The organism is Aquiflexum lacus, from assembly GCF_015476655.1.
In the GTDB taxonomy this organism is placed as follows: domain Bacteria; phylum Bacteroidota; class Bacteroidia; order Cytophagales; family Cyclobacteriaceae; genus Aquiflexum; species Aquiflexum lacus.
In genome coordinates this window covers 115,344-173,014 of sequence record NZ_JABFHF010000006.1, presented here as the reverse complement: position 1 = coordinate 173,014, position 57,671 = coordinate 115,344, and the positions used below count along the sequence as shown (strand labels likewise).

Sequence of the window (57,671 nt, the reverse complement as noted above, 5' to 3'; positions counted from 1 at the left end):
TTGATTAAGCGAATAGCATCTATCACATTAAAAATCAAGTCTTTTTTTCCAGGAAATCCAGCGTAAACTAAATTAAGGAAATTGGGATTCAATTTGATCTCTGAAAGTTGATTTTGTGAGGCTATATCTTTATCAAAAAGAATAGGAACTCTTACCGTAGGCAGTCCTTTATTTTGATAATATTTTTCAAGAAGAGTACTGATGGCAATAACTCCATCGCATTTAGGAATCATAAAAGTCATAGAAACATGGACATCCCAGGCCATCGGCCCATATTTGCCGAATGGGAGATGGGAATAATCATACCATTCTACTATGTCTACAACCAATTTTATTCCCTTAGCTCTACTATAAATCCATAAAGGAACAAGTATCCTTAAAGAAGATCCGTAATATACTAATACTTCTGGATTCAATTGTTTTTTTTGAAATAGCCAACTGAATGCTATTCCACGAAAAAGAAAAAGAAAAAATTTCTCAAATAATCGTTTTCCTCTTTTTACATTAATTATGTCAAATCCCTCTAAACTTAAATGGGGAGTATTGGAATACCCCAAAATCTTAATGTCAAGGTTTTTATCCAAACGGATTGATTTACAATTGTTAATTATCCGAACTGTGGATGCAGTTAGATTCTCCTCAAAATCAAATTCCCCTATATAAATGATTTTCAACTTAGTTTTATTGGTTTAGAAATAAACAAAATCATATTTAACTTAATAAGGACCATCTAAACAACCGTTTTTTATTTCGCATCTACAAAAAAAAATCAACCTAATTTGCTTTAATATATGATCTAATTTCAAAAAAATCTTTTTTTTCTTGCCCTAAATAAGCATCAATTGCCTCAATCAAATACATCGAAATATATTAAGAATTAAAGTATTAATAGGGTTGAAATATATTATCTTTCAACTTTAAAGCCAATAGATTTGCCTAAATAAATAGAATCGTTTTGTTTTGCTACGGATAAATTTAAAGTATTGAAAATAACAAATATATTTTTTTTGTTGGTCTGGTTTGCATAAATATCGAAGGTCAATTTTTAGAATACTAATTTATCCTTTACAAGGATACATGAATTAACAATGCTTAATGATATTAATTTTTAGTCAGAATTTCCATATTTTCCCACCTTAACTATGCTTATTCTAATTAAGATTTCGGCCATTGTTATGCCAAATAAGACATTGCTCACAATGCCATTTGTAAAATAGACTCCTAGCAAAGCTGCTAGCAACATCATTGTAAATGTTGATTCATTGATCCTTTTCTCAGATATATCTTTAAAAAAAATCCGGGTTGTACTATTTGTTAGATGAATTATTGGAATGAAAATTAATAATCCTGCGGGAAGTCCATAGTACGAAGCGATTTTCAATGGAAAAATGTGTGGTGGAGAACCTTCAAAATTCTGACCCCATAACGGATTGTTTGAGATTGCATTGAATCCGTTAATATACCCTACAAATCTGGAAGTTACCGACACATTATCTTTGTCTGGAATTATAAAACTCAAAACATCAATTTCAATACTTACAAAAACAAAGAGGCTTAAAAGTAGAAAAAATAAAATTGGAGTTTTATTTTTTCTAATCTTCCACGGCCTTGAATATATGTATGCGAAAACCAAAAGTAAAAAAACTACAGGCCCCCTTGTTAAAGAGTTAAACCATAAGATTATTGAAATGATCAAAATGACTAATGCTATAATTTTTTGACTTTTAACGTTAGCAAAATCTCCTATTTTAAAAAATCCGGCTAGTGCAACACAAAATGATACTATAGAAAAAAAACCTAAGGCATTACTATTATGAAATTGTCCAAATTTTTGAACTTCATATTTATTGAAATTAAAAAAATATAACTTTGAATTAATTAATTTTTCTAAATCGTATAATTCAAAATTTTCATCCACTCTATAAACATATGTTACTCCATTAATTTCTGATAAATTTGATTTGCCAATTATTACAATTAAAGCCACAATACTATGAAATAGAATCAAAAAAACTATCAATTGATTTTGTCCTTTATAATATCTCCCTGCATACCAAATAAAAAAATAGGGGATTCCACTCATTATCAGTGTTGTTGTTATTTCAGCCCAACTATAATTATTTATAAATTTTGAGCCAATAATAAAAAATAAAGAGAATAAAAAAGGTAAAACATACCAATAAATTACTTCTTTCTTTCTAATCTTAGATGTAATATAGTAAACAGAATAAAACATTAAAATAAAAGTAGTAAGCCATATAAAAATTTTATAATAGGGGAAAAACGAATCAATGAAATATAAAATCCCTGCTGAATCTGTTACCGAACCACAAAGCATAAAAAATATTCCCCAACCTAACAGCCCTTTAAATCTAATCAATATAATTGAAATAGATAATAAGAGGAATACAAGAATTAATGCTATCATAACAACCTATAGCGACCAAATACCTTCTGCGCTTTCAGAGATTATCTTTTTAAATTGTATAGGTTCCCATATGGAATTAAGGAATGTCCAAGTTATTGAGACTATAATTACTCCATACACATCAAAATAATTTGCTGCTACAATAGCTAATGGAATGTGTAAAACAGCCTGAATGGTTGTCACAAAAAGTTGGAGTCTAATTTTCCCAACACCATTCATAAACATTCTAAATGTAGAATACCTCATTGTAAAAGTAAAATTCAGAAATATCAAAAAAAGCAATAAATAATCGACTTCCACATTTCCCTTCAACCATAGTTTGTAAAAAAATGAAGATCCAAAAATCAATAAAATTCCAATTAAAACTAACCCTAAAAAAACGGTATTCAATCTTGACATTATATTTTTTAACCATACCTTATCTTTTTTAGCATAAGCTTCTGTAGATGCAGACCAAAGAGGCGTAATAACTGCACCGTGTAAAATCATCAATAACCATAAATATTTGAATGCAATACTATAATCGGCAACTGATTCCGGTCCACATACATGTGCAATAATTAAAATATTTGACTGAAGAATTACCAGATTTAACAGTTGGATAACAAAAAATTTAAACCCAATTGAAAAAATTGAATTAAGATTAGATTTAGAGAAATATTCTACTCTGGGAAAGATGATTTTATAGGAACTAGAAAAATAAAATATAAACGCTAAAAAAATTGGTAAAACTTGGGAAATTGAAAGTACGACACCTAGTTGCAAAAAAGACGGGTTGTAAAATTCAATTATTAAAAAAATACCTAATAGAGATAGTAAATTACCACTTGTGGTTAAAAAAGTAGCTACCGAAGGCTGTTGCTCAGCCGTCTTTAAAACAGCAACAATATTTAAAACCAGTCTTAAAAAAAAAGTAAAGACCATAAATAGACCTACATTTTTTAGCTCATCTTTGAGATGTTCAGGTCCGTTTAATAAAATTGCCCAATTAAGGTTATACCCAATCAAGAAAACTATTGAAAACCCTATAGTACTAATTAACAAAAGAGAAAAAAAAGCAGTACTAACTAGACTTTTTATTTTAAGAAAATCATTTTCTGTTTTTGCTTCGGCGTACTTATTCCTTAAACCATGAGCTAATCCTATATCCAAAAAGCTGAACCATGTAACGAATGAAGTCAATGTAATCCAAACTCCATATTCTTCAACTCCTAAAAAGTCTAAGGTAATTGATACTAATAAAAAATTCGAGATTATATTAAATCCCTGAAACAATAGTATCAAAAATGAATTTTTAATGAACTTCTCAGTTCTAACACTTGCATTTTTTAAAAACGGAATGTTCATTAAATTCAGATAGGTAAGATATAATCAAAAAAAAATTTAAATTTTCTATTTATCGTTAAATAAAATAAATTTTTAGATAATTTTTTTTGATAATTTCTCTATAAAATTATAAAGTGGGAATTTAAAAGGTACATTTAAGAAAATGTACTAAAAAAATATGGGACCCAAAGCCTTTTGGTCCCATATGATTCAACAATCATTTCTTCAATTAAATGGTTTTTTTAAAAATTATTATAACCTTGAATCTACAAGTGATTTGTCTATTAAACCTTTGACATCAAAAACAACTTGGCTTTCTGATTTTCTTATATTCCAATCTCTAAACTCCTTATGCGCAACTGCCAAAATAATCGCAGAATATTGGTCTAAATTTTCTTTGGTTTTTCCATTGATAATTTCGATTCCATACTCATGCATCACCTCAGCAGGGTCTGCCCAATGGTCATAGACATCTACCTCTATATCAAAAGATTTCAACTCTTTGTAAATATCTATAACTCGGGTATTTCTTACATCAGGGCAATCTTCTTTAAAGGTAAAACCCAAAATCAATACCTTGGAATCAATTACCTTCAAATCCTTACGCATCATATGTTTGATTACCTCAGTGGCGACATGCTTGCCCATGGAATCATTTAACCTTCTACCTGCCAAAATGATTTCCGGATGATACCCAACTTCTTGGGCTTTTTGGGCAAGATAAAATGGATCTACACCAATACAATGGCCTCCAACTAATCCGGGCTTGAATGAAAGAAAATTCCATTTAGTTCCAGCCGCTTCCAAGACCTCTTGGGTATCTATACCCAAGAGATTGAATATCTTTGACAATTCATTCACAAAAGCGATATTGATATCTCTTTGGGAGTTTTCTATCACTTTTGCAGCTTCGGCTACTTTGATGGAAGAAGCTTTGTGGGTTCCGGCTGTGATGACAGATTTATACAACTGATCAACATATTCCGCCACTTCAGGGGTACTTCCTGAAGTAACTTTTAGGATTTTGGTAACTGTATGTTCTTTATCTCCCGGATTGATCCGCTCAGGTGAATATCCCACATAGAAATCCTCATTGAATTTTAAACCTGATACTTTTTCCAAAACCGGCACACATTCCTCTTCGGTAACCCCTGGGTACACGGTGGATTCATAAATGACCACATCACCCTTTGTAAGGATTCTTCCGATCATTTCGGAGGCCCTCAACATGGGGGTCAAAACTGGTTTGTTGTGTTTATCAGTTGGTGTTGGCACCGTAACGATGTAAATATTACAGGATGAAATTGGTATGATCGCATCGGATACTAAAAGTCCCTTTTTCTTTTCTTCCAGTTCAATGACTGTATTCACCAATACTTTTTTAAGGTCTTCATCTTCAACTTCTAGTGTTCTATCGTGTCCTTTTTGAAGTTGGTCGACTCTCTTGGGGTCAATGTCATAACCTACCGTGGCAAATTTTTCCCCAAAGGCTACTGCCAAAGGAAGTCCCACATATCCTAGGCCAACTATAGCTATTTTTGATTCTGATAATGATTTCAACATTTTAAAAATATTTAATTTGGTTATACGCTTTTCTGCAGGATGGAAGTTTTATTAGATAAACTGTAGGAATTCGGATGTCCGAAGTCCGATGTTGCCATCTCTTTTACATTCAAGCATTTTTTTGAATGTTTTTAGAAATTAACCTAATTTGAAAACTATAGACACCTAACCTCTTATACACCTATTCCATAATGTGTGAATCCCATTTCGGAAAGATACTTTTTGTCATAAATATTTCTACCATCAAAAACCACTTTATCATGCAATAATTTACCTATAGCTGACCAACTTGGAATTCTGAATTCTGACCATTCAGTCACTAGCAATAAGGCATCAGTATCTACACAGGCATCATAAGCATCCTTAGCATAAGTAATTTTATCGCCTACATATATGTGTTGCGCTTCTTTCATCGCAATGGGATCATAGGCTTTTACTTTAGCGCCCGCCTCTATCAATTCATCGATAATGACAATAGCCGGTGACTCTCGCATATCATCCGTATTGGGTTTAAAACTCAATCCCCACATGGCAAAAGTTTTACCACTTAAATCATCTCCAAAATGTTTTTTGATTTTCTGTACAAGAACATGTTTCTGATCATCATTGACATCTTCTACAGCCTGTAATACCCTCAGGTCATAGCCATATTTTTTACCGGTCTTGATAATAGCCTTGACATCTTTTGGAAAACATGATCCTCCATAACCGACTCCGGGATAAATAAACTTGTTGCCAATTCTAGGATCAGCACCAATACCCTTTCTTACCATATTGGCATCAGCACCTACCAATTCACATAGATTGGCGATATCATTCATAAATGAAATTTTGGTGGCCAACATGGCATTGGCTGTATATTTTGTCATCTCAGCTGATGGGATGTCCATATAGATGATTCTATCCCCATTCAATTGAAATGGTTTATATAAACGCTTCATGATTTCTTCAGCCCTCTCATCATCAATTCCGATGACTATTCGATCAGGTTTCATAAAATCCTCCACTGCTGCGCCTTCCTTCAAAAATTCAGGATTGGAAGCAACTGCGAATGGTAAATCAGAAGCCCTTTCATCCAAGGCTGATTGGATCGCAGCTTTTACTTTCTCACCCGTGGTAACCGGCACAGTACTTTTGGTAGCCACTACAATATAATCTGTCATCGTTCTACCGATTTCATCTGCAACGGCCAAAACATATTTCAAATCCGCAGAACCATCCTCTCCGGGAGGTGTGCCTACTGCGATAAATGCTACTTGGGAGCCTTGGATAGCTTCGCCCAAGTTAGTGGAAAACTGAAGCCTGCCACTTGCGAAATTTCTTTTGACGATTTCTTCTAAGCCCGGCTCATAAATAGGCATAATGCCATTTTTGAGGTTGTCAATTTTCTTCTGATCGATGTCAACACACACCACTTCAATACCAACTTCAGAAAAACATGCGCCTGATACCAAACCAACGTATCCTGTACCTACTACTGTAATTTTCATTTTATAAAAGTTTAATGATTAATAAATTAAATTTTGATTTTTCTAATGATCGGGACCCAATAGAAACATCTATTGAGATAGAATTATTTATTTTGGGTAAATTTAAATGGATGAACTATTAATGATATCGCAAATAAAATAATTTATAAATACATAAAAAAGAAATTTGAATATTATTTTTTGTATTTCATAAAAAAATATTTTAAGTTAATCTTTTTGGTTAAATAATCTTTCTTATCCTTTCGTATCCCACTGCTCCTTAACCCCTATCAAGAACTCTCTCCCAAAAATATAGCCTAAGGCCAATATCAAGCCCAAAAACACAAAGACAATCACTATAAGTGGTCTTTTTGGTGCTGATTTTTCAATAGGAATGGTTACAGGCTGGATAATGGAAAAAATAGGAGTGTCTTTACTGACTTGAAGTTTGGCCTGTTCCAGTTGCTTTGCCAATTCGGTATAAATATTAAAAGCAAAATTATACTCGGCCTCTAATTTTTCTAACTGATTTAAAACCAGGGCAGAAGAAAGATTCTGATTTCTATCCCTAAAGCTGGCTAATTTTTTTTGAATTTCTTCAAATTCGACTTTTTTCTCTTCAAACCTTTCTTCCGTAAATTTCAACTGCTCTCTTGCATTTTGTATTTTGAATTCAATGACTTCTTTTTGAAGCAGTTCCTCTGCAAATTTAGCCATTTGTGCCGACATCAAGCGTTCCGGCATGGAAAAAGACAGTGAAACAAATCCTTCTTTTTCATTGAATTGAATGGAAACCTGTTTGTCCAATCTTTTAAAATGTTCAAATTCAGTTTCTGAAACATTGATCAAACCAAAATCATTTGAAGAAGTACTATTTTCTTTATTCCCTTTGATAGCTTTTATCAATAATCCAGGTAATCCAACTGTGTATTTTGAAATTGAGGGTATCAATCCCGGACGATAAATGCTATCATAATAATATTGATAGGTTATTGGTTGGCTATTGCCTTGGATATTAAATGTCGCATTCAATAAGTCTTTCCTAAAGCTTACAGAAGAAACTATTTTAGGGTATAAACTTGGAGGAATTTCACTTCCACCTGCCAATCCACCCAAATTAATCCCTGCCAATGAAGCAAGCCCCCCCAAATTCCCGCCAACCTTTCCTTGTTCTGACGTCTGGGGAACAAAAGTAGATCCAGCGGTATATTCATTTTGCATGACTAATGCAACAAAAATACCGAGGATAGCAGATACAGCAACAATTGAAACTAAGAGCCTTTTTTTATCCCAAACAGTTTTTGCCAATTCCAACAAATCTATTTCATCGTTGTCATGGGTTGTCTGCTTATTGATTGATTCCATAAAACCTCTTTAAATAAAATTAATTTAAATATTATTGAATAATATTATTCACCAATAAACCCAGTGTTGCCAAACTAGTAGCTATGGCTAACCAACCTTGAAGTGGCATAGGTTCTCTATCAGGCTTTGCCGGTACAATGATCTCTGAACCCTGTTCAATAGTCGGATAAATTTTAAAAAACACGAAATTTTTTGTCCTCCTGACATCCCCATTGGCATATACTACGTACGAGCGCTTTTTCCTTGATCGATCGGTAAATCCACCTGCCCTGGAAATATAACTCTTGAATCCGGCATTTTCCCGGTACCTGGATGTGGTCGGAAACAATACTTCTCCCCTCATCCTGACTGTTTGCAATTGTTTGGGAATACTCAGTACATCTCCTTCCTGAATAATCAAATCGTTATTTCCCCCAGGATTAGAAAGAATGGCATTCAAATCAATTCCTATCATTTCTTGTGTTTTAATGGAAACAGGTTTACCATCTACACTATCCTCAACAATTAAACTTTCTATGGTCTCTCTTCTAAAATCGTCAATTAGCAAGCCTCCTTGTTTATTGGACAAATCTCCTCCCTTTTGGGTGATTTTTTGATCAATTCTGGAAAGTAAGATTTTTTCAGCTTCAGTCGTATCTCTTTGTATCCTTTGTAAATTTTGTTTGACTTCTGTCAAATTTGTTGATTTTATCTGATTTTCACTTGGGCTGGAATAAAACTCATTTCTTCTGATCAAAGTGGCACCTTTTGGATATGCAAACTGATTTAAGCCCCCTGACCTTTTCAGTAAATCTGAGATTCTTTCATTGGCATGGGCTATGGTATATTCACCGGGAAAGAACACCTCTCCTTCCACCCTTACCAATCTTTCCCTTTGAAAACCCGGACTTCTCCGCACAATGACATGGTCAAATGGGGTCAAGACCATATCTGCATTGTCACCTGTAATTTTAAGATTCCTATCAATATCTATGTGGAAAATTTCAGCCAACTTTCCCGAAACATCATCCTTGACCCTTCTGGCAATTTCAATCTGCGCTGAGGTAGCTGATTCTTTAAAACCGCCTGCTCTCAATACCAAATCAGCCACCTTCATGTTTTCACCAAATGCAAATGCACCGGGTTTATTTACCTCTCCACTGATAATCACATAGAATTCCTCCCTCAAGTCATAAATGCTCGGAATGTTCAATACATCTTCTCTTTGGAGCACAATGTCTTCTTCCTCACCATTCAAAATGGCGCCAATATTTACAGATACAATTTCCAGTGAAAAGTCCGGTCTTGTTCTATATAGTGCAGCTCGATTCATAAATGCGTCGTCTCTTATACCCTCCGCCCTATTCACCAAATCTTTTACTCCCATTCCCGGTTCCAAGGCAAAAGTTCCCGGACGCATCAATGCTCCTGAAATCTGAACCCTGTTTTCATACCTGTCCAATAATTCTCCAAAAATAAACTTGTCACCTTCCTTCGGCTCAAAAGAACCAAAATTCTGTCTGTCTATATTCTCTACTTTAAACTCCTGATCGGTTGTCCTATAAACAGTAGCCACTCCAGGATATGCTGAACTGGCAAATCCCCCTGCAAATCGAATGAGGTCCTCGAGATTTTCGTCACTTTTCATTTCAAACAATCCGGGTCTTCTGACAGGACCTGAAATCTCTACCCTTTTCTCTACCGGAGGTATCAATACCACATCACTGTCTTCCAACCTGATGTTGGCGGATTGGTTACCATTGACCAAGAAATCATAAATATCCATCTCAGCAACCATTTTGCTGTTTCTGTAGACCCTTATATTTCTAAATGAACCGTTTTGCTTGATGCCTCCTGCTGCATAAAGTGCATTGAAAACACTCGCAAATGATGAAAGGGTATAATTTCCGGGTGCAAAAACCTCTCCTACCATTGAAATCTGAATCGACCGGATATTGCCTACCCGTAATTGCATAAAGGTGTTGGGGGATGAGCCTCTTAAGCCTGAATAAATATTCCCCAATGCATTTGTTAACCTGCTTGTCGCAGCCTCCACACTTAAGCCTGAAAGATTAATAGGTCCTACATTTGGAATGAAAACCATTCCTTCACTATTGATATTTAAATCATAAGTAAATTGGGAAGCACCATAAATATCTACCAACAACTGATCCCCTGATCCCAAGATATAATTCTTTGGGGTTGGGATATTCATGTTGGGTGAAAAAGTCAATTTAGAATTTCTGAACAATTGATAGCCAAATATCTTTTCTTCCTCTTCTGTCAAAGGTTTCTCTTCTTCGATAATATCATCACTAAAATCACCTTCCTGAATCCACTGTCTGCTTTGAGATGTTTGGGGACTAGTGGATTCAGATTGTATGCCACCTTTGTTTCTGATTTGATTAATCCTAATCCGCAATTTTGCTACTTCAGTTGCCGGCATGCCTCTTTCTCTCGCCATGGCTTCAAGTTGCTGTTCGGACATACCCGATGACTCGGCCCTCTTGATCAATTGCTCAATCTGAGCATCAGTAAGATTGTCAACTTTTACATTTTGGATATCAGATAGGGATTGGCCTTGGACTAAAGAAACCGTAATTAGCAGTATAAACAGTGCTAAAAATAGTTTGATAGGGTTTGATGATTCTCTGATACTAGAGGTCATGGTTGAGTTTTTTGTTTGGATAGCAAGATACATGAACGATGTAAGTACAGTCTTATCTTAAAATTGGAGTCAATGAATTGTGTTTAATAATGCAAGCCAGCAAATTAGGCTTATTTGAGCAAATTTAGCTATTGGAATAAAATTTTAGCATAAATTGACGTTTACAGCTTCGCCCTTTCAGTCACATTTTTGATAAATGACTTAGCGGTAAAGACCAAAAAAAATTAAAGCTACTTCTTAAAAAGAACCAGCTCTTCATCGGCGTTGGACTTGCCGTTGATGTTGAATATGACTTTTCTATCTATCAGTTGCTCAATCCTTATTCCCAAATGGTCGAGGTAATCACCATTGAGTTCCTCTCCTTTGATCAGCACCTCAATGGTCCCCGAGTCAATGCCTTGGGCATAGTCTCCTGTCAACACCACCTCATTTACATCTCCCATCCTTTCAAGCACCGTTTCCAATAGCCTGTCAAAGCCCAGGTATTTTCGGATAAGGTCCTGCAAATTTGAAAAAAGGGGATGTTTTGGGTTAGCCTGATATTCAATCCTGTTTTTTTCTGCCACTTTTAACAAAAACCCTGCCTCAGTTAGGTTATTCAATTCCTTTCTGATGGCATTTGTTGATTCACCAAATTCCTCAGCCAATCCCCTCAAGTGTCCTTGATTTTTGGAATTACTGAAAAACTTGATCAATAATTTTAATCTGGTTTTTGATGTGATTAAGTAATCTAACATAAAAGTGACAGGCACAAAACGAGCAACAAAAGTACTCGCATGACCAATAAAAGCAAAATATTTTCAGTTATTTTAATTAGAATATTTCAAGAGGTAATTTTTTGTATTATTAATACAAATAGTTAGCTAAAAACAATTTTTTAAATATACATTCTTAGATCACATATGGCTTTTATAAATCCCCTGATCTCGCTTTTCAAATACTTTTTTGAAAAGAGAACCGGTCAATCCACTAAAGGCCCCAATCATAAAGCCAATCAGTCCAGTAGCCAACCATAACAAATTATCATTTGATAGCCCCATCAACTCAGCCATTTTAATAGGAAGCTCTGAACCGGAGTCTATAGATATCCAAATCGATAATGCTAACCATACCAAACCAAAAGATAATCCTGAACTAAAAAAAGATGTTGCTGGAGAGGCCCCAAGCAAGTATGCGAGGGATGCTACAATGATCATTATCCCCCAAAATGGAAAATAAGGACCAATGAAAAACACTATCAATGCAGTCAATATAAATAATGCGAAAAACCTACTCATAAGTCAATTTTCAAATATCGTAGTAAATAATACATTTTCATTTCCATTCTCATTCCTCAAATCAAAATTAACATACTCTCCATTTGCCCACTTTTTAAGGAAATTATTATAGTACTTACTCCCAGGGTTTCCGGATTGACCTCCTGGATAAATTCCAAAAGCTTTATTTTCTTCCCCCAATTCGACCACAAACCGCCAACTAGCACCGCTTCTTTCGCTGGTGGCGTTCAATATGCCCCTACCACCTCCTGTATAAATATTGGTGTAGCTGAAAGATTTGAAATTTGGTACAAGATGCATAATGGATGTTCCCTTGAAATTGGCCCATGAATATCCCCCTTTTTCTTCTTCCCATTCATTTATTTCTGCTGACATAGCTTGGAAAGATGACCAAACTATATCCGAGGCAGTCTCTATAACTTCAGTCTCAGGATTGTCAAATAGCGCATCATCCGGGAAATTAATCAATAAGCGCCCTGTCTCATATTTATTGGGCAGAACGATGGATTTTTCACTTTGCTCCCATTTTGACCAAACCCCATCAGAGAAGTGTTTCCACCAAGTATGAAATAAGGCAGGTTCTTCCTGGTTGGGAAAAGTGTAGTAATTCCATTCCTGTAATTGCTTTAAATATTTTTTGGCCTTCAGATCCAGTTGTTCAGAGTTTTCATTGGTCAATAAATCCAACATCACAGGCAATATTTCTGAGGCATGAAGATGGAAATTATCAAATTGAAGCGCCATCATATCTTCAATAGTGATATTTTCCATTTCGTAAAGCCTTTTGTTTATCCTTCTGTTTCTGTAATGTTCAAAACTATTGTCAAAGATATAATAGGGATATGACGGATCTGTTGAATGTTGGTTAGCGGAGGAGACAAAGCCTCTTGACGGGTTTAATGTAGAAGGATTGTGTTCGTTTGGAATAAAACCCTTCCACTCAAAATCAGGGTCATTACCATCCATCAAAAACTTGCCCTGACCTTCCCATTTTAATGGAAATCTTCCCTGAACCTTCATGGCTATATCTCCACTTTTTGAAGCAAAGACAAAGTTTTGTGCGGGTGAGGTGTAGTTGTTCAAAGCAAGAATGTAATCTTCATGATTTTTCGCTTTGTTCAAAAGTAAGAAGGTAAGTTGTTCATTGGACTCCATATGGGCTGTCCACTTGAGTGAAAAATTCACATCCTGCCTATTGGCCCTAAAGTTTTTATCATATACCACAGGTCCATGGTGTGTGTAAACTACTGAGTCAATAAAACTGGGTTCTCCTTTTATTTTTATCTCCTCCAATCTGAAATTACTTGGTATCCACTGATCATTGTAGAGATAATCTATTCTTTCATCATTTTTAAACTGAATAGCGTACCAATCTCTTGTATCTCTGGTGGCATTGGTAACTCCCCATGCAATATCTTCATTGAACCCGGAGATAATCCCCAAAGCACCGGGTAAAGTTGCTCCTTTTGAACTGTGGCTAGGTGAGGTCAACTGCATGGAATACCATAAAGAAGGAAGATTTAAACTCAGATGCGGATCATTTGCCAAAATGGGGTTTCCATTTTTGGTTTTTGATCCTGAAACAGCCCAATTGTTTGAACCTATTCCGTCCTCAGGCTGTGGTAAGGTTTTAACAAAAATATCTTCCTCAGGATAAACAATATCTTCAGGAACTTCTATTTCAAGCGGTTCAAAATCCCAAATTCTTTCTGCTTCAATCACAGGATCATTTTCCGCGGGAAATTCCGGATATAATCGATCCATCATTTCTTTGCCGATCTGATTTCTGAGATTGGTATATTCCAAGTCTCTGTCATTGACCAACATATCTGCCATATACTTTAGCAGCAGCAGTGATTTATAGGGATTCCAGTTTTCAGGCTTATAATCCAAAATTTTGTATTCAATGGGAAGCCTTGATTCTTTTAGGTTTTGGATATATTGATTGACACCTTCAGCATAAGCCACTAATAAAGTATATGTATCTGGATAATTGTTCTGAATATATGTCTCTGAAATTTCAGCACTGTAAGGGAGACCTTTCCTTCGGGTCATCCTATCCAGCTCCAAAGCTACAGGTCCAACAATTTCCGAAACTCTTCCTGCGGCAGCCATAGTCTGAAATTCCATCTGCCATAACCTATGTTGCGCAGTGACATATCCTTGTACCATATACAAATCCTCCTCATTTTCCGCAAAAATGTGCGGTATCAGATTTTCATCGTATACAACTTTTACTGTGCCTGTCAGTCCCGGTATATTGATTTCTTCCTCTTTGAGCTGATCTTCACTATAGGCGTTTTGCCAGAAACCCCGATGCGGATCCAATAATTTTCCTATTGGAGGTATAGAACCAATTTGTAATGAAAGAGCAACGCCTAATGCAAGGGTGATTGAAAAGGCAAGCAGGAAACCAAAATATCTCATAAAATTAGAGGTATAAAAACCAGCATTGAAATTAGCATTTATAAAATGATTTTCTAGTTTAATTTTAAAAAAAAGAGCCACTTGATCGATCAAGTGGCTCTTTTTTTTTAATTTTTTAAATTTGTTTACTGAATGACTATAGGCAGTTTCAATTTCTCCCATCTCACAACAATTCCCGGAGATTCGATGGCAATACTCAATTGCTCCTGACTTTCGTTTACCCACTCAGGAGTTGATTCTACCCGCAAAACATCGTTTTCCTCCTTGTATTGAAAATGGCCGTGTTCAAGATCCCATTCCGAATTGAAAATAACAGTCCATTTTCCAGAAGCCTTGGGTATGGTGAATAAGGAATATCTTCCCGCAGGAAGCGTTTGACCTTCAACAGTTACGTCTGATTCAAAATCAACGAATGTAGATTCATTTGCACCAGTTCTCCAAACTTCATTGTAAGGCACCAAATCTCCCCAGACCACTCTACCTTTTACAGAAGGGGCACCATATTGCATCATAAGTTTTGAACTTCCAGCGGTTCCCTCCAATGTTCTAAGAGGACTTGCCCGGGTTTCAGCGGCAGGTTTCTCTTCCATGGACATTTCTTCGGAATCAGAAGATTCGGTGCTTTTCTCAGCACCACATCCTGACAAAAGCATTGTTCCAGCTGCAAAAACAGCTAACATTAATACGTTCGATTTTTTCATAGAATAGTAATTTTCGGACTCGAAGATAAATATTTTTTTTCCAACAAAAACAAAATCTTCTTTTTTGACTTTTCTGAAGATTCAAAAGCTAGCGGTTATGAATCTTTTGAGACTGGGGAAAAACCAAAATATAAATCCACGAAAAAAAAAGGCTTTTTATTTTGATCCGTATATTGTTTATTCAGCATTATTTTATGATTCACCATTTATTACTCCAAACATGAAAGCCGTATTTTACGAATTAAAAACAGGAATAATATTGCTGTTAACCACATTAATATTTTGCTCTTGCCAGCAGGAAGGTGTCAAAACAGAAAAACTTGATAATCCCTTTTCAGGCCCTAGTCCCTGGCCTGAGATAAGAAAAGAAAGGATTCAAAAACTATTGCCAGAAGCCATGAAGTCAGCAGGCGTAGATGCTTGGGTAATTATTTGTAGGGAAAACAACAACGATCCCATTGCACACCATATTGGAGGTGAAAATGCCGGTGGAACTGCACTTTTCCTTTTCCATTTGGAAGGTGATAACGTCAGATCAGTGGTTTTTTCTCCAATAGGAGAAGCAACGGCACTTGCAGATCTTAAGATTCATGATGAGGTCATCCCTGTTGAAAGAGGAAATAATGCTATCAATGATGCCTCAACATTTATTCTTTCTAAAAACTTGAAAAAAATCGCAGTCAATAGTTCTTTTGAAAACGCATTATCAGACGGCCTTAGCTATACCCAGAGAATCTCACTGGAGAATACACTTGCCGGCCAAAACATGGTTTCTTCTGATGACCTTGTTTATGAATGGTTATCGGTGAAACTTCCTGCGGAAGTGGAAATCATGACTAAGGCAGCTGAGTTGACAGCAAAATGGCAATATGAAGCCTACAAACAAGTAGTACCCGGCAAAAGCACCGATGCGGACGTGGCGACGTTTCTCAAAAACAAATTAGCTGAATATGGACTAAAAGACGGATGGTCCCCAGACCAAAATCCTAATGTTAATTCCGGTCCCGATAGAGGTCACTCCCATTCTACAGAAAAAGTAATCATGCCCGGTGATGTCATCCAAACGGATTTTGGCGTTAGGGTTTGGGATATGTGGGTATCTGATATTCAAAGGTTTGCCTACGTCTTGAGAGATGGTGAAACACAGGCCCCTGATTCGGTTCAGTTCTATTTTGAATCTTCCATTGGTGGAAACAGAATAGCCTTGGCAGCAATGAAGCCAGGAGTTTTGGGTTATCAGGTAGATAAAGCTCAGAGAGATTGGATGGCCGAAAGGGGTTCTGAATACGTCATGTGGAGCACCGGACATCCTGTAGGATATGTTGCCCACGACATTGGTCCCAGTTTGGGCGGTGGATTACTTCCTGACCCAAGTGTGAGACCTGCTGCTATGAAACCTTTGAAGGAAGGGATGTTATTCGCTTTTGATGGCTTTCACGCTTGGAAACTGCCTGATGGTGGGACAAAAACGATGTCTGTTGAAGAAACCGCTGTGGTCACCAAAGATGGGGCCCGGTATTTGATTTCTCCTCAAGAAGAATTGATTCTAATAAAATAAATAAAACAAAAAATCAACAAGAAAGAGGTTAAATCCTGTACCATTTGGAATAAGTAGGATTAAGACATAATTTCGTTTCAAACTCCGGATATCAATGGTCAGATTTATCACCTCTTTCTTTTTTTTGGTTTCATTAGCTTTATTTTTCAGTGTTTATATTTCTCCGGAATTTTTCCCTTACGTGGGTGTTGTCACACTCACTATTCCCATCCTTCTTGTTATCAATGCTTTTCTCTTTATAGCCTTACTGTTTGCCAAAAGAAAATTACTCATACTACCCTTGATAGCCCTGATTGTTGGTTGGAAGTTTGTCGGTGTAACGTTTCAATTCAGACCAAGTGTAGGGCAGGAAGAAGGGCTTTCTGTTTTGACTTACAATGTCCATATGTTTACTTATTCCAAAAATGGAGGAGATCGGGCTTTGAGGGGACAAAATCTGATCAAATGGCTTCAGGATAATCCTGCCGATATCAAATGTTATCAAGAATTTTACCAAGACCTAACCACCCCTTCCAGAAATACCTTGAAGTTATTGGGAACAGAGACAGGCTACAATCACTCTTTTCAAATCATCCAAGGCAATCCAAAACGCAGGTCATTTGGAATGGCCATTTTCAGTAAATACCCAATTGTGAATGATGGCGTTGTATTGGATTCAAGAAGCACCAACGGAATTATGTTTGCGGACGTAAAAGTCGAAAAAGATACCATCAGGATCTACAATGTCCACTTAGAATCCATGAATATTCCCTCAGAAGGATTAAATAATCTTGACGGAATCAAAGACAATTATAAGGTGACACTTAGAAAACTCAAAAGGGGTCAGGTTGCCCGGGCGTCTCAGTTGGATATTTTAATGGAACACATGGAAAATAGTCCCTATGCCAATATTCTTGTAGGTGACTTCAATGACGTTCCTTACAGTTACACTTATTTTACTTTGCGGGGAATTATGCAGAATGCCTTCGAAAAAGCAGGAAGTGGTTTTGGATTCACCTATAATAAGGTGCTGTTTTTTCTGAGAATTGACCATATTTTTTCAGATGATCTTTTTGAAGTCAAAGGTTTCAAAACGCATAAGGAAGTTGACTATTCCGATCATTATCCCGTTTCAGCGGTATTCACTTGGGAAAAACCATTGAGAAAATATGCTCAGGAATCTGAGGAATGATACTTATTTTCTTTTTAAATTATTTTGTAGTTGGATCAACAAAACCGGAAGGAGAATCAGGTCAGCCAGCACTGCAAATACCAAGGCCATACTGATCAACAATCCCGAATAATAGGTGACGCCAAACTGACTGAATACCAATATTGAAAATCCTGAAACCAAAATAGCTGATGTTAAAATAATCGCTTTGCCAGTTTCAATAAAAGTCCTTTTGATGGCATAAATCCATGAACTTCCTTTATTCAATTCAATCTTGAACTTGGACATGAAATGAATACTATCGTCTACCGCAATTCCAAAGGCCACTGTAAACAAAATAGCTGTGGTCAATTTCATTTCGATACCCAAAATCCCCATCATTCCCAACATCCAAAGCAGCGGAATAATATTAGGCACAAGAACGATGGTTGAAATCCTCCATGATTTAAATAAAAAACCCATGATGATGGCAACAATCAAAAAAGCCAAACCCAAACCTTTTGCCATTTGCCAGGTAACACTTTCATGACTGATATCAATTAAATGCGAAGTGCCCGTCAATTTCACTTTCAAAACTTCTGAGTTTATTTCACTGTCAAAAAATTCAAAAAACTCCTCATTCAATTGTTTTGACTTTTTACTGCCAAAATCTTCCGTTCTTGTGGAAATTCTTCCCTGTCTAAAATCCTCTGAGAGCACTTTTGAAGGAAAAACTCCTATGGCATTGGGAATGTAATCCTTCAATCTCAGAAACTGACCCTGACTTGGGATAGTATAAGCCTTCTCATTTCCTGAATTCTGGGACTGATTCAATTTTTTGACGATTGTCAAAGGCGATAAAAGAGCGGCACTTTGATAATTATGCTTGATGAAATCCTCCAGCCTATTCAATTCCCGAAGTACTTCAAGCTCTAATAAATCCTCTGCCTTTTCACCCACTTCCAAATAAAACTCCAAAGGTTTTGACCCACCAAACTCCTCATCAAAAAATCTAAACTCTTCCATGAGTTCATGGTCACGGGGTAAATTATCCAGAATATAACCATTGATCTGTACCCTACTGGCTGCGAATAAAAAAAGTATGGAAATTATAGTAAATGAAACAAGCACGGTTCTTTGATGCCCAAGTATCCAAATAAAAATCCTCCTCATTCCAATCCTCCATCTATTTTCATTATAAGAAAGAAGGGCTGGATTTTGAGGAGAAAAGATATAAAGAAGCCCCGGTCCCACTGTAATTACGGATACAAACATCAACATGACCCCAATACCTGTATATAGCCCAAAATATTTCAAGCTTGGAATACTTGTAAAATAAAGAGAAATAAATCCCAAAGCTGTGGTCAGACAAGTCAAAAAAACAGCAAATACCAATTGAGAAAAAGCTTGTTCTATAGCTTGATGCTTTGGCAAACCTTTTCTTGATAGGTTAATGAAATAATTGAAGAAATGAACTAAGGCCGCCAATCCGATAACCGATAGAATGGTCGGCTGCATCACCGACATGATATCCAGCGCTTTTCCAGTGTATAGTGAGAAGGAAATTGTCCAAATTATTCCGATAGCCAAAGCGATAACGGGTATTAAGATTCCCCACCAAGATCTAAAAACAAGAAATAGGACAACCACGATCAACAAAAAAGATAATCCTAAAAAAAATGAAAACTCTGCTTGCAATAACGATACAAATTCTCCCTGAGCTTTAATTTTTCCTGCTGAATGAATCAATTCAATATCCGAATCAGCCAACAAAGCTTGGATGTTTTGATACAATAAATCACCATCCTCTTTTTTGATTTGTTGTCGGTTTTTGACGATCACTAAAAGATATTTTGAATCCTTACTGATGAGGTTTCCATTCCATTGTTCAGAATTCAGAATCTGCTTTTGTGATTTATTGAGGGCTTCCTGACCATTCCAATCCAGCACTTTGGCATTACTGATACCAAAAGGACTGATAATAGGTTCTTCAAGGTCCAAAAGTGAAATTACATCATCAACATCTTTCAACTGTTTCATTTCTTGGACAAGTGCCATGGATGCATTTAAAAACCCTGAATCAAATACGTCTGGATTCCTGCCCAATGCAATCAACAGGTAATCGTTATCGTTCTCAAAGTTTTCCCTAAACGATTGATAGAAAAACAGTTCATTGTCATCTTGTGGAAAAAAGCTTTCAAAATCATAATCAAATGCAACCTTTGGCTGAAAAAGAAAAATGGCCAATGTCAGTGTCATCGAAATGCCCAGAAGAAAAAAGGAGTTGTTTTTTTTAAACATAAGTCTTGTGAAAGATACTTGATAGAAACCAAAATGTTTTTCAAGTGTCGCAAAATAGCAAGTTATTTTTGCAGAATTGAGTTCCTACTTATTTTCCGGGAATAGCAAATCCTGCTTTCCTATTTTTATATATCTTCCTATCTTGCCAGCCATTAAAACTAATAAGGTTATGAAGCAATATCACGATTTGATGCAGCATATTTTGGACAAGGGTGTCAAAAAAGAAGATAGGACAGGTACGGGGACATTGAGCGTTTTTGGCTATCAGATGCGCTTCGATCTGAAGGAAGGATTTCCTGTGGTCACTACTAAAAAATTACACCTCAGATCTATCATCATTGAGTTATTGTGGTTTTTAAAGGGTGATAGCAATATCGGATACCTGAATGAAAATAAGGTAAGTATATGGGATGAGTGGGCTGATGAGAATGGGGATTTAGGTCCTGTATATGGATACCAATGGAGGCATTGGCCTGACGGAAAGGGTGGTGAAATTGATCAGATCAAAAACCTGATTCATCAGATCAAAACAAAACCTGATAGCAGAAGGCATATCGTGAGTGCTTGGAATGTGGCAGACGTAGACCACATGGCCCTCCCCCCTTGTCATACCATATTTCAGTTTTATGTAGCCGAAGGTAAACTTTCCTGCCAGTTGTATCAGCGTAGTGCTGATGTATTTTTGGGTGTTCCATTTAATATCGCTTCTTATGCCTTGTTTACCATGATGATCGCCCAGGTCTGTGATTTAGAACCGGGAGAATTCATCCATACTTTTGGAGATGCACACCTGTATAGCAATCATTTGGAACAGGCCAATTTACAGTTAGGGAGAGAATTGCGTCCCCTTCCTATCATGAAAATCAATCCTGAAGTAAAGGATATCTTTCAGTTCAAATATGAAGATTTTGAATTGATCAATTATGACCCGCATCCACATATCAAAGCAGCTGTAGCGATTTGACAAGGAGTCAATATTCAAAAATCAAGTTCAAAGTCAGAGTTCGTTTGAAAAATCTTACTTTCAATCTGTCTGATAAAACTGACCCCGGTCACATTGGTGGTGAAAACATAATCTGCTTCCATTACATCTTTGGGTAGAAAATTTCCCTCCATGATGCCTTTTGATGATGCTTTGAGTTTCGTCATTATGGCCCTTCTTCCAACTCCTGCTATACAGGAACAATCCAGGGAGGGAGTGAAATAGATTCCATTCTTTATCCAGAATATATTGGAAGCACCGGCTTCAGAAACATATCCATCTGAATTAAATAAAATCACTTCATCCATGGAGTTCTTCTTTCTTTCCAGATTGGCCATCACATAAGTGAGTGCATTCAAGGTTTTACAATGACTCCATGCAGATTTAGGAACAGTGATGGAATCTGAGAAATAAGCTTTTTCCTTGATGCTGTGGGTTGGTATAAAAGTTTGTATTTGAAGAGTTTCACTCAAGCCTTTTGATTCAGGGGTATATTTCCCCTCTCCCATCCTGTAAACATTCCATCTGACTCTTAAACTATTGGCTGACCCGAATTTTTTGATCAAAACATTTTCTATCATTTCAATAGTACTCAAAGTGGAAAAGTCAAGATTCAAAACCCTGCATCCCTCTATTAATCTTTCAACATGAAATGCACTGAACCTTAATTTTCCATTGAAATATATCATTGTTTCAAACAGGCCATCTCCAAACAGAAAACCTCTGTTATGAAAATCATCAGGCGTTTCATTAAAGTTTGACCCTTTACTTTTAAAAAGAAAATATGTATTGTTTCCGTTCATATAACTGTTCACTAACGAACATTTTGATTTTTAAGAACACATTAGCAAGGTTAAAAATAATTAAATTATAACTATTTAACCCTTTTAGTTAACTATGTGGGGAGAAAAACAGTATTTCGTGCCAAATTAGTTATTACTTTAGCACGCTAATTGAAACTATAAACCAAATGGGAACTAAAAGCAGTATTTTTGACATGATCGGACCTATTATGATAGGACCATCATCCTCACATACTGCCGGAGTTGTCAGGATTGCAAGGGCTGCCATAAGGGTTTTGGGAGCAGTACCCGATTCGGTGGTCATCACTTTCTACAATTCCTTTGCCCGCACCTATGAAGGGCATGGCAGTGACAAGGCTATTATCGGAGGCCTTTTGGACCTCAAAACTGACGATCAACGCATCAAGCAATCATTCGAAATTGCAAAAGAAAAAGGCCTTGAATATACCTTCAAATCCATTGGAAATGCTTCAGTATACCATCCCAACACCATTAAATTGAATTTGAAAAACGGAAGTAAAGAAGTGGAGGTCATAGGAGAAAGTCTTGGTGGTGGGATCATCAATATTGCAGCGGTGGATGGATTTAAAGCTAACTTTTCCGCCAATTCCTTTACTTTAATTATCAAAGCTGAAGATATTTCCGGAGCAATAGCCTTCATATCCGCTGTCATTACTCAAGAAAAAACCAATATTGCTACCATGTCTGTATCCAGAAAAGGAAAATACGATATTGCCTGTCATGTGATCGAAATGGACAGTGGTATAAGAAAAACCACAATCGAATACTTAAACAGTCTTACCTGGATAAAAGAGTTGATATATATCCCTGAAATAGATAAATAATGAAAAAACTGTACTTAATTACGCTTGCCATTTTGTTTTTTATCCGTGCCGAGGTCAAAGCACAGATCAATGACATCTCCTCACTTGATTTAGAAACCTGCATTGAAACAGCATTGGAAAACAACCTGACATTGAAGAGAAGTCAGACTAATTTGGGTATCGCTGAAGCGACACTAATTGGTGACCAAGGCCAAAGAATACCTACCCTTTCGAGCGGTGCAAGTTCAGGTTACCGTTGGGGAAGGTCTATTAACCCTGTGACGAACCTTTTCGAAAATAATAGAATCGGAAATATCAATCTTTTTGCAAATTCAAATGTAACGCTTTTTGCAGGACAGCAGATCACCAATACGATCAAGCAGACCAAAACCAATATTGAGGCTGAGAAATACAATGTAGAAACTACAGAGAACAACATCACCTTGAATGTGATCAACCTATTTATCAATGTGGTTTTTGCCAAAGAGCAATTGAAGATCGCCCAAAACCAATTGTCTACAACCAAAGAACAGATGATCATCACTTCTAAGTTGGTAGATGCAGGTTCTCTTCCATTGGCAAATAGGCTGGACATTCAGGCACAAAATGCCACCAATGAACTGGAAGTTATCAATGCTTCTAATACGCTTAGAATTGCCAAATTGAATTTATCTCAAGCAATGGCCATTCCATTTAACAATGATCTTGATGTGTATACGCCCGATCTTGATCCAGAAGATTACTTGCTTACGCAAAAGGAACCTGAGGAGATCTATGAAATTTCAAGAGAATTGATGCCTCAAATTAAGGCTGCAGATTTAGGTGTACTCAGTGCCGAATACGGTGAAAGGGTCGCTAAAGGAGGCTATATGCCGACTTTGGGAATGGGTATAAGTGCATTTTCCAACTATATCGATCAATACTTTATGGGCGTTAGACCTGAATTTGGTACGCAGATCAGAAACAATTTCTCCAATTCAGCCAACTTACAATTGAATATCCCAATACTTTCCAATATGAGGAATAGATCAAATGTTCAACGTGCAAGACTTCAAAAACGACTGAGTGAAATTCAGGAATGGGAAACCAACCTTCAGTTGAGACAGGATATTGAATCTGCCTATACAGATGCTTATGCAGCACGACAATCCTACCAAGCATCTCAGATCCGTGTTGCTTCTTTGGAGGAAGCATTTAGGATCGCACAGCAACGGTTTGATGCCGGTGCCATCAATTTTGCGGATTATCAACTTGGTCAAAATAATTTCTTCAATGCGCAAGCTGACTTGGTCACAGCAAAATACACCTATATCTTCAGAGTAAAAGTTTTAGATTTTTATTTAGGAAACCCACTTAAACTATAAATTACCCTTACCATTATGGCAAAGAAAAAATCAAACAAATTAATATATATCCTTTTAGGTATATTGGCAATAGTCATCATTTTCGCAATCATTGGAAGATCTGCCGGTTGGATTGGCGGAGAAAAAGAAATCGGTGTAGAAACAGCAAAGGCCAAAAAAACCGCAATCGTTGAAAAAGTCAGTGCCTCCGGGGTAGTTGAACCTGAAATAGAAGTGAAAATGAGTCCTGATGTTGCCGGGGAAATTATCGAACTGAATGTGGCCGAAGGCGATTCAGTAAAAATCGGAGATCTTTTGGTTAAAATCCGTCCTGACAATTTCATTTCGGCTTTAGATAGATCAAGGGCTAATTTAAATCAGAACCAAGCAAATCTCGCCCAATCCAGGGCAAATCTAAAAAGATCTGAGGCTCAATTTGTCAGGGCAGAATTGGATTTCGAAAGAAACGAAAAATTACATCAGGATAAGGTGATTTCGGATGCAGATTGGGAACAAATCCAATCCACATTCCTAACAGCAAAAAATGACCTTGAAGCAGCACAGCAGTCTGTACTAGCAGCAGAATATATTGTTAAAAGTGCTCAGGCCACAGTCAATGAAGCTGCTGAAAATTTGAGATTGACCAATGTATATGCTCCAGTCAGTGGAATAGTGTCCCAATTATTGGTAGAACAAGGAGAAAGAGTGGTAGGTACACAGCAAATGGCAGGTACCGAAATGCTAAGACTTGCCGACCTTTCCAAAATGGAAGTCCGGGTCAATGTCAACGAAAATGATATCGTTAGGATAAGCTTGGGAGATACAACCATCATTGATGTAGACTCCTACTCCTATTCCGGTAAAAAATTCAAAGGCGTGGTCACCTCCATAGCCAACTCTGCCAATGTAAAAGCCAGTCCGGATGCTGTGACAGAATTTGAAGTCAAAATCAGAATCATCAATGAATCTTATGCTGATTTGATTTCTGAAAAAGTGAAATACCCATTTAGACCTGGAATGACTGCAAGTGTAGACATCATCACCCAGAAAAAGGACAATGTATTATCAGTCCCATTATCGGCTGTTACAACCAGGGAGGACCAAGTCAATACTGCTTCAGATGGAACAACAAAATCAAAAGAATTGGTTTTTATAGTCGAAAATGGAAGAGCTAAAATAAAAGAGATCAAAACAGGGATTTCTGATTTTGACAACATCGAAATACTTGAAGGTATAAGTGAAGGAGAAGAAATAATCTCAGGTCCTTACTTCGTTGTCAGTAAACAATTGAAGGATGACGACGCTATCAAGATAACAGAAGTACCTGCTAAAGAGGAAAAATAAAACCAAGAAAATAAACTTAAAAAGCTGTCTGATTCATTTTAGGCAGCTTTTTTTGTTTACCAATTATTCAAAAGTTTATATACCAAGTGAATAGGGAATCCCATTACGGTAAAATACGAACCTTCAATTTTCTCAACAGCTATGAATCCAATCCATTCCTGAATACCATATGCCCCTGCCTTATCAAATGGCCGATATTGGTTTATATAATGATCAATTTCCACATCGGATAACTCCTTCATATACACCTTGGTCATATCTGTCAAGGTCTGGATTTTTATATCATCCATTAAAGTGACCGCGGTATACACTTGGTGCATTTTGCCAGAAAGTTTTTGAAGCATTTTTTTTGCATCCTCATCATCCTTTGGTTTACCAATAATCTGCCCATCTATCACCACAATGGTATCAGATGAGATAATCAACTCGGAGTTTTCCAATTCTCCTAAAAAGGCCTTTGCTTTCTTTTCGGATAAATATCCGGCAACTTCCTCCGAGGGTAAAGAATCAGGGAAACTTTCTTCTGTTTCTTTTGTCCTTTGCTCAAATGCAATTCCGAGGCCCTCCATAAGTTCTTTCCGCCTCGGTGATTTGGAAGCAAGAATGATCTTTTTACCAATATCAATCATGATTGAAAAGCTTGATAAGGAAATTCAAAATCCAATTGGTTTACAGAACCAAATAACAATCCTGATAATGCTTTAGGGTAAAAATAGGTTGACTTTTGGGGCATGGTATATCCTGATTTGCAGACATTCAATACCTGAGACATCGGTACTTCTTTGGCGATGACAGCACATGTTGCTGTTCCTGAATTTACTTTTGAAAAACAGCGATTTATGTTCCTCTCGTAAGCAATTTTATCAGAAAGTCTTTGGTCATTATATGGGATGCCCAATACCTTTTCAATAAAAAAATAATGGAGAACCATCAAATCTACTTCCCTTACCACCTCGGGCATATCCAAGCCAAAACTTTCTATTTTCTCAGGAATCAACCTGATCTTGTAAGCATTATTCTTGAATACCAATCCAAATGCCCATTTTTTTTGAAGAATAAGTTCTCCTATTTCTTCTACATCATTGAGCTTTTTGATGATAAAAAACTCTTGCGTCTTTTGCAGAATCTCCTCCTCATTTATTTCCAGATCAAAGAACAGTCTATGCGTAGGGAGAATTTTGAGATCATGTGACAAAGCATTGGTAAAGTACATCATGTGAAAATTATATGCTTCTCTACCGGTATGATTGGAATTTGCTTCAGTCCTTTCTTTCCTAAAATCAATGGCACTTTGATACCTATGATGACCATCAGCTAAAATTATTACCTTATCTTTCATCACTTCCAAAAACTTTTTGATAATCCTGGCATCTTGAATAAGGCCCATGACTTCCCGGACTCCTTGATAATCTTCCAAATCATAAATGGGATCTTCAATGGCTGCGTCCATATATCGATCGAGAAGATGATTGGAATCTTCGTAAAGACCATGAGTAGGACTAGATTGAAATTCAGTACTTCTTAAAAGTTCTGTCCTGTCCGTTACTGCCTTAACTATGGTATTTTCATGCCGCAATACCAGTTCTTCATCCCAATCATATGCTTTGATCTGTGCAATAAACCCTTTCCTGCAGGATTCATGCTCCTGACCGGGAAGCCTGAAATATTGGTAATAGACATAGATACCTGGAATTTGATCTTGAACGATCACCTTTTCGGATTTCCATTTTTCCAAAACTTCCTTTGCTCTTAATGAGGGATTATCTCCCAATGGCACCGAAATATGAATACTGTTGTAAGGGTTCTCATACAAAGCAATTCTTTGCTTCTCTGAAACTACATCGAACAAGGGTGAAGTAAGCTCATCAAGGTTATTATTAAACCGTGAATCATACCTCCAGCCTTTTAAAGGTAATATCTCCGCCATCAGATCAATCTGTTTTTCCAGTTAGAGCGATTCGACAGCGCATCTTCTTGGCTTTGGGAAATTTTCAAACTTTCCTTCTTTTTATCAAAAACATCTACTGCAAGACCCGCAAGAAGTTCCAATTCCTTGTCCGTCCATTTGATCTGCAGCATTTCTGGAGTGAAAAATTTTTCCACAAATTTTGTATCAAACCTACCGCTTTTAAATTCTGCATGTTCCATTACAAACTTGCAAAAAGGCAACGTAGTTTCTATTCCTGTGATCTGATAATCATCGATCGCATTGATCATTTTTTGGATGGCCTTTTCTCTGCTTTCATCATGAACGATCAATTTGGCAATCATGGGATCATAATAAATTGGTATATCCATTCCTTGCTCAAACCCATCATCCACCCTGATTCCCGGGCCGTGGGGTCTGATGTATGTTTGAAGATTGCCAATGTCAGGAAGAAAATTATTCTTTGGATCTTCAGCATACACCCTGACCTCTACAGCATGACCATTGATTTTCAAGTCTTCCTGAGAGAAAGACAAAGGCAAACCCTCAGCAATCAATATCTGCTCTTTTACAAGGTCTTTATTGGTAATCATTTCTGTGACAGGATGCTCAACCTGCAATCGGGTATTCATTTCGAGAAAGTAAAAATCCAATTTTTCATCCACTATGAATTCAACAGTTCCTGCACCAAAATAATCGCATGCTTTAGCCACTTTTACTGCTGCCTCTCCCATTGCTTTTCTCATTTCAGGTGACACTACGGGAGATGGGGCTTCCTCAATGACTTTTTGATGCCTCCGTTGTATAGAACACTCTCTTTCGAAAAGATAAACAACATTTCCTTTTTGGTCGCCCAGCACTTGTATTTCTATGTGTTTTGGAGATGTAATGTATTTCTCAATAAAAACCGCTCCATCACCGAATGCAGACTGGGCTTCTGAAATGGCCCTTTGCATCTGTTCTTCAAACTCAGCTTCATTTTCCACGATCCTCATCCCTTTGCCTCCACCACCTGCACTGGCTTTGATCAATATGGGATAGCCTATTTCTACAGCTTTCAATTTTGCAGCAGGAATATCAGAAATGGCCTCATCCGTCCCGGGTACCATTGGAATCCCGTATTTTGAAACTGCATTCTTTGCAGCCAGTTTGCTTCCCATCACCTCTATGGATGCTGGAGATGGCCCAATAAAAATTATTCCGGCCTCAGTTACCATTTTTGCAAATGCAGCATTTTCAGATAAAAACCCATAACCTGGATGAATGGCATCAACTTTAAGCTTTTTACAGGCATCAATAATCCTATCAGAAAGCAGATAAGACTGATTGGAAGGCGGAGGGCCCAAGCATACCGCCTCATCAGCAAATTTGACATGTGGTGCATTTCGGTCGGCTTCACTGAATACTGCTACCGTCTTTATTCCCATCTGTCTGGCAGTTCTCATGATCCTGAGACTTATCTCTCCACGATTGGCTACCAAAAGCTTTTTGATCTTGTGCATATAGGGGTTTATTTCATAAAAAAACAACAACTGCGAAGTAAACAAAATAAAGTCAGTATCTGAAAAGAATACTTGAATTGAAATGGGATTTTTGCAGGGATGAACAAATTATGTTAGTTTTACCAGATTTATTGGATGAAATCATCATTATAAAATTGTAAAACCTAAACGTTTTAAACCTTGGATTTATTTGCAAAATTACAAACCAATCTTGGTCCTTTGGGCAAGCATTCTGAACTTGCTGAAGGGTATTTCGCTTTCCCAAAATTAGAAGGAGAGATTGCTCCTAGAATGAAATTTCAAGGTAAGGAAGTCCTTACCTGGAGTTTGAACAACTACCTTGGATTGGCAAACCATCCCGAAGTCCGAAAAGCAGATGCCGAATCTGCTGCAAAATGGGGCGCAGCATACCCAATGGGCGCAAGAATGATGTCAGGTCAGACTGACCAACACGAGCAATTGGAAAGAGAATTGGCCGAATTTGTTGGAAAGGAAAGTGCTTATCTTTTGAATTACGGCTATCAAGGCATCATGTCAGTCATTGATTCCTTGTTGGACAGAAAAGATGTGGTCGTCTATGATAGCGAATGCCATGCCTGTATCATTGATGCACTGAGGATGCATTTGGGAAAACGTTATGTGTTTCCGCACAACGATATAGAAAACTGTGAAAAACAACTTCAGCGCGCTTCCAAATTGGTGGAAGAAACCGGTGGTGGCATACTAGTCATTACCGAAGGTGTTTTTGGAATGACAGGCGATCAGGGCAAACTTGCAGAGATTGTCAAATTAAAGGAGAGATTCGACTTCAGACTGTTGGTTGACGATGCCCATGGATTTGGTACTATGGGAAAAACAGGGGCAGGAACAGCCGAAGAGCAAGGCGTGCAGGAACAAGTAGATTTGTATTTTTCCACATTTGCCAAATCAATGGCTTCTATTGGTGCCTTCATTGCAGGGGATACCAATGTCATTCGCTTCTTGAAATATAACATGCGATCACAGATTTTCGCAAAATCACTCCCCATGATCTTTGTTGAAGGAGCACTGAAAAGATTGGAATTACTCAAAGGTCAGCCCGAATTGAAAGACAACCTGTGGAAAATAGTCAATGCATTGAAAAAAGGCCTGATTGAAAAAGGATTCAGCATTGGCAAATCCAATTCTCCGGTGACACCTGTTGTTCTTAATGGTACCATAGGTGAAGCGGCTACCTTAAGTAAAGACTTAAGAGAGACGTATAAAATCTTCTGTTCTGTAGTGATTTATCCTGTAATTCCAAAGGGGATGATCATCTTGAGATTAATCCCTACTGCAGTCCATACATTGGCTGATGTCGATGAAACCATTGCGGCTTTTGAAGCTGTCAAAGAAAAATTAACGAGTGGATATTACAAGAATACAGCGTTCGCGGTTTCCTTCGGAGAATAAAAATAATTCAAAAAAAGGCGTTATACTGTTGTTTTATAAACATTTTAGCTATATTGACCGCACAATTAAACTTATCATCAACCAATAAAATTAACTTTTACTATGAGCAGATTTAGCGAAATAAAAGATCTTATCCTAGGCTTGGAAGGAGACTTCGAGAAGTTTTACGACAAGAGCAATCAAGCTGCAGGTACCCGAGTAAGAAAAGGTATGCAGGATCTAAAGAATTTGGCACAGGACATCCGAAAAGAAGTTCAGGACAAGAAAAACGAAGGATAATCAACATAAAAAAAGGTGATCAAATGATCACCTTTTTTTATGTTGAAAAGTATCAAATAGCTCATCAATTAAGGAAAACCTCAGTTGATGAGCTATTTTTTATTTAATTTTTCTGAATCAAAGTAGAAACCTCAACTTTATTGTTTGACCTGTTAACATCCGCTAACCTCAAACTCGGATCAATTTCTACACTTTTCACCTCTGAAACAGGTCTAGCCAAAGTTACTTCTTTGGATTTACTCGTCCAGGGCCATTTTTCAGTCATGGTTCTTTTGGGCATTCCCTTTTCTTCAGGTTTGTCGCCTCTTTGAATCACAAGGGGCAAATAGATCATTTCCTGTGAACCATCCGTATATGTCACCACTACATCCAAAGGCATGGGCATCATACCCACTCTTTCCAAAGAAATTTTAGTATTGTTACCATCTCCTTCTACAGCCTTGATTCCATAATCTATACTTTTGGTGGAAGCTATAAAATAATCATAATACCAATCCAGTTCCAAGCCACTTTCTTTCTCCATTATCCTGATGACATCATTACCATTTGGATGTTTGAATTTCCAATCATTCCATAACCTCAACATGGCTCTATCGAAATTTTCCTTACCTATCACATAAGTCAATTGCTCAACGAATACAGCTCCTTTGTTATAGGTCCCGGGCCCATATGCCGAATTGAGATTGTAATGATCACCATGAGTCGTCAAAGGCTCTTCATAGCCCGCAGTGGCCAATCTAAAATAGGATTTGTAACTGCCATCATGGATAAATTTATTGTCGTTTTCAAATACAGCATCCATGACCACACTTGTGCCCCAAGTAGTAAAACCTTCATCCAACCAAGGCTCGGAAGATTCATTGAATCCCAAAACACCATAATACCAACTATGGATAAGTTCATGTACAGTCACCCCTACTAGGCTTCTGAGGTTTCTGTGTCCTGTAATCAGCGTAGACATCGGATATTCCATTCCTCCATCCCCACCTTGAATAACAGAGTATTGATCGTAGGGATATTTCCCGAAATTGTCACTCATATATTGAATGGCATTGACGGTATAATCTTTTAACTTACCCCAGTTCTCTTCAGTTTTTTCACTTTTCACATAAAGAAAATGAACCATTGGCCCATCTTCCATTTTTACTTTCTCATGGGTATAATTCGGATCAGCTGCCCACATAAAATCATGCACATTAGGAGCGAAAAAATGCCAGGTCAAAGTACTGCCTTTAGGATTGGATACCTTTACTCCAGGTTCTTCATACCCATGTCCGATTTCATTGGCATTTTGAAGATATCCTGTCCCGCCTAGCGTATAGCTTTTGTCAATGGTAATTTTGACATCAAAATCACCAAAATTACCATAAAACTCTCTTCCTACATATGGATTTGCATGCCAACCTCTGACATCGTAAGCTGCCATTTTCGGGTACCATTGTGACATAGAATATCGGATTCCTTCAGCATTGTCCCTACCTGCTCTCCTTACCTGTAAAGGGACCTGACCTTCGAATTCCATATCAAAAACGACAGTTTGTCCAGGTAATATAGATTCCCCCAAATTTACTTCAAGGATAGTCTCCACATGCTTATATTCAACCTTCTTGCCATTCATCAATAATGAACTTACCTTCAAATATCCTATCTCAACCGGACTCAGGTTCTGAATCCTATCCAACACCCTCCTGTCAGGGTCGGCTATGGTCCTAGACCTAACATCCATCATACTGTTAGGCTGAAAAGCATTATAGTAAAGATGGTAAAAAGCCCTTGTCAAGGTATCGGTAGAATTATTTGTGTAATGGAGTTTTTGGGTTCCTTTATAAATATTTCTATTGACATCCATGGTCACTTCCATATCATATTTTACCTTTTGTTGCCATCTATCTGATTGGCCATTTACCAAGGAGAAAGTTCCAAACACAATCGTCAGCAGAGCTGAGGTTACTGTTTTTTTAATCATAATCAACTTATTTTTCAGCTAAAATAGACCAAAATTAGTTCCATACATAAACCGTTGATAAAATTATCCTATGTGCCAGATTTAAGATATTTTGGTATATTCATAGCACAAACAGATTACTACATGAAACAGCTTCTGATACTTTCCATATTTTTACTTGCATTACCCGGATTTTGCTTTGCTTTTCAACAGGACAGCCTCAAATCTACCAAACAAAAGGTCTACACTTTTAAAATTGACGATAACATAGATCCCAGAATGAACCGGAAGGTGAAACTGGCTTTGGAAGATGCGCAGAAGCAGAATGCTGATTTAATTGTCATCGAAATGGATACCTATGGCGGTGCAGTAAACGATGCAGATGATATCCGCACGATGATACTTGAGACAAAAACTCCTATTCATGTATGGATCAATAAAGATGCAGCTTCAGCCGGTGCGTTGATTTCAATTGCTTGTGACAGTATTTATATGGCACCGGGCGCAAGCATCGGTTCTGCTACAGTCGTCATGGGCGGAGGAGGTGATGCCGCACCTGACAAATACCAATCCTATATGCGTTCGATGATGCGAAGCACTGCTGAGGCCAAAGGCAGAGATCCTAAAATAGCTGAAGCCATGGTAGACCAAAATCTGGAAATAGAAGGCATCAGTGAAAAAGGAACTGTAATTACATTTTCGGTATCTGAGGCCATAGCAAATGGTTTTAGTGAAGGTCAGGTCAATTCTGTCGCTGAAGTGGTTGAAAAGCAAGGGTTGGAAGATTTCGAAATCGTGGAATATGATACGGCAGCTGTAGAACAGGTAATCGCTTTCTTCCTCAATCCAGCTGTCAGTGGGTTTTTGATTCTGGTCATATTTGCAGGGATTTACTTTGAAATCCAAACACCCGGTGTTGGATTTCCCTTAGCTGCTTCTTTGACCGCTATGATTCTCTATTTTATTCCTTATTACCTCACAGGCTTGGCCCAAAATTGGGAAATCGCTGTTTTTGTCGTAGGCTGTATCCTGCTGTTAGTGGAAATTTTTGTGATTCCCGGGTTTGGGGTTTTTGGAATCTTAGGGATTATAGGAATCCTTACCGGACTCACATTGGGCATGATACCCAATGATGCCTTTGATTTTACATTTGTTCCTTCAGGAGATTTATTTGCCGCTTTATTGACAGTCATATTGGCTGCTATAGCTGCCATATCCATTATTTTTATTTTTGCCCCAAAGGTCAATCAATGGAAAGCTTTCAGCTCCATTTCTTTGGCCAACACCCAACAAAGTACTGAAGGATATACCTCAACTTCTTATGCCGACAGTCTTTTGGATAAAGAGGGTATCACACATACCCGATTAATGCCAAGTGGAAAAATAATCATTGATGATGAAGTCTATGATGCTTATTCCAGAGGAGAGTTTATTGATAAGGGTGAGAAAATAAAGGTGATCAGTACGGAGGGGACTTCGCTGAAGGTGAAGCGGGTTTGAATTAGTTTTAAATTCATGTTTTTTGAAATAGCTAGAATTCTATTATCTTATTCTGGAAATCAGTCATTTTCAATAAAACTATAATCAATGGTGACGTCCTCAAATGACAAATTCTGAATAATCCCTGTTATTCCCCTACTCACTCCTCACCTCCCCTGATTCTTTTTAAAATTCTCCGCCTGCTCAAAAATCTCCACATAAACTTCATCCCTCTCAACAGGAGGATATCCAAATTCATCGAGTAATAAAATCAGGCCTACCTTCAAAGCAGATTTAATATCGTCCCGTTTATTCCAGTCCGGGAACTTGGCTTGGCCATCCACTAACTCTTTTACAGCTTTTGCCAATTCAATCAGTTTTTCTTCAGGGTATTTGAAGTCATATTTTATACACAATTCTTTCAGGATATCATAAAACGCCTTTTCTTCAAAGTCAATTCCCAAAATATCGCCAGCCGAAAACTCCTTGTGAACTTCCCAAATCATATTGGTAAGTGCCTCGGCCATTTCCTCATAGACTTCACTTCTCAAAATATCACTCTCGTCACGTTGGTTATAGCGTTCTACCAAATCCTGCATTTTTTTGCTGAAGTCAATCCCTTTGACCCGGTTTACTTTTTTGATTTCTGCAATAACTTTGGCCAATAACTGTTGAAGCAATTTGATTTTCGTATTCGGCAATTTGATTTTATCAATCTTCGCCAAATAATCTTCATCAAAAATGTCCTGCTCGGTTTCATCCTCATTACCAAGTTTAAATATTTCCTCAACACCATCACTTTGCAGCGCGTCTTTGATCATTTCCCGGACCTTTGCATTCATTTGGGAAGAATCAGGCGCATTACCTTTGGTAAGCTTGAAAACTATGGACCTCACAGCCAAATAGAAATGGGTATAATCTCTTTCTACCTGCGTCAACTGTTCACTACCTGCACAGATATCATAAGCAGCTTTCAACCGCTTCACCAAGCCCATAAACCGGGTTTCAAATTCTTTGGTCTTTTGCACATACTCCGCCGCCATATTCAAAGTATTCAGTTGCTGAATGGTCGTTCCATGGAAATATTTGGAGTTGTCGAAGGTGTGGAAAATTTTGGCCAAGAGGTCTAAGTGGTTCCTAACAATGATGATCGATTCATTAATGTCTTCGAAGTTGTCCTTATCACCTTCACTGTATTGCTTCAACGCCAGATTCATTTGCTTTTTGATGCCAATATAATCCACCACCAAGCCCTTAATCTTTCCTTCAAATTTGCGGTTTACCCTTGATATGGTCTGAATCAAATTATGTCGCTGTATTGGTTTATCAATATAGATGCTATCCAAAAACGGCACATCAAAGCCCGTCAGCCACATATCCACCACGATGGCAATTTTGAAATTGGACTTTTCATTTTTGAATTGCCTGTCTAATTCCTTGCGGTATTCTTTAGTACCCAATAAGTCGTAAAGTTCCTTCGGGTCGTCCTGTCCTCTGGTAGCGATGAGTTTTATCTGGGTGGGGTGAAGCTCCTGCTTCGCCCCTTTATCCAGCTGCACTCCCCTAAACAAATAAGCGATATGATTTTCAGGCAAATTTGCCTTCACAGGATTATTCAGAATATACCTAACAGTATTGTTAAAATGTTCATCATCCCTGATAAATCTATCCCAATATTCGGGCATCCAAAACTGTGCTGCCTCTTTGTCAATTCCGAGATTAAACCTTTTGTTGTTTTGTAAGGCCCATTTCCCAGTGAATGATTTCCAAGACTGTATTATCCTGACCAAATCACCGCTTGTCCTAATCAAAACATGAACATGATTTGGCATAATTGACCAAGCCAATAAATTATATTTATCGCCGTCGTGGTGCAATAAGGCTTCCTGCACCACTTGAGCCATTTCTCTATTTGCCAAAGCGCAACTTCCTAATCCTTTGTCAAGCCAATATTGATATTTTTTTCGCTTTTCTACGTCTCTTATATCATCAGAAAGATTTTTAATTTCAGCTTCGATTTCTTTTAATACTTCCTGTGGAAGGCTATCGGCTAATCTGAATGTGATAAATTGAATTAAACCATCTTTATTTCGGTGCGGTAGATTTCCATAATGCCACTCTTCCGGGTATCCAAAGTTTTTGGTAAAATATTGAGCGTAATTTGTGCTTTCAATGTGCTCGAAGCTGGAGCTTCGAGAGCCCAGGTGGGCAATGATATTTTTATATAACTCATAGGCGATTTCACGGGTGCTGCATACAAACATCGCCTTACCTTTGACAGTCGAACCCTCTGAAACCCTGTTTTCATAGTGGGTTACAAAATCTTCGGCAACTGCTTTCAACCGGTCAGGGTCACCGATAATGGCATACATCTGTGCCATTTCTTTTTTGCTTTGTTCAATCTGATTTTCATTGCTCCCAATTTCCGCACATTTGACATAATAGTCCTCAATCTCTTTCAGTTTGGTGTTATTCAACAATACCTTGGCCGCCCTTCCTTCGTAGACGATCCTAACGGTGATTTCATCCTTCACCGATTCGGTCATGGTATAAGCATCCACCACCTTTCCAAACACATCAAGCGTGGCATCTATAGGAGTTCCAGTAAAACCTACAAAGGTGGCATTGGGCAATGAATCATGTAAATACTTGGCAAAGCCAAAAGTCTTGGTTACGCCTTTGTCTGTTACTTTAACTTTTTGGTCCAGATTGACCTGACTGCGGTGTGCCTCGTCCGATATGCAGATCACGTTTGTTCGGTCAGTCAGCAATTCGGTATCTTCAGTAAACTTGTGGATGGTAGTTAAAAAAACGCCTCCACTTTGTCTGCCCTCCAATAATTCCCGGAGATTGGCCCGGCTTTCCACACTAATAATGGTATTATCCCCTACGAACTTTTTGGCATTGGTAAACTGCCCGGAAAGTTGGTCGTCCAAGTCGGTGCGGTCGGTAATCAATACGATGGTAGGACTTTCGAAGTATTCACTCTTCATCAACAACCTCGTAAGGTAGAGCATGGTAAAACTCTTACCGCAGCCTGTTGCTCCAAAATAGGTCCCGCCCTTTCCGTTCCCATTGGGCTTTTGTGCCAATTTTATATGGTCATACAATGCCCTTGCAGCATAATACTGCGGGTAGCGGCAGACAATCTTCTCGTTTTTTTTGGAGCTGTCAGGAATGTAAATAAAGTTGCGGAGGATATCCCGGAAACGGACTTTATCAAACATTCCCTGAATAAGTGTGTACATACTGTTAATCCCATCAACCTCCTTGGCCAATCCGGCAATCCTACGCCACGCATAGAAAAACTCATACGGGGCAAAGAACGAACCGGCCTTGTTGTTTACCCCGTCACTGATGACACAAAAGGCATTGTATTTAAAAAGCTCAGGAATATCTCTTCGGTAACGAACCGTCAATTGTTTGAAAGCATCATAGATGGTGGTTTCTTCTCTGATGGCACTTTTAAATTCGATAACCACAAGTGGCAAGCCATTGACATAGACAATACCATCCGGTATGCGTTTTTCTGTCCCGATGATTTCACATTGGGTGACAAACTTGTAAATATTGTTGTCCTTATGATAAGGTGCTTTATCATCATAGGTAAAGTTCCTTTCTTCATCCTCACCGGCTATGGATATCAATTCAATTGCCTCAGGTTGGCGCTGATTGTCCAAGCCGCTGTAATCAATCAGTTGAATATAAATGTCCTTTTGGCTGCGATCTTCTCTTTTGAGAATAAAACCATCTGAAAGCATCCTTAAAAAAGTTTTATTGCTTTCATAGAGGTCAGAAGCGGAAAGGGATTTGAGTTGCAGAACAATGGATTTGGTTTCGTTTACCGTGATGCCATAACTACTGTATTGTTCCAAAAGAAAGCATATCAAATCTTCTTCTATCAATACTTCGTCTGGCTGACGGATAAGGGTAAAACCCAAATGGTGGGAATATCCTTCCATCCCCAACAATTCGGTAAAAGCACTTTCCAATTTTCCTTCAGTAAATTTCATTGGCTCAAAACGTTTTTCCCTCTTTCTGTTAATGTGTATCGCTGTTTGCTGCTTTTGGGCTTTTCGGGTACGGTTAATGCAACAAATTCCAGGTCAATGGCAGGTTGTAAATAAGCTTTTCGGAAATGCTCTCTGTTAGCCAAACCAAGTTTCTCCTGCAGTTCCTGACGGTTATGTGTACCTTCAAACACCTCAAGCAAATTTCTGACTTGCGTGGTGACTTGCATGGTGACTTGCGTGGTGACTTGCGTGGTAGAAACATCCCTTTGGGTTCCCTTTTGAGCTTCTTCTACCAAACGACTGAACAGTGTGATTTCAATACCGCCATTCATCTCCCTGATCTCAGGCTCAGGCAAACCTGCTTCTTTACAAGCATTTATAATTTTCAATGTACCTCGACCCCAAGTTTCGATATAACCGGCCATAAAACAAGCTTTGGCTATTTTTGGATTACGTGGACGGGAGTTGTGTTCTTTTTTTAAATCATCCAGACTTAAGCCATGAGGAAGCAACCCTTCATTCCAAATAGACAGCCTATCGTCAAATACCCGCAATTGAATATGAGCACCCATATAGGTTCTGTGCACTAGGGCATTGAGCAGCATTTCCCGCAGTGCGGCCAAGGGGTATGCGTCTTTTTCTACCCGCTGCATCCCAACAAAGTCTACCGGGCGGATTAAAAATTTATGATGAAGCTGTGTTTGAACCTCATCCAACATCTGAATCAGATTGCCTTCTATTACTTCTTGAAACCGCAAATCTGTAGCGTCTTCGCCAAAACGTCCAATTCTTACTTCTACATTGGGATAAAACTTTCCCGGATGCTTCCCAAACAGTAAAATAGCAGCCCTTTTCAATTTTTTCCCTTCGGTAAGTTGAAGCTTCTCCAAGATTTGAAGCACCGAAAGCCCCTTTGTGATTGGTATTCTGCTCTTTTCTTGACTATCAGATATAAATTTAGCGATACTTGCTTCATCAATGTCTTTTATTGAGGCTCCTTCCTCCACAACATCATCCCAGGTTTTACCTGCTTTTTTGAGCAAAAATTCATTGAGCTCCACACCTGTCAATTCCATTTTGGTACTACCAGTGCGATAATAGTATCTGCCCCGAAGCGAAACGGGCACCGAATAGGGGTTTACCTTTATTTCAATGAATTTCTTTCCGGCTTCTTCCTGCAAATTGATGTCACAGATAATGCCCATCGTATTGCGGATTTTATTGGGGATATCTTCCAATAACTTTTGATGATCCGGCAGATCAACCACATTGCCCTTATCATCTTTGCCAATATAAATAGTGCCGCCAATGGCATTGGCAAAACCACATACCCATTTTAGGTAGTCATCGTGCCAACTTTGTTTCCATTCTATGTTTTGGCGTTCGCTCATTTAGCTTTCCGATTTTCCTTCAGTGATTTTCATTTCGTTGATTTCCTTAGTTTTTTAATGTCAGTCTCGATCTCTTTTTAGTTTTCCTCTTCTTCTATGACGCTTTGCGCTGTGTCGCCCAAATGCGAGACTGCGTTTCCTGAGGGGATTTGACACGGTAACCTACCGAAATGATGACGTCAAGATTATAATGATCGATTTCTCTTTCCACTTCTCGGGAACCTTCCAGTTGAACTATCCGGAATTTCCGGACAGTTGAACTTTTGTCCAATTCCCCTTCCTGAAAGACATTGCCAAGATGCTCACTGATAGTCCGCTTGTCCTTACCAAACAATAGCCCCATCTGTGCCTGGGTAAGCCAGACAGTCTCTTCCTTGAGGCGCACATCGATTTTGATGTTGCCATCGGGATTTTGGTAGATAAGGATATCGCTGTTCATATAGGTTTCAATAAAAGAGATCCTCACCCTGTCCATGCGGATATCCCTGCGCTTCCAGAAGCGAGATAAAGGCTTGTTCTAATTGGGATTCAGTGAATTCCATTTATACTTCTACTGGAATATACTTTTCAAAAAAAGACAGAATATCACCAATAAACTGTTCCTCTCTTTGCTCTATGTCCTTTTTTACCCAATCACTAAACGGATAATTTCCTAAATCTAAAACTGTAGCTATTTGGCTTTGTGCATACTTAATTTTCTTAATACCAAAATATCCATTTCCTGCCTGAATATTGAGTTTTTTCTCAAATATGATTTTATTTCCAAATCGATCTAAATACTGTAAAGCATCTGAAATATTCCAGCCATTGTAATTTGTATCTTGCCATTTTTTTGGAAAAATATGCTCAATATCAAAAGTATAAGGAATTATGTTTTGTTGCTTTTGATTTAAATATGCGTGCAAAAGTAATAGTGCACGTGACAATCTAGAAGAGGAGTGTTTTACAATTTCATATCTAAATAATTCTTTATTTAAAACATGTCTATATTTCAGTCCGTCTCCATTAAATATAGAAATGCAAGTATTATAGGTATCATCTTTAATTGCATTTACTGATGGATAATTGATAAACTTAGTGAAAAGATTAGAAATCAGTTGTTTAAGAAACTCTGTAAATTCATTCGAAAAATCTTCAGAACTATAATTTACATAAAAGAAAACTGTGGTAGGGTACTTCCAGAAGTCATTCGGATATAATGATAAACAATGTAAATACTTTTGAGATTCTTGTGAAATTTTATACTCCTCCTCATACTCTTCAGGGTTCTCTTGTGTGTTAACATAATACCAAAAATTAGCCAAAAAGATTATATCATCCATTAAGCCCTCCTCTTTTAGCCTTTTGTTAGAATCTATACTATAAAATTTTCTTAAACCAACTTCCTTGGTTTTATCATTTGCCTCTGCTCTAAGCACATGAGAATAGTATCTAAAGATGTCATCTATTTGAAGATTAGCATATTTACACGTTTGAGTTAATTCTTTCCATGTATTTGTAAAATCTTTTCGTTCTTCCTTAGAGACTTTACTTTTGTAGATTTGAGCTTTAAAAATGTCTGAATCTGATAGAGGTAACCCTCTATCATTAAGTGTTGAGAATATTGTCAACGCAGTTTCTGAGGTTTCACACTCTATTGGTAAAATTATACATTGTGTTAAAATAGTAACGCAAAGTTGCTTCCATTGCAAAGGATTAGACTCTGCGTATGAGTCACACTTCAATTTAAAAAAAATGTAATTCTTTGAATAGTTATCTGTTAATGAAGAGTCTGCTATGCCAGTTTCTAACACTTGATGAAATACTTCATTATCTTCTTCAGTAGCCACCATAGACTCAATATGGATATTTTTGAAATCTTTTACTTTTTGAGAAATTGGATCAATATCCCAAATGCAAGGTGCTATTTGATTTTTCAATCCTTTTACATCATCATCTTCAGGCATTGACTCAAGTTTTTTATAAAAAGCCCTAAGTAAAAGAAAAAAAGAGGTAAGTCGTTGCTGACCATCGATAATCTCCTGGTTTTTGTCTTCATTAATATAGGAGACAATTGTTCCTAAAAAGTAATCTGATCCATCTTGTGCCTCAGACTGAGAGAAACTCTCTATATCATTCCATAATGTTTCGCATTTTTCAATATTCCATTTATAAGGTCTTTGAAAGTCAGGAATTATAAATTTACGTCCTTTTATATCAGTCAGTAACTTTGAAATATTCTTTTTACTTACATGTAAATCTGCCATATGATATGATTGTTTTTAAAATATTACTATATGTCTAATATTAAATTTCGATATCTTTCTTTATGATATTCACCCTTAAAGCCATCAACAATTTTTTTGTATTCTAAATTTCCTATAGCTTTATGCAAATACGCTTCATGAACAAAATTCAAATAGGAAACAATTTCACCTAAACAAGTATGAAATTGTTTAAAATTAATATCTGCATTCATGAAGGTTTCAATATCCCTATAATTTGCTTTTAGTCTTAGTCTATATAAAATATTTAGAAGAGTTGTTTCGGGAATTGTTTTGTAAATAATATCCCAATGTTTTTTACTAAATGATTTTACCAAATCGCCATTTGAATTTTGAAATTCCTTTCTTTTGGAATGTTCCTTCTCTCCTCTTTTTCTTTTATTTAGTGCATTTTCTTTTCGTGTTGATTTCAAAAAAACTCCAATCTGAATTTCTGCTTTATCAAAAGAATCTATGCTTTTCAGTCCATTAAAACCTTTATCAAAATCTTTCTTAAGATTTAGACCAAAATATTTAAAATCCTTATGTTCTCCATTAGCATAAAAGCTAATAGCATTTGGATAATGTGAATCCTTAATCGAATTACCAAAAAGTTTGATAGATTTTTCATGGTTATCATTTGCAATTCCTTGAGATTCATGAAATGCTGTCATTGTAAGGTATACAGAATAGTACGCTTGTGGAAAATGCCAATGAAGAGCAAACTTGTAAAAATCATCTGACTCTGCATCAGAGGCCATGTTGAAAGCACATTCCGTACTCCATGCATTCCAGAGTAATTTTCTACAATCGTCGATTTTTAATACAGGATTTTTTACTTTGATGTTATTATAAAAATTTACCAGCTTTAGATTATAGCGATCCTTATCATTTATGATATGATAGTTGATTGCATTAAAGTGATTGAAAAAGACTCTTGATGGAATTGATTTTTTATATTCTTCCTCATTTTTTCCAATTAAGAACAAAGTTTGATCTCTTCTATTCATAAATTTACTTTTTTATGTTTTCTTTTCCTTCATAATCCTATTAGCCCACCCTCATTTTAATTTTTCAATTTCGCCAACCTCGAAAGCAACAATTCTTTCAGTTGCGATAGCTTTTGGTTTTCTTTGTTTTTCAGATTGATGAAATCATCTTTACTTTTAAAAATTTCCCTTGCAATATCCAGAACTTTATCATTTGGTTTAGCAAAATCAAGATTCATTATATCATCTGAAGTTACCGAAGGGTATGTTGAAACACTCATTTCAGCCTTAGCTTGGAGAAAATTTACCGTTTTCTCATCAGTCAAAAATGAATAAACTAATTCAGGAAAAAGATTTAATTCTTTTACTCTAAAAACTGCAAATCCAGTTGAAACTATAAGATTATCTGGCAGATTTTTAATTATTCCATAATGCTTTAACATTGGTCTAACTGTTGAAAAAATAATATCGTTGTTCTTTACTTTTCTTCGTGCTCGACTTGGGATTTCATCGTATTCTAAATCCAATTCGTGTAATTCATTAATTCTATTTTTTGTGATATTGCTGGTGTCCAGATAGAGGATGGATTTAAAATTATCATTGCTCGATAAAGTTTCAGGATTGCACTCTAATACATCACCAAGCTTTCCAACTTCCCATCCCTTCGGAATCTCCTTCCCCATCTCCTCATTCCAAACCATTTCCCCACCATTGCTTTTATATGGTTTGCCATTTGCATCAGGAAACTCAAAATCCACAAACCACTCCCTATATATCGCCTGTGCGGTTTCTTCGAGTTTTTGGATCAGTTGTTGGTTGAGGGCAATCCGGTTTTGGATGACATTGTATTCCTTGACGATTTCTCTTTGTTTGGTGATGGGGGGAATGGGTAAACCCATGTTTTCAAAATCTTCCCATTCTAAACTTCCTCTTACCCCACCAACTGCATGGAAACAAGCCTCTCGGTCAAACTCTGACCGGGTAAACCACATCATTAAATATTCTGGCAAAAGTTCTTCACTGTCCTTTACTTCAAAAATCGGATAAGCCTGTGAAATAATGGCTTCATCTACCTCCTTTAAAAGCGCCACAGGCATTTTCTTATCACGCCTTACCTGCATGGTACTACAAGCAAATTGGTTCTTTCGAATTATCTTATAATTCTCCATATCTGTTCCAATAATATTGGCAACAGAAGGGATAAACTGCTTAGAAATACTCAAACCCAAAAGATTTTTTACCTTCAGTCCTTTGTTTCGTTCATCCACTTGCCGGATATGGTCACCAATCCGTCTATAATTCGATTTCATAACCCAATTCTTTAAAAACGGTTAGGAAATCATTTTTGGAGGCGGCTTCGGCTTTTAGCAGGTCTGCAAACTCGCTTTTCAGGATTTTCATCTTTTCATCAAAATCAATATTCTCGTCCCTGTTTACAAATTCTATATATTTGCTTGGGACAAGGGAAAAATCTTTTTTGACTACTTCTTCAATGGAAGCAGAGTAACAGAATTCCGGGATATTTAAATAGGATGAAGCTGGAGGTTCATTTAACCCAGCCGTTTGCCACTGGTGGTAAGTGCCAGTAACCTTACTTAAATCTTCTTTTGAAAATTGAATGTATTTTTTCTCAAATGGAATACCTATTTGGCGCAAGTCCATAAATAAGATTTCTTTTTCCCTGTCACGGTAGTTTCGGGTTTCATCTCCAATTTGTCGGGTATGGGCTTTTTTGTTTTTATTTAAAATCCACAAAGTAACGCTGATGTTAGTAGTGTAAAACATGTTTTGTGGCAATACCAAAATCGCTTCCACCAGATTATTTTCAACCAACTTCCTCCGGATTTTGTATTCTTCACCTCCGCCACTGAGTGCACCGTTTGCTAGGATAAATCCTGCAATGCCGTTTTCGGAAAGCTTTGACACCATATTTAAAATCCAGCCATAATTGGCGTTGCTCTTCGGCGGCACATCATAACCTCTCCATCTTGGATCATCTTTCAGTTCATTTTCTGCCCGCCAGTCTTTTTGGTTAAAGGGAGGGTTGGCCATGATAAAATCTGCCTTCAGGTCCTTATGTTGGTCATCGGCAAAGGTATCCGCAGCTTTTTCTCCCAGATTACCGCTGATGCCCCGGATGGCAAGGTTCATCTTTGCAAGCTTGTAAGTGGTGTTGGTATATTCCTGCCCGTAGATAGAAACCTCTTTTTTATTGCCATGATGGGCTTCGATAAACTTGATACTCTGCACAAACATACCGCCCGAACCGCAAGCAGGGTCATAGATAATCCCTTTGTAGGGTTCTATCATTTCTGCAATCAGGTTGACAATACTCTTGGGTGTATAAAATTCCCCTTTGCCTTTTCCTTCAGCGAGCGCAAATTTGGATAAGAAGTACTCATATACTTTGCCTACCACATCCTGCTTGGGGTCCTTGAGCGTATCGATGTCATTGATGGTATCCAGAAGGGAGGCAAGCTTGGTGATATCGAGTCCCAAGCGGGAGAAGTAATTATCAGGTAAGGCACCTTTCAGTGCTTTGTTGTTTTTCTCAATGGTATGCAGGGCGGTATCAATAAGGAGGGCAATGTCATTTTGCTTGGACTTTTTGATCAGAAAACCCCAGCGGCTGCTTTCTTCCAAAAAGAAGACATTGCTCATATTGTAGAAATCTGGCATCTCTAAGTATTTCTCTTTGCCCTCAGCTATCAGTTTGGCGCGGTGGTCTTCAAACTTATCGCTGGCAAACTTCAAAAAAATCAAACTCAACACCACGTGCTTGTATTCGGCAGGTTCTACACTGCCTCTCAGTTTATTGGCAGCATCCCATAGGGTGACTTCAATGGGCTTATCTTGGGTTTGTTTGGTTGCTTTTACTTTTCTTTTCGCTTTGTTGGCGGGCTCTTCTTTTTGGATGGGCATTATTCTAAATTAATGATAACAGATTTGTATTCTGCTAATTTAGTCCATTTACCCTATTTATTCCTATCCCGTAAACAGGGTATTTTTAAGGTAAACGCACTATTTATTAAAGGAAATTGGTGATTTTAGTAAAGTGAATGGGAATTATTAATGGGGAAAAAATCATAGAACTTGAGTGATGGAGATTTTTATTCAATTTAAATCACTTTGGTACAAACGTATCATAAAACACAATTTGACCGTTTTTAGTACTTACAAATTGAATTTTCATTTATTTCTTTGGATAATCTTCTCCCATCAGACTTCTCAGCACCGATTCTTGCCAAGTCCGAAGCCGGGTTTCCAGTTCATTTGCAATTTCCACTTTTATTTCAATCAGGTTGTGTTTCTCGGCAGGGTCTTCCCTTACATCATATAGTTCCCTGAGCGCTCCTGAATTGGCTTCACCATGGATCACCAATTTATAACGGTTGTCCAAAATAGCCCTGGGTCCTCCAAAATCTTCCTCTTGTATATCAGGGTGATGAAAATTCTTGAAATCCCTTGTATTTATTCCCTCCATCAACTTGACCAAGGGACTCGTTCCTTTCTGTAATTCCGAACTAATATAATCCAAGGGCTTGGATCCTGCTGCTTGCCTTCTCGGTCTGCCATTCCAAAATCGGATGGGTTCTTCCCGCTCAACCATTTTACCATCAAAAAGAGGCAATAAGTTGATACCGTCCAAAGGTCGGTCAGGCAAGGATTGGCCTACAATGGCACATACTGTCGGAAGCAAGTCGGTGCTGACAGCATTGACAGCGCTAAACATAGGTTGGGGAATCCGAACAGGCCATTCAAGCACACTCGGCACCCTGATACCCCCTTCATAAACATCTCCTTTTTCACCTTTAAATGGAACAGTAGCGTTCCCTTCTTTTGGTGTACCGTTATCCCCAAAATACCAAAGCAGGGTATTGTCCCGTATCTTCTCATTGCGCAGATAATCCCGTAAGGTTCCAATAGATCTATCCATGGCCGTGATTTCTGCAAAACGCTCCTTCAATACATCCCGTTGCAGCCTTTCTACTGGATAGCCTGTTTCATTTGAAGTCAGTTTTACCATTTTGTCACCAAATTCCTTGGGCAAATCGTCATAAAGCGCCAAGTCTTCGGGCAAACCACTATATGGCTCATGAGGGGAACCATACCAGATCACGACGAAGAAAGGCGTTCCTTTTTCTCTCGAAGTTTTTATAAATTGAATGGCTTCGGTTATGAGGATTTCAGAACTTTCACCTTCATAGCGTTCCTCTTTGTTGCCATTTCGGGAAAGGTGAGGGTTCATTTCAAAAAAGTTGTCATGCGAGAGGTATTCATCAAAACCCATAGCCTTGGGATTGGTGGGTGAATCAGCCTTGACGGGTCCCAGATGCCACTTGCCAAAATGGGCCGTGGTATAGCCTGCCTTTTTCATGATTTGTGCAATACTGATTTCCTCAGGACGGATGGAAAATCCCGGAGAAAAAGTACCATAGCGATTGGGGTGACGCCCGGTGATGATGCTTCCCCGGGTGGGCGAGCATGTCGGAGAGGCTGAGTAGAAGCGATCCATCCTCAATCCTTGGGCCGCCATCTCATCCAATACAGGGGTATGCAAATACGGGTGCCCATTATAACCAGTTTCATCCCAACCATGATCGTCACCCATTAGAAGAATGATGTTTGGTAATTCATTTAATTGGTTTTCTTCTTTGCTTTCTTGACAAGAAATGAGAAATATCAAATAAAAAAGACAAAAGGTGATTTTGGGGGGCAGTGGATTTTTATACATAATTTGGGTTGCGGATTTGGGGATTTTATGCAATTTAGCAAAGATAAAACGATCGGATTCGGTATTTGAACCATTGAGATTTGTTTTTAAGGTACAACTGCTTAAATCAGAAATTTTCTTTTAAAGCCATCATATTGTATTACTTAAGTCTGCCATAAATGTCTCTCTCTTGCCCTGTGGGGCTCCTGCAAATATTACTATGGTCCCTGCTTTTGCAAATCCTGATCTAAGTTAGGAAAAATCTACATCCATTAATTGGGACTTAGATCTTGAATTTTTAAAAGACTGCATACCAAAAAAACCAGCCCGGAGGGCGGACTGGTTTTGTTATCGATAATCCCATTTTAATTTATATGTTTTCCTTGACACATCTTAATCTGGTATGAGTTAATTCTCACTGGATTTCATCCTTCTGGAAACCATCTATCCCCTACAGTTGGAATCATTGTGTAAAACAAGTCCCATAGAAAAACCATTTGGAATTAAAGGATTACTCAGGACTCTTAGATTTTTAAAACTCTTTAATCTGAAGCAATTTATTATTGCTTGATTTCCGAGCGTTTTAAATGGGAGGGGAAATCCGCCGCAGGTGATCCATTTTCATTTCTGAGGTCTTGTTTCCCACCCCTATCCGGATACAGTGGGATATACATCCCTGATGTGGCCGAAAGTTGTTCGAACAATTCCACATTCATTTTCTTTACAATATCCTGATAATCTGGATGTCTGATCAGATTAACCGCTTCATTAGGATCTTCGGCCAAATCATACAATTCATCCGTATCCCAAATTCCATGGTAATGGATGTATTTATAGCGGTCACCCCTGAGGGCATGAAGGGTGGGCGTATGCGGAAAATTTCTTTCCCAGTAATACTCATAAAGAAGGCCTGTTCGCCACGACACTTTTTCTCCCTGAAGCAGGGGAAAGAAACTTTCGCCATCCATATATTCCGGAGCCTTCAACCCTGCGGCCTCAAGTATTGTTGCCCCAATATCTATGTTGGCCACTACCTCATTGACTACAGTTCCCGGTTTGATCAGACCTGGAGATAATGCCAACATAGGCACTCTCATCGATGCCTCGTAGGCGTTTCTCTTATCTATCAGACCATGTTCGCCAAAGGCAAATCCATTGTCTCCCATATAGATGATCAGGGTAGAAGACAAAAGATTTTCCTTTTCCAGGTAATTTATCACCTTCTCTACAGATTCATCCACAGCCAATAATGCTTCCCCATATTTTTTATAATATTCTCCGATATCCAGGTCACTGTGATAAGGGAATTCTACACCATGCCATGAATTCCTCTGATTCTGCACCCACATCGGAGCTCCTTTATGCGTGCCATGCATCAAGGTAGGCGGCAATTTAAAATCATGGTCGCGGAATTTACCCTTATGCCTTTCGGCCGGAGTGAAATCAGCATGTACCGCCTTATGGGAAAGGTATAGCATAAAGGGTTTATCCTCCTGCCTGTTTTCGAGCCAATCCAAAGCATATGTTGTCAATTCATCTGTGATATATCCTTTTTGAGGTACGCTTTTACCATTTACGTTCAATCCATCTTTGCTGGGGAGGTAAGTACCCTGACCTTTAAAAGAAACCCAGTGGTCAAATCCCCGCTGCGGATCATCGTAATGGCCTCCCATGTGCCATTTTCCCACCATAGCGGTCTGATAACCGGCCTTTTGCAGGTATTGGGAATAAAAAATCAACTGCTCCGGCACAGGGTTATTATTATCTACCACGGTATGCTTATGAGCATAAAGGCCTGTCAAAATAGAGGCCCGGGAAGGAGAACAAAGAGAGGTAGTGACAAAAGCATTGGGAAGATAAGCCCCTTCTTTTGCCATCCTGTCCAGGGTGGGTGTTATAAAAAATGTCTGGGCATTCAGAAATCCCAAAGCATCAAACCGGTGATCATCTGTCAAAATAAAAACAACATTCATTGGTTTTGCACTATCGGTTTTCTCCAGTTCCAAAGAAGCATTTTCCTGCTGAACCCCAGCATTTTGGGCAGACAGATTGGTGCCTGTTCCCAAGAGCATCAACAACAGAAGGAACCGTATTCCTAGCTTATGGTATTTCATTATTTTAAGGTTTAAGATTTTTTTGTATTTATGTTATATTAGGCTTAATAGTTATCCGGTTCTTTGCCTATAACCCAAATAAACCAACTCTCCTGTACTACTATCGGCATCGAGGTGACAAGGCAAAGTACTTCCTGTACTTCCATGTTTTTTATAGTTCAAAATTTTCATTATCCAAACTTTAAAATTACCTCCCTACTTCTGATGAAATGTCTCTGAAATGAATCCCAATACCTCAGGCAAGGATTCCCTCCAATAGGTCCAAGTATGGGCCCCGTTCCGGATTCTGAATTCATGGGGAATTTCCTTCTTTTTCATGGCAATATGTACCAAACTGTTTCCTTCATACAAGAAATCATCATCACCACAATCAAAATACCACTTGACGGATTTCATGGCTTCAGGATCATTGAGTTCGATTTGTCTTAAGGCCTGATGTCTGTCATAAAATGCAGTTAGCGTATTTGGATTTTTGACGGTGATTTTTTTTGGTTTCCAAACCTTGTTTGAATTCTTCAAAAGTATTGCTTCTGACCGCTGCGCTTAAGGGACAGGAAGAAGAAAATAGGTCTGGTCTGTGCATGGCGTAGATAAAGGAGCCTCCACCACCCATAGATAGTCCTGCTATCGCACGATACCTTTTTTCGGATTTGATCCTGTATTTCTTTTCAACTTCCGGCATCAGTTCTTCAAAAAAGAAATCCTCATACCGCCATTCATTGTTGACATCGTTGAAATATCCTCGTCTTCCAGTATTGGCATCCGGCATGACGATGATCATGACAGTGGCTTTCCCTTCTTTGATGGCCTGATCGGTAATATGCTGCACCTCACCAAATTGCACCCATCCCGTTTGGTCATCACCCGCACCATGCAGCAAGTATAGCACAGGGTAGGAGCGTTCAGAACTTTCATATCCGGGAGGGAGATAAATGGCGTATTTCCTCTCCATTTTCAGGATATTGCTGTTCATGACCAGATTGTCAAATACTTTGCTTTCCTGAGAATAGACAGGATAAGCAATCATCAATAGGAACAAAAATAAGATTAGGTTACGATTCATTTATGTTTTATAAAACTTTAGAGGTTTATTTGGTCAATCTGGTCGTTGCCAGGGTGTTTTCCCACCTTCTTGGATATGGGACATCAATAAATTGTTTAGTTTTTGATAAATTTTTTGATTTTGATCTATAATATTATTTTCCTCTCGGGGATCCTCCTTAAGATTATAAAGTTCCATGGGCTGGTAAGGGCTGTTTTGTAACAATTTCCAATCACCAAGTCGAAGAGCATGATAAGCTTTACCCCCATACCAAGTTCCTCCTTCCCTCCTTACAAAATACAGGGGTCTTTCTATTTCCTCCATAGTTTGTCCCATTAGGGTCGGTAAAAAACTTCTGCCATTTATCTCATGATCTACCTCAACTCCTGCCACCTCAGCAAGTGTAGGGAAAATATCCATGGATAGGTTCACTTGTTCAGAAACGGTTCCCGGCTTAATTTTTCCCGGCCAAGAAATGACGGTAGGAACCCTTAACCCACCTTCGTACATGCTTTGTTTGCCATCTCTTAAAGGGCCATTATTGGCTAAATCACGTAGAAATCCCCCATTGTCACCGGTAAAGATAATGAGTGTATTTTCATACTGACCGCTTTCCTTCAGTGCATTCACCACTTTGCCGATACCATCATCCATATGTTCTATAAAGGCTACCAAGGCAGCTCTTTTATTACTAATATTGGGCTCTCTGTTTTTTACTTTTACCAGCCACTCTTCAGGAGGTTGAACCGGAAAATGAGGTGCGTTGTAGGCCAAATAAAGAAAAAAAGGATCGTCACTTTTTCCCCTTTCCTTGATATAATCTATTGACCATTGGGAAAATAGATCTGTAGCATGACCTTCGGGATCAATTGTTTCCTTATTGAGTCGCATATAGTTTCTCCCATGTCTCCTATGGATCCAATAATCATCCATCATATCCTCTAGCCAGCCATGGAAAAGGTCAAAGCCGTGTTCATTCGGTAGATTGGGACTTTCAAATCCCAGATTCCATTTTCCGATATGTGCTGTATGGTATCCTGCAGTTTTTAGCATGGCCGGCATTAGCACGGTGCGAGGATCCAAATACCCCCAGCTGTTATCAGGAGTAGATCTTATCAGACCCGGTACTCCAACATGATCCGGATATCGGCCTGACATCAACGAAGCCCTCGAAGGTGCACAGACAGGGGAATTTGCATAAAAATAATCCATTCTCATGCCTTCATTTCGAATTGCATCAATATGTGGTGTCAGGATGTCCTTTGTCCCATAATAAGACACATCATGGTAACCCTGATCATCTGTAAAAATGAGTAGGACATTTGGTTTTTGTACGGGGGACTCTGTTTGGGCAACCCCCTCCGAGGTTATTAATAAATATGTAAAAAACAATAAAATTTTTAGGTAATAATCTTTCATCAGGTGTTATTTTAAATACTATTAATTTATTTTCCTTTTGGAATATCCAATTGAGCATCTTCATAAGGTAACAGCGCGCATCTCTAGCCTTTCCTTGACGAGGATCACCTAATTCAGACCATCTCTTTACTGTTAATTGCCAGCAAGCTAAGCCACCCGTGTAGGTGAACACACGGGGGCATTGAAATGAAAATCAGTAAAGCAGATGCCCTTTCGGACCATCCGAAATTGCGGTTTGAAATCAGAGGCAATCATAACATCCACGACTTCCATATTTCTGCCCACCAGCTATTTTGATGATAATGCTGGACACTTTCTTACTAAGGAATGATGGCAAATAACTGTTCCAGAAAAGGGCTACAAATAGAAAGAAAAAGGGTTTTAATTGGATGTGATCCTTCATAATTACCTCCTATTTAATTAAAACCAAATTATCTCACAAACCGATATACATATGTTTACCATCCCGGATTTTGTTCAAGGTTTTCATTTAAAGCAATTTCTCGATCCGGAATAGGCAATAGGTTATAGAATTCCAAATAACCATTTGGAAATCGGGTCTCAATCAAATTACCCAAATGATCTCTAATTTCCTGTGGGTAAATATCTTTCCCAATTCTCCATCTTTTAATATCCGCCCAATATAACCCCTCCATTGCAAATTCAATCCGCCGTTCATGGCGTAGCTTTTGACGCGCTTCTACTTGTGATAATCCCATCGGTAATCGTGTGATTTTAACATCGTCCCGCTCAGTTCTAATTCTATTAATTAATTCTATCGCTTCACCCAGATCCCCATTGGTTTCTATAATTGCCTCAGCCTTAGATAATATCACATCTGCATACCTAAGAATTATATTATTTAAATAAGATTGACCAGAGGGAGGTAGATCTGCTTCCGGTTCTATACGGTACTTGCGGGTACTCAAATGCCTAATTCTATTTCCAGGATGATTGAAGGCTCCTCCAGGATAAATATAATTGGGAAATCTATAGCCTAGAAAATAAGAACCTGGAACAACCACAGTAAATTCGAGACGGGGATCCCTTCCTTCATAGGGGTTTTGGGGATCCACAGCTGAACCATCAATCATTTCATAGGCGTTTACCAAATCATCAGTTGGCACATACCTGCTACCTCTTACCCAACTGCCTGTTCCCGTTCCGCAAAATTGATCATGAAGTGATCCTTGTGAGTTTTCACCTATCATGTATTGAATATCAAAAAGAACTTCTTGGTTGTTTTCATTTTCCGCTCTGAATAATCCTTCATAGCTAGGGAAAAGAGAATATTTCCCCAAGCCTTCAATTTCTGCTATTACTTTCAAAACCTCCTCATATTTATTCTGATATAAATAAGCTCTCATTTTCATTCCCAATGCGGCACCTTTGGTAGCCCTTCCCACTTGAGGGGCATCCACACCCAGATTATCTATGGCAAAATTATAGTCAGAAATAACTTGACTCCAGACCTCATCTGCAGAAGCTCTTTTTAGTTTTCTAGCTTCCTCTGTTGTTATACCCTGATCAACAATTGGAACCCCTCCATAACTTTCCACTAGAATGGAATAAGCGAGACCTCTTAAAAATAAGGCTTCCGCCCTATAAATGTTCTTTGCATTCTCAGTCAATTCTACCTCATCCAAAGCACTTAATAAATAATTTGCTCTGGAGATAATTGCATATGACCTGGTCCACCTAAATGTGACAATCATCCCATCACTGGTATTTAACCGACCACTAGCTATCCGGGCCAAAGGGAAATTTCCCCAATTATAAGCATTTGGAGTGGCCCCATCTAGAAGGCCAAATCCAAAAAGACCCTCAGTAGCAATTGCGTTTTCCCGTAATAGGCCATATACGCCATTTAATAGTAAATTGATATCCGATTCGCTTTCTGGAAAATTAGCCGAAGTAATTCTATCCTCAGGAAAAAATTCCAAAAAATCATTTACACAACTGTTTGCAGGTAACAAAAATATCACCAAAATTATATGTAATATTAAATTCTTAGCTTTCATAATATTAGAAGTTTAGGTTAGCACCAAATGAAATGATTCTAGGGGTGGGATAAATATCCCTGCCTGAATTAAATGTATTTCTTTCAGGGTCATAACCCTCATAATCTTTGCTGACTATCACAAACAAGTTTTGCGCATTACCATATACGTATAATTTCTGTAAGCCCAGTCGGGAAGTGAACGCGACTGGGAAGGAATAGCCTAACTGAAGGTTTTTAAGTTTTATAAAATTAACTTCCTGAACCCAAAATGAAGATTCCGACCTATCCCATACATCGTCAAACTTAACACTTGGTATGTTAGTATTAGGATTTTCAGGAGTCCATCCATCCCGCCATCTGGTTGAAATAACCCGATTTTCCCATCTTAAATTGGTAAAGTCATTTTGGGTATACATATTAACACCGAGAATTCCTTGAAATAAAAAATTTAGGTCAAAACCCTTATATTTAAGGTTTTGGGAAATTCCAAAGGTGAATTTAGGTATACTATTACCTAATTCCTGCCTGTCTTCAAAAGTAATCCTTCCATCATTATTTAAGTCCTCAAACTTTAAATTCCCAGCTTTCGGTTTTAATGGATTGGAATGCATATGCTCCAGGGCTTCTTCGTCAGTTTGGTAAATACCTATTGCTTTAAAGCCATATAAAGCCCGATAGGAATAACCTTCTCTTATTAAAAAAAGTTGATCAGGGGAATTTCCTCCTCTGAACTTAGTAACCATGTTTTCGATGTAAGTGAAGTTTAAACCTGCATTATAACCGAAATCATCCCTGCCTAGTTTGAGATTATTATAATTGATCATAAATTCAAAACCATTATTAATCATTTGCCCAACATTTTCATTAGGGGCAGTTAGTCCACCCAAAACCAAAGGAATAGGTAATTGAACGATTATATTATCAGTCGTTTTTGCAAAATAACCTGCTTCCAAAGTAATCTTATCATCAAATAAACCAAGTTCTACACCTACATCTAACGTTGAAGTAGTTTCCCATGTAATATTTTCATCAATTAGGGCTGTTACAGCTGCACCGGGAGCAAAATTTCCATTATAATTATAACTTAGGTTGTTATTCTGATTTATCACTGTTAAATAAGGCCAGAAATCGACAATATTTTGATTGCCCAACTGACCCCATGAAACACGTGTCTTTAAATTGGAAATGGAATTAAATCTTTGCATAAATGCCTCATCCGAAATTCTCCATCCTGCGGAAAATCCAGGAAAAACACCCCATCTATTTCCCGTCTTAAAACGTGACGATGCATCTGCCCTTATATTTGCCTCAAATAAATATTTCCCACTTAATGCATAGTTAATTCGCCCAAAGTAAGAAAATATTCTTAGCCCTCGCATATTACCTTCGCCCTGTATTCCCGATGTTCCCGCATCCACCTGGGATAAACCTTCCTTTGGAGGCATGGTCCTTCGCGCGAAAACATTTTGAAATTTATTCGTTTCAAGTTGAATGCCTGCAATTGCCCCAACATCATGAATCCCTCCAAAATTTTCGTTGTAATTTAAGGTTGAGAATAAAATGTTACTCATTCTAGAAACCTGGGCCCGGCTTATTTCGAGACCCTCTCTATTATAATTTCTAGTAATGGTTTCCTGTCCAGAATCGGTATATCCAAAAACACTGGTATTAAATCTGTCAGTAAGCATCCAACTCCCATTAGAGGCAAATGTGGTCCTTGAAAAAAATTTATCGCTAAATTTTATTTCCGCTGCAACATTTAAGTTCAATATATTCTCTTCAGTTTTAGTCAATCCATTTGCAGCATCAATTAAAGGATTTCGATTATCATAAAGAAGATTACCCTGTTCGTTAATCGCTTGAACCGATCCAAATCTACCATCGCGCGTGAAAGGAGCTATATAAGGTGTCGCTCCAGTTAACATCTCGAAAACTCTTCCTAAAGAACCATAAGTTACATCTGCATAAGGCTCATTTGAATCCCTCCTTAAATAGTTAATTCTACTGCTTACCTTAAACCAATTATTAACATTCGATTCAACATTTGCTCTCAATCCGTACCTGGTAGAACCTGTATTGGGAATTGTCCCATCTTGGTTTAAATAATTAAACGACATGAAAGAGGAAGTATTAGTGGAACCTCCCCTAATTGAAAGGTTATGCTCCTGAATTGGTGCGGTATTGAAAAGTTCACTAAACCAATCTGTATTGGGATATTTATAAGGATCATTACCATTTCTAAACGCCGTTATTAATTCGTCCGGGTATACAGGACTCGAACCTTGATTGACCAATGCCAAGTTGCTTAGTTCCATTTGTTCGGCACTGTTGTTGATCACATCAAATCTTCTTCCCAAGGATTGAACACCCATATAGGAATTTAAATTTACCTGCATTTTTTCATCTTTTTTACCCATTTTAGTGGTAATCAAAACAACGCCATTTGCGGCTTTAGAGCCAAAAATTGCTGAACTTGCAGCATCTTTTAATACCGATATGCTCTCTATGTCATTTGGGTTTATTTGGTCAAAAGACCCTTCTACCCCATCCACTATGATCAGAGGATTGGAATTGTTTAAAGTACCCCAACCTCTAACCCTAATTTGGGCTCCATCACTTCCTGGTTTACCGGAATTCTGACTTACCCAAACCCCAGATGCTGTTCCCCCTAGTGCTTGGGAAGCATTGGTTATAGGACGGTTCATTAACTCATCATCAAATTTTACCGTGGAGATGGCTCCTGTTAAATTTATCTTTTGCTGGGAACCAAAGCCAACTACGACCACTTCTTCTAAAGATGTCGCATCAAGCGCCATGCTAACATTGATAACAGATCTGTTATCCAAAGAAATCCTTTGGATCTCGTAGCCAATAAATGAAAAAACAAGGACCGCATTTTCAGGTACCGTAAGCGTATAATTTCCATCCAGATCCGTCACAGTCCCAGTGGTGGTTCCCGCTACGGAAACAGTAGCTCCGGGAAGACCTTCTCCCTTTTCATCAGTTACTTTTCCACTGACAGTCACTTCAGGAACTACACGAATGGTAACCTTACTGGTTTGGACTGACTGAGACTTTACATGTATGTTTTCATTGACCTGCTTAAAGCTCAGGTTGGTCTGTGTGGCAAGGGCCATCAGCGTTTCGTAAAGGCTTTCACCCTTACTATAAATATCAACAAATGGCACATCCTTGAGCTCTCTTTTGGAAAATACAAAATTGAAATCTGTCTGTCTTTCCAATTCTGAGAAAACCCTTTCTATTTTTACTTTATCCAGAGCAAGGATCACTTTGACATCCTCAATGCTTTTTACCTGAGCATTTCCATCTCCTGCAATGAGGATACTCATGGAAAGACTTTGGAGAAAGAAAGCAATGGCAAATAGTTTAGTCATGTAGATTACATGGTTTAGTACGCATTTTTTCATATTTTTACATCGTTTATTTAGGCTAATGCTAATTGGTTAAATGAACTTTTGCCGGATTAGGGATGGCAGTCCCTTTTCCGGTTCCTTAATTTACCATAGATGAGTTATCATTTACGGTCTTTTTATTTTGTCACCATAGGCAGTTTTTTTTTATTTGAATTTCAGGACTACTTTATTATTTTTTATTTCATAATCAAATCTTGCCGAATAACTCAATCCCTCCAAGACATCCTTAAGGCTCTGATCATTGAACCTCGCTGATATTT

Annotated in this window: 39 protein-coding genes and 1 pseudogene (2 of these 40 cut by a window edge); 9 read left to right on the top strand and 31 right to left on the bottom strand. The window is 37.9% G+C overall.

Features of this window, described 5'->3' with window-relative positions; all coding sequences use genetic code 11:
* From HMJ38_RS08010 to HMJ38_RS07960, 11 genes are all read right to left on the bottom strand, one after another.
* Positions 1–584 carry the 5' portion of a glycosyltransferase gene (locus tag HMJ38_RS08010; protein WP_194973850.1) on the bottom strand. 466 nt of this gene lie to the left of the window's left edge, so the window shows 584 of its 1,050 coding nt (coding positions 1–584); it begins with the start codon at positions 582–584; its stop codon lies off the left edge, out of view.
* A gap of 524 nt (positions 585–1,108) precedes the next feature.
* On the bottom strand, positions 1,109–2,428 hold the full coding sequence (locus tag HMJ38_RS08005) for a hypothetical protein (protein ID WP_194973849.1): 1,320 nt from the start codon (positions 2,426–2,428) through the stop codon (positions 1,109–1,111).
* 6 nt (positions 2,429–2,434) lie between these two features.
* A complete protein-coding gene (locus HMJ38_RS08000; protein WP_194973848.1) occupies positions 2,435–3,775 on the bottom strand; it encodes a lipopolysaccharide biosynthesis protein in 1,341 nt (446 codons plus the stop codon).
* A 231-nt stretch (positions 3,776–4,006) separates the two neighbouring features.
* Complete coding sequence (locus HMJ38_RS07995) at positions 4,007–5,317, bottom strand: nucleotide sugar dehydrogenase (RefSeq protein ID WP_317174505.1); 1,311 nt, start codon at positions 5,315–5,317, stop codon at positions 4,007–4,009.
* A 173-nt stretch (positions 5,318–5,490) separates the two neighbouring features.
* Positions 5,491–6,807: a UDP-glucose dehydrogenase family protein gene (locus HMJ38_RS07990; protein WP_194973847.1), complete on the bottom strand. Its 1,317-nt coding sequence runs from the start codon at positions 6,805–6,807 to the stop codon at positions 5,491–5,493.
* Between the two features lie 234 nt (positions 6,808–7,041).
* Positions 7,042–8,151, bottom strand: a complete 1,110-nt coding sequence (locus tag HMJ38_RS07985) for a Wzz/FepE/Etk N-terminal domain-containing protein (protein WP_194973846.1) — start codon at positions 8,149–8,151, stop codon at positions 7,042–7,044.
* Positions 8,152–8,182: 31 nt separating this feature from the next.
* Complete coding sequence (locus HMJ38_RS07980; RefSeq protein ID WP_194973845.1) at positions 8,183–10,798, bottom strand: SLBB domain-containing protein; 2,616 nt, start codon at positions 10,796–10,798, stop codon at positions 8,183–8,185.
* Positions 10,799–11,028: 230 nt separating this feature from the next.
* Entirely contained in the window at positions 11,029–11,535 is a 507-nt protein-coding gene (locus HMJ38_RS07975) for a helix-turn-helix domain-containing protein (RefSeq protein WP_194973844.1), read from the bottom strand.
* A gap of 159 nt (positions 11,536–11,694) precedes the next feature.
* Entirely contained in the window at positions 11,695–12,075 is a 381-nt protein-coding gene (locus HMJ38_RS07970) for a hypothetical protein (RefSeq protein WP_194973843.1), read from the bottom strand.
* A gap of 3 nt (positions 12,076–12,078) precedes the next feature.
* Positions 12,079–14,502, bottom strand: a complete 2,424-nt coding sequence (locus HMJ38_RS07965) for a penicillin acylase family protein (protein WP_194973842.1) — start codon at positions 14,500–14,502, stop codon at positions 12,079–12,081.
* A 125-nt stretch (positions 14,503–14,627) separates the two neighbouring features.
* Positions 14,628–15,203, bottom strand: coding sequence for a DUF2911 domain-containing protein (locus HMJ38_RS07960; RefSeq protein ID WP_194973841.1), 576 nt, complete (start codon positions 15,201–15,203; stop codon positions 14,628–14,630).
* Positions 15,204–15,423: 220 nt separating this feature from the next.
* On the opposite strand from HMJ38_RS07960, the gene HMJ38_RS07955 reads away from it, so the two are divergent.
* Both HMJ38_RS07955 and HMJ38_RS07950 read left to right on the top strand, forming a co-directional pair.
* Positions 15,424–16,761: a M24 family metallopeptidase gene (locus HMJ38_RS07955; protein ID WP_194973840.1), complete on the top strand. Its 1,338-nt coding sequence runs from the start codon at positions 15,424–15,426 to the stop codon at positions 16,759–16,761.
* A 94-nt stretch (positions 16,762–16,855) separates the two neighbouring features.
* Positions 16,856–17,932 carry an endonuclease/exonuclease/phosphatase family protein gene (locus tag HMJ38_RS07950; protein ID WP_194973839.1) on the top strand — a complete coding sequence of 359 codons (1,077 nt, stop codon included), beginning with the start codon at positions 16,856–16,858 and terminating at the stop codon, positions 17,930–17,932.
* A gap of 3 nt (positions 17,933–17,935) precedes the next feature.
* Here HMJ38_RS07950 and HMJ38_RS07945 read toward each other — a convergent pair whose 3' ends face one another.
* On the bottom strand, positions 17,936–20,191 hold the full coding sequence (locus tag HMJ38_RS07945; RefSeq protein WP_194973838.1) for an efflux RND transporter permease subunit: 2,256 nt from the start codon (positions 20,189–20,191) through the stop codon (positions 17,936–17,938).
* A gap of 169 nt (positions 20,192–20,360) precedes the next feature.
* Between HMJ38_RS07945 and HMJ38_RS07940 the strand changes: the two genes are divergently transcribed.
* Complete coding sequence (locus HMJ38_RS07940; RefSeq protein ID WP_194973837.1) at positions 20,361–21,155, top strand: thymidylate synthase; 795 nt, start codon at positions 20,361–20,363, stop codon at positions 21,153–21,155.
* A 14-nt stretch (positions 21,156–21,169) separates the two neighbouring features.
* Here the strand turns inward: HMJ38_RS07940 and HMJ38_RS07935 are convergent, their stop codons facing one another.
* The gene (locus HMJ38_RS07935; RefSeq protein WP_317174503.1) at positions 21,170–21,988 is read right to left on the bottom strand and encodes an aminotransferase class IV; all 819 of its coding nucleotides are present in this window, start codon (positions 21,986–21,988) and stop codon (positions 21,170–21,172) included.
* Positions 21,989–22,143: 155 nt separating this feature from the next.
* Between HMJ38_RS07935 and sdaAB the strand changes: the two genes are divergently transcribed.
* The 3 genes from sdaAB to HMJ38_RS07920 are packed head-to-tail and all read left to right on the top strand — an operon-like array spanning position 22,144 to position 25,487.
* Positions 22,144–22,821, top strand: a complete 678-nt coding sequence (gene sdaAB, locus HMJ38_RS07930) for an L-serine ammonia-lyase, iron-sulfur-dependent subunit beta (RefSeq protein WP_194973836.1) — start codon at positions 22,144–22,146, stop codon at positions 22,819–22,821.
* On the top strand, positions 22,821–24,164 hold the full coding sequence (locus HMJ38_RS07925) for a TolC family protein (RefSeq protein WP_194973835.1): 1,344 nt from the start codon (positions 22,821–22,823) through the stop codon (positions 24,162–24,164). Before sdaAB ends, HMJ38_RS07925 begins: the two co-directional genes overlap by 1 nt.
* Positions 24,165–24,179: 15 nt before the next feature.
* Positions 24,180–25,487 carry an efflux RND transporter periplasmic adaptor subunit gene (locus tag HMJ38_RS07920; RefSeq protein ID WP_194973834.1) on the top strand — a complete coding sequence of 436 codons (1,308 nt, stop codon included), beginning with the start codon at positions 24,180–24,182 and terminating at the stop codon, positions 25,485–25,487.
* Between the two features lie 56 nt (positions 25,488–25,543).
* On the opposite strand, the gene HMJ38_RS07915 is transcribed toward HMJ38_RS07920, so the two are convergent.
* The 3 genes from HMJ38_RS07915 to accC are packed head-to-tail and all read right to left on the bottom strand — an operon-like array spanning position 25,544 to position 28,916.
* Positions 25,544–26,116, bottom strand: coding sequence for a Maf family protein (locus HMJ38_RS07915; protein ID WP_194973833.1), 573 nt, complete (start codon positions 26,114–26,116; stop codon positions 25,544–25,546).
* On the bottom strand, positions 26,113–27,414 hold the full coding sequence (locus tag HMJ38_RS07910) for a DUF1015 domain-containing protein (protein WP_194973832.1): 1,302 nt from the start codon (positions 27,412–27,414) through the stop codon (positions 26,113–26,115). Before HMJ38_RS07910 ends, HMJ38_RS07915 begins: the two co-directional genes overlap by 4 nt.
* A complete protein-coding gene (accC, locus tag HMJ38_RS07905; RefSeq protein ID WP_194973831.1) occupies positions 27,414–28,916 on the bottom strand; it encodes an acetyl-CoA carboxylase biotin carboxylase subunit in 1,503 nt (500 codons plus the stop codon). Before accC ends, HMJ38_RS07910 begins: the two co-directional genes overlap by 1 nt.
* A gap of 180 nt (positions 28,917–29,096) precedes the next feature.
* Here accC and HMJ38_RS07900 point away from each other — a divergent pair, with 180 nt between their 5' ends.
* Entirely contained in the window at positions 29,097–30,347 is a 1,251-nt protein-coding gene (locus HMJ38_RS07900; RefSeq protein WP_194973830.1) for an aminotransferase class I/II-fold pyridoxal phosphate-dependent enzyme, read from the top strand.
* A gap of 102 nt (positions 30,348–30,449) precedes the next feature.
* Positions 30,450–30,626, top strand: a complete 177-nt coding sequence (locus HMJ38_RS07895; protein WP_194973829.1) for a histone H1 — start codon at positions 30,450–30,452, stop codon at positions 30,624–30,626.
* A 103-nt stretch (positions 30,627–30,729) separates the two neighbouring features.
* Here the strand turns inward: HMJ38_RS07895 and HMJ38_RS07890 are convergent, their stop codons facing one another.
* Positions 30,730–32,592, bottom strand: coding sequence for a M1 family metallopeptidase (locus HMJ38_RS07890; protein ID WP_194973828.1), 1,863 nt, complete (start codon positions 32,590–32,592; stop codon positions 30,730–30,732).
* A gap of 123 nt (positions 32,593–32,715) precedes the next feature.
* Here HMJ38_RS07890 and HMJ38_RS07885 point away from each other — a divergent pair, with 123 nt between their 5' ends.
* Complete coding sequence (locus tag HMJ38_RS07885; protein WP_194973827.1) at positions 32,716–34,071, top strand: NfeD family protein; 1,356 nt, start codon at positions 32,716–32,718, stop codon at positions 34,069–34,071.
* A gap of 146 nt (positions 34,072–34,217) precedes the next feature.
* On the opposite strand, the gene HMJ38_RS07880 is transcribed toward HMJ38_RS07885, so the two are convergent.
* From HMJ38_RS07880 to HMJ38_RS07815, 14 genes and pseudogenes are all read right to left on the bottom strand, one after another.
* A complete protein-coding gene (locus HMJ38_RS07880; RefSeq protein WP_194973826.1) occupies positions 34,218–38,063 on the bottom strand; it encodes an HsdR family type I site-specific deoxyribonuclease in 3,846 nt (1,281 codons plus the stop codon).
* The gene (locus HMJ38_RS07875) at positions 38,060–39,454 is read right to left on the bottom strand and encodes an ATP-binding protein (protein ID WP_194973825.1); all 1,395 of its coding nucleotides are present in this window, start codon (positions 39,452–39,454) and stop codon (positions 38,060–38,062) included. The genes HMJ38_RS07880 and HMJ38_RS07875 overlap by 4 nt, the downstream gene beginning before the upstream one ends.
* Before the next feature lie 94 nt (positions 39,455–39,548).
* Positions 39,549–39,893, bottom strand: a complete 345-nt coding sequence (locus tag HMJ38_RS07870; RefSeq protein ID WP_228779948.1) for a virulence RhuM family protein — start codon at positions 39,891–39,893, stop codon at positions 39,549–39,551.
* 103 nt (positions 39,894–39,996) lie between these two features.
* The gene (locus HMJ38_RS07865; RefSeq protein WP_194973824.1) at positions 39,997–41,700 is read right to left on the bottom strand and encodes a DUF262 domain-containing protein; all 1,704 of its coding nucleotides are present in this window, start codon (positions 41,698–41,700) and stop codon (positions 39,997–39,999) included.
* 26 nt (positions 41,701–41,726) lie between these two features.
* Positions 41,727–42,707, bottom strand: a complete 981-nt coding sequence (locus tag HMJ38_RS07860) for a hypothetical protein (RefSeq protein ID WP_194973823.1) — start codon at positions 42,705–42,707, stop codon at positions 41,727–41,729.
* Between the two features lie 56 nt (positions 42,708–42,763).
* Positions 42,764–43,996 (bottom strand): restriction endonuclease subunit S, encoded by a 1,233-nt coding sequence (locus HMJ38_RS07855; RefSeq protein WP_194973822.1) that lies wholly within the window; start codon positions 43,994–43,996, stop codon positions 42,764–42,766.
* Positions 43,980–45,608, bottom strand: coding sequence for a type I restriction-modification system subunit M (locus HMJ38_RS07850; protein WP_194973821.1), 1,629 nt, complete (start codon positions 45,606–45,608; stop codon positions 43,980–43,982). Before HMJ38_RS07850 ends, HMJ38_RS07855 begins: the two co-directional genes overlap by 17 nt.
* Before the next feature lie 271 nt (positions 45,609–45,879).
* Complete coding sequence (locus HMJ38_RS07845) at positions 45,880–47,421, bottom strand: sulfatase family protein (RefSeq protein ID WP_194973820.1); 1,542 nt, start codon at positions 47,419–47,421, stop codon at positions 45,880–45,882.
* A gap of 539 nt (positions 47,422–47,960) precedes the next feature.
* Positions 47,961–49,514, bottom strand: coding sequence for a sulfatase family protein (locus tag HMJ38_RS07840; RefSeq protein ID WP_194973819.1), 1,554 nt, complete (start codon positions 49,512–49,514; stop codon positions 47,961–47,963).
* Between the two features lie 195 nt (positions 49,515–49,709).
* Positions 49,710–50,541: pseudogene (locus tag HMJ38_RS07835) on the bottom strand (alpha/beta hydrolase).
* A gap of 69 nt (positions 50,542–50,610) precedes the next feature.
* The gene (locus HMJ38_RS07830) at positions 50,611–51,975 is read right to left on the bottom strand and encodes a sulfatase family protein (protein WP_194973818.1); all 1,365 of its coding nucleotides are present in this window, start codon (positions 51,973–51,975) and stop codon (positions 50,611–50,613) included.
* Positions 51,976–52,433: 458 nt separating this feature from the next.
* Positions 52,434–53,996 (bottom strand): RagB/SusD family nutrient uptake outer membrane protein, encoded by a 1,563-nt coding sequence (locus HMJ38_RS07825; protein WP_194973817.1) that lies wholly within the window; start codon positions 53,994–53,996, stop codon positions 52,434–52,436.
* A gap of 4 nt (positions 53,997–54,000) precedes the next feature.
* Positions 54,001–57,372, bottom strand: coding sequence for a SusC/RagA family TonB-linked outer membrane protein (locus HMJ38_RS07820; protein ID WP_194973816.1), 3,372 nt, complete (start codon positions 57,370–57,372; stop codon positions 54,001–54,003).
* 183 nt (positions 57,373–57,555) lie between these two features.
* A protein-coding gene (locus tag HMJ38_RS07815; RefSeq protein WP_194973815.1) for a FecR family protein crosses the window boundary here: on the bottom strand, positions 57,556–57,671 show its final stretch. 976 nt of this gene lie beyond the right edge of the window; only the last 116 of its 1,092 coding nucleotides appear in the window; its start codon lies off the right edge, out of view; the stop codon is at positions 57,556–57,558.

Coding starts and splice junctions, on each gene's coding strand:
- HMJ38_RS07910 (WP_194973832.1), bottom strand. CDS start 27,414: ATGGCGGAGATATTACCTTTAAAAGGCTGGAGGTATGATTCACGGTTT.
- HMJ38_RS07880 (WP_194973826.1), bottom strand. CDS start 38,063: ATGAAATTTACTGAAGGAAAATTGGAAAGTGCTTTTACCGAATTGTTG.
- HMJ38_RS07940 (WP_194973837.1), top strand. CDS start 20,361: ATGAAGCAATATCACGATTTGATGCAGCATATTTTGGACAAGGGTGTC.
- HMJ38_RS07970 (WP_194973843.1), bottom strand. CDS start 12,075: ATGAGTAGGTTTTTCGCATTATTTATATTGACTGCATTGATAGTGTTT.
- HMJ38_RS07885 (WP_194973827.1), top strand. CDS start 32,716: ATGAAACAGCTTCTGATACTTTCCATATTTTTACTTGCATTACCCGGA.
- HMJ38_RS07860 (WP_194973823.1), bottom strand. CDS start 42,707: ATGAATAGAAGAGATCAAACTTTGTTCTTAATTGGAAAAAATGAGGAA.
- HMJ38_RS07895 (WP_194973829.1), top strand. CDS start 30,450: ATGAGCAGATTTAGCGAAATAAAAGATCTTATCCTAGGCTTGGAAGGA.
- HMJ38_RS07915 (WP_194973833.1), bottom strand. CDS start 26,116: ATGATTGATATTGGTAAAAAGATCATTCTTGCTTCCAAATCACCGAGG.
- HMJ38_RS07845 (WP_194973820.1), bottom strand. CDS start 47,421: ATGTATAAAAATCCACTGCCCCCCAAAATCACCTTTTGTCTTTTTTAT.
- HMJ38_RS07865 (WP_194973824.1), bottom strand. CDS start 41,700: ATGGCAGATTTACATGTAAGTAAAAAGAATATTTCAAAGTTACTGACT.
- HMJ38_RS07950 (WP_194973839.1), top strand. CDS start 16,856: ATGGTCAGATTTATCACCTCTTTCTTTTTTTTGGTTTCATTAGCTTTA.
- HMJ38_RS07890 (WP_194973828.1), bottom strand. CDS start 32,592: ATGATTAAAAAAACAGTAACCTCAGCTCTGCTGACGATTGTGTTTGGA.
- HMJ38_RS08000 (WP_194973848.1), bottom strand. CDS start 3,775: ATGAACATTCCGTTTTTAAAAAATGCAAGTGTTAGAACTGAGAAGTTC.
- HMJ38_RS07920 (WP_194973834.1), top strand. CDS start 24,180: ATGGCAAAGAAAAAATCAAACAAATTAATATATATCCTTTTAGGTATA.
- HMJ38_RS07980 (WP_194973845.1), bottom strand. CDS start 10,798: ATGACCTCTAGTATCAGAGAATCATCAAACCCTATCAAACTATTTTTA.
- HMJ38_RS07975 (WP_194973844.1), bottom strand. CDS start 11,535: ATGTTAGATTACTTAATCACATCAAAAACCAGATTAAAATTATTGATC.
- HMJ38_RS07830 (WP_194973818.1), bottom strand. CDS start 51,975: ATGAAAGATTATTACCTAAAAATTTTATTGTTTTTTACATATTTATTA.
- HMJ38_RS07985 (WP_194973846.1), bottom strand. CDS start 8,151: ATGGAATCAATCAATAAGCAGACAACCCATGACAACGATGAAATAGAT.
- HMJ38_RS07945 (WP_194973838.1), bottom strand. CDS start 20,191: ATGTTTAAAAAAAACAACTCCTTTTTTCTTCTGGGCATTTCGATGACA.
- HMJ38_RS07870 (WP_228779948.1), bottom strand. CDS start 39,893: ATGAACAGCGATATCCTTATCTACCAAAATCCCGATGGCAACATCAAA.
- HMJ38_RS07840 (WP_194973819.1), bottom strand. CDS start 49,514: ATGAAATACCATAAGCTAGGAATACGGTTCCTTCTGTTGTTGATGCTC.
- HMJ38_RS07995 (WP_317174505.1), bottom strand. CDS start 5,317: ATGTTGAAATCATTATCAGAATCAAAAATAGCTATAGTTGGCCTAGGA.
- HMJ38_RS07990 (WP_194973847.1), bottom strand. CDS start 6,807: ATGAAAATTACAGTAGTAGGTACAGGATACGTTGGTTTGGTATCAGGC.
- HMJ38_RS07855 (WP_194973822.1), bottom strand. CDS start 43,996: ATGAAATCGAATTATAGACGGATTGGTGACCATATCCGGCAAGTGGAT.
- HMJ38_RS08005 (WP_194973849.1), bottom strand. CDS start 2,428: ATGATAGCATTAATTCTTGTATTCCTCTTATTATCTATTTCAATTATA.
- sdaAB (WP_194973836.1), top strand. CDS start 22,144: ATGGGAACTAAAAGCAGTATTTTTGACATGATCGGACCTATTATGATA.
- HMJ38_RS07820 (WP_194973816.1), bottom strand. CDS start 57,372: ATGACTAAACTATTTGCCATTGCTTTCTTTCTCCAAAGTCTTTCCATG.
- HMJ38_RS07960 (WP_194973841.1), bottom strand. CDS start 15,203: ATGAAAAAATCGAACGTATTAATGTTAGCTGTTTTTGCAGCTGGAACA.
- HMJ38_RS07955 (WP_194973840.1), top strand. CDS start 15,424: ATGAAAGCCGTATTTTACGAATTAAAAACAGGAATAATATTGCTGTTA.
- HMJ38_RS07925 (WP_194973835.1), top strand. CDS start 22,821: ATGAAAAAACTGTACTTAATTACGCTTGCCATTTTGTTTTTTATCCGT.
- HMJ38_RS07965 (WP_194973842.1), bottom strand. CDS start 14,502: ATGAGATATTTTGGTTTCCTGCTTGCCTTTTCAATCACCCTTGCATTA.
- HMJ38_RS07850 (WP_194973821.1), bottom strand. CDS start 45,608: ATGCCCATCCAAAAAGAAGAGCCCGCCAACAAAGCGAAAAGAAAAGTA.
- accC (WP_194973831.1), bottom strand. CDS start 28,916: ATGCACAAGATCAAAAAGCTTTTGGTAGCCAATCGTGGAGAGATAAGT.
- HMJ38_RS07875 (WP_194973825.1), bottom strand. CDS start 39,454: ATGAGCGAACGCCAAAACATAGAATGGAAACAAAGTTGGCACGATGAC.
- HMJ38_RS07825 (WP_194973817.1), bottom strand. CDS start 53,996: ATGAAAGCTAAGAATTTAATATTACATATAATTTTGGTGATATTTTTG.